General features: G+C 57.5%; 51 protein-coding genes and 1 riboswitch (3 of these 52 running past the window's edge). Of the genes, 27 read left to right on the top strand and 24 right to left on the bottom strand.

Annotated elements, in window-relative coordinates; all coding sequences use genetic code 11:
- Positions 1-1409: the 5' portion of a pyruvate kinase gene (pyk, locus tag QEN58_RS11590; RefSeq protein WP_280103815.1), read on the bottom strand. 112 nt of this gene lie to the left of the window's left edge; only the first 1409 of its 1521 coding nucleotides appear in the window; it begins with the start codon at positions 1407-1409; its stop codon lies off the left edge, out of view.
- A gap of 213 nt (positions 1410-1622) precedes the next feature.
- On the opposite strand from pyk, the gene gap reads away from it, so the two are divergent.
- Positions 1623-2627, top strand: a complete 1005-nt coding sequence (gap, locus tag QEN58_RS11585) for a type I glyceraldehyde-3-phosphate dehydrogenase (RefSeq protein WP_133732641.1) — start codon at positions 1623-1625, stop codon at positions 2625-2627.
- 51 nt (positions 2628-2678) lie between these two features.
- On the opposite strand, the gene QEN58_RS11580 is transcribed toward gap, so the two are convergent.
- From QEN58_RS11580 to QEN58_RS11555, 6 genes are all read right to left on the bottom strand, one after another.
- Positions 2679-3728 (bottom strand): LacI family DNA-binding transcriptional regulator, encoded by a 1050-nt coding sequence (locus QEN58_RS11580; protein ID WP_280103814.1) that lies wholly within the window; start codon positions 3726-3728, stop codon positions 2679-2681.
- A 164-nt stretch (positions 3729-3892) separates the two neighbouring features.
- Positions 3893-4999 carry an ABC transporter ATP-binding protein gene (locus tag QEN58_RS11575; protein ID WP_280103813.1) on the bottom strand — a complete coding sequence of 369 codons (1107 nt, stop codon included), beginning with the start codon at positions 4997-4999 and terminating at the stop codon, positions 3893-3895.
- A gap of 72 nt (positions 5000-5071) precedes the next feature.
- On the bottom strand, positions 5072-6754 hold the full coding sequence (locus tag QEN58_RS11570; protein ID WP_425270284.1) for an alpha-glucosidase family protein: 1683 nt from the start codon (positions 6752-6754) through the stop codon (positions 5072-5074).
- A 10-nt stretch (positions 6755-6764) separates the two neighbouring features.
- A complete protein-coding gene (locus QEN58_RS11565; RefSeq protein ID WP_280103812.1) occupies positions 6765-7607 on the bottom strand; it encodes a carbohydrate ABC transporter permease in 843 nt (280 codons plus the stop codon).
- The gene (locus tag QEN58_RS11560) at positions 7607-8590 is read right to left on the bottom strand and encodes a carbohydrate ABC transporter permease (protein ID WP_280103811.1); all 984 of its coding nucleotides are present in this window, start codon (positions 8588-8590) and stop codon (positions 7607-7609) included. The genes QEN58_RS11565 and QEN58_RS11560 overlap by 1 nt, the downstream gene beginning before the upstream one ends.
- A gap of 15 nt (positions 8591-8605) precedes the next feature.
- Positions 8606-9877, bottom strand: a complete 1272-nt coding sequence (locus QEN58_RS11555) for an ABC transporter substrate-binding protein (protein WP_280103810.1) — start codon at positions 9875-9877, stop codon at positions 8606-8608.
- Between the two features lie 477 nt (positions 9878-10354).
- Here QEN58_RS11555 and QEN58_RS11550 point away from each other — a divergent pair, with 477 nt between their 5' ends.
- From QEN58_RS11550 to QEN58_RS11535, 4 genes are all read left to right on the top strand, one after another.
- On the top strand, positions 10355-11863 hold the full coding sequence (locus tag QEN58_RS11550) for a carbohydrate porin (RefSeq protein WP_280103809.1): 1509 nt from the start codon (positions 10355-10357) through the stop codon (positions 11861-11863).
- Between the two features lie 191 nt (positions 11864-12054).
- Entirely contained in the window at positions 12055-12576 is a 522-nt protein-coding gene (locus QEN58_RS11545) for a DUF3455 domain-containing protein (RefSeq protein WP_280103808.1), read from the top strand.
- A 108-nt stretch (positions 12577-12684) separates the two neighbouring features.
- Complete coding sequence (locus QEN58_RS11540) at positions 12685-13239, top strand: sigma-70 family RNA polymerase sigma factor (RefSeq protein ID WP_280106929.1); 555 nt, start codon at positions 12685-12687, stop codon at positions 13237-13239.
- The gene (locus tag QEN58_RS11535; RefSeq protein WP_280103807.1) at positions 13236-13982 is read left to right on the top strand and encodes an anti-sigma factor; all 747 of its coding nucleotides are present in this window, start codon (positions 13236-13238) and stop codon (positions 13980-13982) included. Before QEN58_RS11540 ends, QEN58_RS11535 begins: the two co-directional genes overlap by 4 nt.
- Before the next feature lie 29 nt (positions 13983-14011).
- On the opposite strand, the gene trkA is transcribed toward QEN58_RS11535, so the two are convergent.
- The 4 genes from trkA to QEN58_RS11515 are packed head-to-tail and all read right to left on the bottom strand — an operon-like array spanning position 14012 to position 18770.
- The gene (trkA, locus tag QEN58_RS11530) at positions 14012-15385 is read right to left on the bottom strand and encodes a Trk system potassium transporter TrkA (RefSeq protein ID WP_280103806.1); all 1374 of its coding nucleotides are present in this window, start codon (positions 15383-15385) and stop codon (positions 14012-14014) included.
- Positions 15382-16104, bottom strand: coding sequence for a response regulator (locus tag QEN58_RS11525; protein ID WP_280103805.1), 723 nt, complete (start codon positions 16102-16104; stop codon positions 15382-15384). The genes trkA and QEN58_RS11525 overlap by 4 nt, the downstream gene beginning before the upstream one ends.
- The gene (locus QEN58_RS11520) at positions 16094-17239 is read right to left on the bottom strand and encodes a sensor histidine kinase (protein ID WP_280103804.1); all 1146 of its coding nucleotides are present in this window, start codon (positions 17237-17239) and stop codon (positions 16094-16096) included. Before QEN58_RS11520 ends, QEN58_RS11525 begins: the two co-directional genes overlap by 11 nt.
- A 40-nt stretch (positions 17240-17279) precedes the next feature.
- Positions 17280-18770 carry a TrkH family potassium uptake protein gene (locus QEN58_RS11515; RefSeq protein ID WP_280103803.1) on the bottom strand — a complete coding sequence of 497 codons (1491 nt, stop codon included), beginning with the start codon at positions 18768-18770 and terminating at the stop codon, positions 17280-17282.
- A 289-nt stretch (positions 18771-19059) separates the two neighbouring features.
- Between QEN58_RS11515 and zwf the strand changes: the two genes are divergently transcribed.
- From zwf to QEN58_RS11495, 4 genes are all read left to right on the top strand, one after another.
- Positions 19060-20565 (top strand): glucose-6-phosphate dehydrogenase, encoded by a 1506-nt coding sequence (gene zwf / locus QEN58_RS11510; protein WP_280103802.1) that lies wholly within the window; start codon positions 19060-19062, stop codon positions 20563-20565.
- 1 nt (position 20566) lies between these two features.
- A complete protein-coding gene (pgl, locus tag QEN58_RS11505) occupies positions 20567-21232 on the top strand; it encodes a 6-phosphogluconolactonase (RefSeq protein WP_280103801.1) in 666 nt (221 codons plus the stop codon).
- A gap of 44 nt (positions 21233-21276) precedes the next feature.
- Entirely contained in the window at positions 21277-21939 is a 663-nt protein-coding gene (locus tag QEN58_RS11500) for a bifunctional 4-hydroxy-2-oxoglutarate aldolase/2-dehydro-3-deoxy-phosphogluconate aldolase (protein WP_280103800.1), read from the top strand.
- Positions 21940-22211: 272 nt separating this feature from the next.
- The gene (locus QEN58_RS11495; protein ID WP_280103799.1) at positions 22212-23807 is read left to right on the top strand and encodes a solute:sodium symporter family transporter; all 1596 of its coding nucleotides are present in this window, start codon (positions 22212-22214) and stop codon (positions 23805-23807) included.
- A gap of 140 nt (positions 23808-23947) precedes the next feature.
- Here QEN58_RS11495 and QEN58_RS11490 read toward each other — a convergent pair whose 3' ends face one another.
- The 9 genes from QEN58_RS11490 to edd form a co-directional block, all read right to left on the bottom strand.
- A complete protein-coding gene (locus QEN58_RS11490; RefSeq protein ID WP_280103798.1) occupies positions 23948-24844 on the bottom strand; it encodes an SMP-30/gluconolactonase/LRE family protein in 897 nt (298 codons plus the stop codon).
- A gap of 14 nt (positions 24845-24858) precedes the next feature.
- Complete coding sequence (locus tag QEN58_RS11485) at positions 24859-25464, bottom strand: 2-dehydro-3-deoxy-6-phosphogalactonate aldolase (protein ID WP_280103797.1); 606 nt, start codon at positions 25462-25464, stop codon at positions 24859-24861.
- A 30-nt stretch (positions 25465-25494) separates the two neighbouring features.
- The gene (locus tag QEN58_RS11480; protein WP_280103796.1) at positions 25495-26466 is read right to left on the bottom strand and encodes a 2-dehydro-3-deoxygalactonokinase; all 972 of its coding nucleotides are present in this window, start codon (positions 26464-26466) and stop codon (positions 25495-25497) included.
- Between the two features lie 18 nt (positions 26467-26484).
- On the bottom strand, positions 26485-27633 hold the full coding sequence (gene dgoD / locus QEN58_RS11475) for a galactonate dehydratase (RefSeq protein ID WP_159176947.1): 1149 nt from the start codon (positions 27631-27633) through the stop codon (positions 26485-26487).
- Positions 27634-27676: 43 nt separating this feature from the next.
- Positions 27677-28396: a FadR/GntR family transcriptional regulator gene (locus tag QEN58_RS11470; protein ID WP_280103795.1), complete on the bottom strand. Its 720-nt coding sequence runs from the start codon at positions 28394-28396 to the stop codon at positions 27677-27679.
- 181 nt (positions 28397-28577) lie between these two features.
- A complete protein-coding gene (locus QEN58_RS11465) occupies positions 28578-29525 on the bottom strand; it encodes a carbohydrate kinase family protein (RefSeq protein WP_280103794.1) in 948 nt (315 codons plus the stop codon).
- Positions 29526-29591: 66 nt separating this feature from the next.
- Positions 29592-30461 (bottom strand): aldo/keto reductase, encoded by an 870-nt coding sequence (locus QEN58_RS11460; protein ID WP_280103793.1) that lies wholly within the window; start codon positions 30459-30461, stop codon positions 29592-29594.
- A 60-nt stretch (positions 30462-30521) separates the two neighbouring features.
- Positions 30522-31487 (bottom strand): glucokinase, encoded by a 966-nt coding sequence (gene glk, locus QEN58_RS11455; protein WP_280103792.1) that lies wholly within the window; start codon positions 31485-31487, stop codon positions 30522-30524.
- Positions 31487-33376, bottom strand: a complete 1890-nt coding sequence (edd, locus tag QEN58_RS11450) for a phosphogluconate dehydratase (RefSeq protein WP_280103791.1) — start codon at positions 33374-33376, stop codon at positions 31487-31489. Before edd ends, glk begins: the two co-directional genes overlap by 1 nt.
- A 281-nt stretch (positions 33377-33657) precedes the next feature.
- Between edd and cobT the strand changes: the two genes are divergently transcribed.
- The 11 genes from cobT to QEN58_RS11395 all read left to right on the top strand — a co-directional run bounded on the left by cobT (position 33658) and on the right by QEN58_RS11395 (position 44054).
- Positions 33658-34707, top strand: coding sequence for a nicotinate-nucleotide--dimethylbenzimidazole phosphoribosyltransferase (cobT, locus tag QEN58_RS11445; protein WP_280103790.1), 1050 nt, complete (start codon positions 33658-33660; stop codon positions 34705-34707).
- Positions 34704-35708, top strand: coding sequence for an adenosylcobinamide-phosphate synthase CbiB (cbiB, locus tag QEN58_RS11440; RefSeq protein ID WP_280103789.1), 1005 nt, complete (start codon positions 34704-34706; stop codon positions 35706-35708). Before cobT ends, cbiB begins: the two co-directional genes overlap by 4 nt.
- Positions 35705-36826 carry a threonine-phosphate decarboxylase CobD gene (gene cobD / locus QEN58_RS11435; RefSeq protein ID WP_280103788.1) on the top strand — a complete coding sequence of 374 codons (1122 nt, stop codon included), beginning with the start codon at positions 35705-35707 and terminating at the stop codon, positions 36824-36826. The genes cbiB and cobD overlap by 4 nt, the downstream gene beginning before the upstream one ends.
- On the top strand, positions 36823-37404 hold the full coding sequence (locus QEN58_RS11430; RefSeq protein WP_280103787.1) for a bifunctional adenosylcobinamide kinase/adenosylcobinamide-phosphate guanylyltransferase: 582 nt from the start codon (positions 36823-36825) through the stop codon (positions 37402-37404). Before cobD ends, QEN58_RS11430 begins: the two co-directional genes overlap by 4 nt.
- Positions 37401-38171: an adenosylcobinamide-GDP ribazoletransferase gene (gene cobS, locus QEN58_RS11425; protein WP_280106928.1), complete on the top strand. Its 771-nt coding sequence runs from the start codon at positions 37401-37403 to the stop codon at positions 38169-38171. The genes QEN58_RS11430 and cobS overlap by 4 nt, the downstream gene beginning before the upstream one ends.
- Positions 38108-38761: a histidine phosphatase family protein gene (locus tag QEN58_RS11420; RefSeq protein ID WP_280103786.1), complete on the top strand. Its 654-nt coding sequence runs from the start codon at positions 38108-38110 to the stop codon at positions 38759-38761. Before cobS ends, QEN58_RS11420 begins: the two co-directional genes overlap by 64 nt.
- A complete protein-coding gene (locus tag QEN58_RS11415; protein WP_280103785.1) occupies positions 38713-39138 on the top strand; it encodes a bifunctional adenosylcobinamide kinase/adenosylcobinamide-phosphate guanylyltransferase in 426 nt (141 codons plus the stop codon). The genes QEN58_RS11420 and QEN58_RS11415 overlap by 49 nt, the downstream gene beginning before the upstream one ends.
- Positions 39139-39208: 70 nt before the next feature.
- Positions 39209-39443: riboswitch (cobalamin riboswitch) on the top strand.
- A gap of 145 nt (positions 39444-39588) precedes the next feature.
- Positions 39589-41409 carry a TonB-dependent receptor domain-containing protein gene (locus tag QEN58_RS11410; RefSeq protein ID WP_280103784.1) on the top strand — a complete coding sequence of 607 codons (1821 nt, stop codon included), beginning with the start codon at positions 39589-39591 and terminating at the stop codon, positions 41407-41409.
- 46 nt (positions 41410-41455) lie between these two features.
- Positions 41456-42313: a cobalamin-binding protein gene (locus tag QEN58_RS11405; protein WP_280103783.1), complete on the top strand. Its 858-nt coding sequence runs from the start codon at positions 41456-41458 to the stop codon at positions 42311-42313.
- Positions 42313-43284: a FecCD family ABC transporter permease gene (locus tag QEN58_RS11400; RefSeq protein WP_280103782.1), complete on the top strand. Its 972-nt coding sequence runs from the start codon at positions 42313-42315 to the stop codon at positions 43282-43284. The genes QEN58_RS11405 and QEN58_RS11400 overlap by 1 nt, the downstream gene beginning before the upstream one ends.
- On the top strand, positions 43284-44054 hold the full coding sequence (locus QEN58_RS11395) for an ABC transporter ATP-binding protein (protein WP_280103781.1): 771 nt from the start codon (positions 43284-43286) through the stop codon (positions 44052-44054). Before QEN58_RS11400 ends, QEN58_RS11395 begins: the two co-directional genes overlap by 1 nt.
- A 3-nt stretch (positions 44055-44057) precedes the next feature.
- Here QEN58_RS11395 and QEN58_RS11390 read toward each other — a convergent pair whose 3' ends face one another.
- Positions 44058-44948, bottom strand: coding sequence for an NAD-dependent epimerase/dehydratase family protein (locus tag QEN58_RS11390; protein ID WP_280103780.1), 891 nt, complete (start codon positions 44946-44948; stop codon positions 44058-44060).
- A gap of 167 nt (positions 44949-45115) precedes the next feature.
- On the opposite strand from QEN58_RS11390, the gene QEN58_RS11385 reads away from it, so the two are divergent.
- Entirely contained in the window at positions 45116-45727 is a 612-nt protein-coding gene (locus QEN58_RS11385) for a Yip1 family protein (RefSeq protein ID WP_280103779.1), read from the top strand.
- Between the two features lie 33 nt (positions 45728-45760).
- On the opposite strand, the gene QEN58_RS11380 is transcribed toward QEN58_RS11385, so the two are convergent.
- Genes QEN58_RS11380 through QEN58_RS11370 form a run of 3 tightly spaced genes read right to left on the bottom strand, consistent with a single transcriptional unit; the run spans position 45761 to position 48545 of the window.
- Positions 45761-46525 carry an ABC transporter ATP-binding protein gene (locus QEN58_RS11380; protein ID WP_280103778.1) on the bottom strand — a complete coding sequence of 255 codons (765 nt, stop codon included), beginning with the start codon at positions 46523-46525 and terminating at the stop codon, positions 45761-45763.
- Positions 46525-47589, bottom strand: a complete 1065-nt coding sequence (locus QEN58_RS11375) for a FecCD family ABC transporter permease (RefSeq protein ID WP_280103777.1) — start codon at positions 47587-47589, stop codon at positions 46525-46527. Before QEN58_RS11375 ends, QEN58_RS11380 begins: the two co-directional genes overlap by 1 nt.
- Positions 47586-48545, bottom strand: a complete 960-nt coding sequence (locus QEN58_RS11370; protein ID WP_425270328.1) for an ABC transporter substrate-binding protein — start codon at positions 48543-48545, stop codon at positions 47586-47588. The genes QEN58_RS11375 and QEN58_RS11370 overlap by 4 nt, the downstream gene beginning before the upstream one ends.
- Before the next feature lie 401 nt (positions 48546-48946).
- Between QEN58_RS11370 and QEN58_RS11365 the strand changes: the two genes are divergently transcribed.
- On the top strand, positions 48947-50743 hold the full coding sequence (locus tag QEN58_RS11365) for an AAA family ATPase (RefSeq protein ID WP_280103775.1): 1797 nt from the start codon (positions 48947-48949) through the stop codon (positions 50741-50743).
- Entirely contained in the window at positions 50740-51333 is a 594-nt protein-coding gene (gene cobO, locus QEN58_RS11360; protein ID WP_280103774.1) for a cob(I)yrinic acid a,c-diamide adenosyltransferase, read from the top strand. The genes QEN58_RS11365 and cobO overlap by 4 nt, the downstream gene beginning before the upstream one ends.
- Entirely contained in the window at positions 51333-52721 is a 1389-nt protein-coding gene (locus QEN58_RS11355) for a cobyrinic acid a,c-diamide synthase CobB (protein ID WP_280103773.1), read from the top strand. Before cobO ends, QEN58_RS11355 begins: the two co-directional genes overlap by 1 nt.
- The gene (gene cobW / locus QEN58_RS11350) at positions 52708-53814 is read left to right on the top strand and encodes a cobalamin biosynthesis protein CobW (protein WP_280103772.1); all 1107 of its coding nucleotides are present in this window, start codon (positions 52708-52710) and stop codon (positions 53812-53814) included. Before QEN58_RS11355 ends, cobW begins: the two co-directional genes overlap by 14 nt.
- Positions 53814-57671, top strand: the 5' portion of a protein-coding gene (gene cobN / locus QEN58_RS11345; protein ID WP_280103771.1) for a cobaltochelatase subunit CobN. The gene runs 12 nt beyond the window's last position; the window shows 3858 of its 3870 coding nt (coding positions 1-3858); the start codon lies at positions 53814-53816; its stop codon lies off the right edge, out of view. The genes cobW and cobN overlap by 1 nt, the downstream gene beginning before the upstream one ends.
- Positions 57661-57671, top strand: the start of a protein-coding gene (locus tag QEN58_RS11340) for a cobalamin biosynthesis protein CobG (protein WP_280103770.1). It continues 1153 nt past the right edge of the window; 11 of the gene's 1164 nt are visible here — the first part of the coding sequence; the start codon lies at positions 57661-57663; its stop codon lies off the right edge, out of view. The genes cobN and QEN58_RS11340 overlap by 23 nt, the downstream gene beginning before the upstream one ends.

The raw sequence follows: 57671 nt of genomic DNA, 5'->3' as shown, positions 1-57671 counted from the left end.
TGCAAGCATTTCAATGCTTCCTGGTTAAGGTTGGCCGGATCCATATCGGTGGTGTCGAAAGGAATGGAAACCACGCCACGATAGAGCGCCATCCGCCGCTGGGCGATAGGGCTATGGGCCAACCCCACAATCGGCAGGCCGGAGCGAATGCGCGACGCAATCAGCGGTGTATAGCCGGTGGAGGTCATACAGGCGATGGCGCTAACGCCGGATAAGTGATTCGCTGCATACATCGCCGATAGCGCGATGGTTTCGTCGATGCGCTCAAAGCCTTCATGAATACGGTGGCCTGACTCTTGAGCAAGACGCTCACGCTCGGCACCCAGACAAACGCGGTTCATCGCTTCGATGGTTTCTACCGGGTAATCACCCGCGGCGGTTTCCGCAGAGAGCATCACCGCGTCGGTGGCGTCGAGCACTGCGTTGGCCACGTCGAAGACTTCGGCGCGGGTGGGCAGCGGCGACTCGATCATCGACTCCATCATTTGGGTGGCGGTAATCACCGCGCGGTTGAGTGTACGTGCGTGCTTAATAATGCGCTTCTGAGTACCAATCAGCGCGGCGTCACCAATCTCAACGCCCAGGTCACCCCTGGCCACCATGACCGCCTCAGAGGCTTCAATGATGCCATCCAGCGTGGCGTCGTCGGCAACCGCTTCCGCGCGTTCAAGCTTAGCCACCAAACCAATCTCTTTACCGGCTTCGCCAAGCAGTTCGCGGGCTTCCTGCATATCCGCGGCGCTGCGCGGAAAGGAGACTGCTAAGTAGTCAACGCCGATCTCAATAGCGGTTTTTAGATCGGCCTTGTCTTTTTTAGTGAGGGCGGGCGCAGAGAGTCCGCCGCCCTGTTTATTAATACCTTTATTGTTGGAGAGCTTGCCGCCCACGTGAACGCGGGTATGCACTTCTTGTCCAACTACTCGTGTGACATCGAGTACTAAACGCCCGTCGTCGAGCAGTAGGCGATCGCCCTCAACGACATCATCGGCCAGGGTCTGATAGTCGCAACCGACGCGTTCCGCAGTGCCGCTATTGGCGTCCAGCGCCATGTCCAAGACAAATGTCTGACCAACATCGAGTTTGACGGCGCCTTCGACAAAGCGCGCAATACGAATTTTCGGCCCCTGTAGGTCGCCCAGTGCGGCAACGCTGCGGCCAAGGCGCTCGGCGATCTCGCGTACTTCGTTTAAGCGACGGCGGTGATCGTCTGCCGAGCCATGGGAGAAATTCAGCCGCACCACGTCGACGCCGGCTTTTAGCATCGCTTCCAGCACGCCGGGGCGATCACTGGCGGGCCCAAGGGTAGCGACGATTTTGGTGCGCCTTAAAGGTGTATGAGAACCTGAAAGGGGATAGGAAAGAGGGTTAGTAGACGCCTGAGCTGCTATGTTCGAGGTAGCTTTTGTCACGAGGGCGCTCTCCTTATGCAAGGGCATTGTTGGCAATTTAGTATTGGACTAAGATAGCGTTTATATAGTAATTTTACTACATATTGGATATTTACTAGCCTTTTGGGGCGGTTAAGTCGCTATTTATCGGCCTCATGACGCTTAAATACGTATTTTTAGTAATTTTTTTACTAAAAATACCACTCATTATTATTGGTTAATTGAGGAGCTATCATGACAATAAGAGTTGCGATTAACGGATTTGGCCGTATTGGCCGCAACGTACTGCGCGCCCTTTACGAAAACAGCTACCGTGACCGCGTACAGGTCGTCGCCATTAACGATCTGGGCGACCCTTCGCTAAATTCCCACCTACTGCGTCACGATACCGTGCATGGCCACTTCCCCTTTAAGGTAGAACATGACGCCGAGAGCATCACGGTGGATGGCGACCGCATCGCTATCTCCTCAGAGCGCGACCCAGCGCAGCTGCCGTGGGCATCGATGAATATCGATCTGGTAATGGAGTGCACCGGGTTGTTTACCAAGCGTGAGGCGGCGGCCAAGCATATCGAAGCGGGTGCCAAGCGCGTGTTGATTTCTGCTCCCAGCCCCGACGCCGATGCGACGATTGTGTATGGCGTGAATGACCAGGTGTTGACCGCTGAGCACACGGTTGTCTCCAACGCTTCCTGCACCACCAACTGCCTGGCGCCGGTGGCCAAAGCGTTGAACGATGCGGTGGGTATCGAAAACGGCTTGATGACCACAGTGCACGCCTACACCAACGATCAGAATCTGTCGGACGTTTACCACTCTGACCCTTACCGGGCGCGCAGTGCTACGCACTCCATGATTCCGACCAAAACCGGCGCTGCCGCAGCGGTGGGCTTGGTGCTACCAGAGCTGGCGGGCAAGTTTGACGGCCTGGCCGTTCGCGTACCGGTGATCAACGTCTCGCTGGTGGATCTGACCTTTACTGCTAGTCGCGATACCAGTAAAGAGGAGATTAACGCCATCGTAGAGAAAGCTGCCGCTAGCTCGCCGGTATTGGCCGTCAACGCTGAACCGCTGGTCTCTATTGATTTCAACCACGATGCTAACTCATCGACCTTCGATGCTAATCACACCCGCGTGAATGGCCGTCTGGTTAAAATCATGGCGTGGTACGACAACGAGTGGGGCTTCTCCAACCGCATGCTGGATACCGCGCTTGCCATGCAGGCGACTGCCAAGTAATGCAATGCCCAGTAATGCACTGCTAAGTACTGCAATGCTAAGTACTGCAATCTAAGGGCAGGTATCGCCCAGCAGCAACTCAGTTTGCAGCAACTGCTGGGCGAGGGGGATGCGGCCAAGAATCATCTGCGCCGCAACCCGCCCTTTGCCCACGCTATCCTGGCGCACCGTGGTTAAACGCGGCGCGCGGTACTGCCCCTCGGCAATGCCATCGAACCCGGTAATGCGTAACTCTTCCGGGACCCGAATACCGCGCTGCTCGGCCAGCGTTAGCGCCGTAAGCGCAATGCGGTCAGACATGCACAGCAGCAAGTCTGGCCGTTTTTCTATGGGCTGGTCGAGAATCTCGGCAATCACCGGCGAGCACACCTCAAAGGTATTCTCCTCGATATTCCAAAGCGGCACGTGCTCCACATCCACCCCTTGCTCACTCAGCGCGCTATGAAAGCCCTCAAGGCGGGCGCGGCTGATCGTGCTGGTGTTGGGCAGCAGGGTGTGCTCGTCCGTCACCCGGCCGTTGCAGGTCTCTTTGGTTAAACGCAGATTGATAATCGCCGGGCGTTTGGGCAACTCGTTAAGCGCATGCTGGGCGATTTTATAGCTGGCGGCGGTGTCATCGATATGCACCGTTGGGCAACCTTCAATATCAAAATCGACGGCCACCAGGGTGCGCTGTGCGGGCAGTTCATCGAGCAGTTTATTGTTGGGCATTAGCCCATAGACGATAAAGCCATCGGCGATGTTCGCGGAGCCTGGCGGCTGCGAGGCGTGGCCGCGACCCGGCAGTAGCAGCAGCGTGTGGCCGTGGGCGTCGAGGACTTCGGCAACCCCGGATAAAAACTCGCTGGCCACGGCGTCGTTCAAACTGTAAGTAAGGCTTTCCGCAAGAATCACCGCGATAATCCGTGAGCGGCCGGTGCGTAGGCTTCGAGCTTTGGCGTCAGGGCCGCTGTATCCCAGCCGTTTGGCCTCTTTGAGTATACGTTCGCGCAGGGCTGGCGAGAGCTGATCCGGCCGGTTAAAGGCATTGGAAATCGTTGCAGTGGAGACATTGAGTTCCTGCGCAAGGTCCTTGAGTGTCATTCGGCGCTGATCAGTCACGGTACTTCCTTTACAGGCTTTTTTAATAATTGAAGACTTGGCTATTCAAAGCGCTTGCATAATAAAATCGACCCGCTGGGTGCTACCACCCCCATGATAAGCGAAGGGGAGGTCAGGCACACACAGTGGGTCGTCAATGTGGATATCTGAATTGTCTCTCGTGGTTAAGCCGCTGCTTGTTGAGTGGGTAGTGTCAGTGCCGTACCGCTCTCATCAAACAAGTGTACTTTTTCCCAATCTGCTGCCAGTGACACCTGCTGGCCCTCCTGCCACTGGCTGGGTGCTTCGCTGCGATGGATCAGCAGTGTGTCGCCCTGTTTGGGCTCAAGGTAGACGTAAACCTCGTTGCCTAAATACTCGACGTTGACGATATCAAAGCAGTTGTCATCGGTGGGCGCCGCCAAGCATAGATGCTCTGGGCGAATGCCAAGCGTCAAGGCTTCACCGCTACGCAACTGCTGGGCATTCTGGGGCAGGGTAAGTTCGCCAATCCCTGCAGCCCGAACGCGACAGCCGTTGGCATCGCCAGCGATCAGCTCTGTGGGCATAAAGTTCATGGTCGGGGAGCCGATAAACCCGGCAACGAATTTCGTCGCCGGGCGCTGATAAAGCTCGTGTGGGCTGCCCACCTGCTCCACAAAGCCACCATTGAGCACCACGATTTTATCGGCCAGGGTCATGGCTTCCACCTGGTCGTGGGTCACGTAAATCATGGTGGAGCCCAGGCGGTTATGCAGCCGGGCGATCTCGTTACGCATCTGTACCCGCAGCGAGGCATCCAGGTTGGAGAGCGGCTCGTCAAACAGCAGAATGCGCGGTTCCCGTGCCATCGCTCGGCCCATCGCCACCCGCTGGCGTTGACCGCCAGAGAGCGCCTTGGGTTTACGATGCAGCAGCTCTTCCAACTGCAGAATCTTGGCGGTGGTCATCACCCGCTCGTGCACAGTCTCTTTGGCGGTTTTAGCCAGCTTCAGGCCAAACGCCATGTTGTCGTAAACGGTCATATGCGGATAGAGCGCGTAGGACTGAAACACCATGCCCACCCCGCGCTCCCTGGGCGGTAAGTCGTTGACTACCGTTCCGCCCATATACAGATCGCCATCGCTAATCGATTCCAAACCGGCGATCAGGCGTAAAAGCGTTGACTTGCCGCAGCCGGAGGGGCCGACGAAGACTACGAACTCACCGTCGCCAATGTGCAGATCCACATCGTTGATAATGTGATCGCTACCAAACACTTTATTGATCTTGTTAAGCGTAACACTTGCCATGGGTGACTCCTTGCCGACCTTACTGCTTTACTCGCTTTGGGTCGGCCTGTTCTTGTGTACGGTTATGTGCAATTAACGGTTATGAGCAACGCGCATAAAGGCTGCTTGATACCCTGGTAGCGTTAAAACGTCGCCGTCGCGCTGGGTGTTAAAACCGTGGCCCTGCAAATCGCTCTCAATCGTTAGTGGCAGGTTAACCGTCTGGGCCTCGGCGGTGAGGTTGAAAACGCACAGCAGCGTTTCATCCCCTTTGTGTCGGGTAAAGCCCAGCAGTGTTTCACCTACATCGACCAGCGTTAAGTCACCGTCGAACAGCGCGGGGTGTTGGCGGCGGAAGGTCAACATGTTGCGCAGTGCATTCAAGGTGGAGCTGGCATCATCCTGCTGGCGGCTGACCGCCATATCCCGATGACTGGCCTCCATGGGTAGCCAAGGCTCAACGCTGGAAAAACCACCATGTTCGCTGTCGTTCCAAGGCATTGGCGTGCGGCAACCGTCGCGGCCTTTGAATTCCGGCCAGAGCACTTTGCCGTAGGGGTCTTGGATGCGTTCAAACGGCACGTCGGCTTCCGGCAGGCCCAGCTCTTCGCCTTGGTACAGACAGACGCTACCGCGCAGCGAGCAAAGCATGGCCAGCGCCACTTTAGGGTAGTCGGTGGGGTCTTCTCCAGCACCCCAGCGGGTGGCGCTGCGCACCACGTCATGGTTGGAGGTTGCCCAGCAGGGCCAGGCATCGCCCGCCAGGCGCTGAAAGCGCTCCAGCACTTCATGAATATAGCGCGCCGAGTGGGGCGTGTTGAGCAGGTCGAAGGTGTAGGCCATATGCAGCTTGTCGCCACCGGCAGTGTATTCGGCCATGCGCTCCAGCGGGTTATCGTCGCCAATTTCGCCCACGGTCGTGGTGCCGGGGTATTCGTCCATCAGCGCCCGCAGATCTTTCAAGAAGTCGAGGTTTTCGGGGCGGCTCAGGTCGTAGACGTGGCGCTGCCAAGTGTAGGGATTGCTATCCGGCGCGCCCAGGGTTTTAGCTTCGCCCTTGGGCACCGGCGGATTGTCGCGCAGCTCGGCGTCGTGGAAGTAGAAGTTGACGGTATCCAAGCGGAAACCGTCCACGCCCAGCTCCAGCCAGAAGCGCATATTATCCAACTGCGCCTGACGGGCTTCTGGGTTATGGAAGTTAACGTCCGGCTGGCTGGTCAGAAAGTTATGCATATAGTACTGCTGGCGACGGGAATCAAACGTCCACGCCGGGCCGCCGAAAATCGATAGCCAGTTGTTGGGTGGCGTGCCGTCCGGCTTGGGGTCGGCCCATACAAACCAGTCGGCTTTGGGATTGCTGCGGTTTTGGCGGCTCTCCTGAAACCAGGCGTGTTGATCCGAGGTGTGGCTAATCACCTGGTCGATCATCACCTTCAAGCCAAGCGAGTGGGCTTTTGCCAGCAGCGCTTTAAAGTCTTCCAGGGTGCCGAACATGGGGTCGACGTCGCGGTAGTCGCTAATGTCGTAGCCAAAATCGAGCATCGGCGAGGTGAAAAACGGCGATAGCCAGATACCGTCCACCTTCAGAGACGCCACGTAATCGAGTTTTTGAGTAATACCGTTAAGATCGCCAATGCCGTCGCCGTGGCTATCCATAAAGCTGCGCGGGTAGATCTGGTAAATAACGCCGCCGCGCCACCAGAGTGTGTTGTTCTGCTCTGTTGTATTGTCCTGGCCAGTTGTGGCGTCTTGCATCGTAGAGTCCATCGTTGACATAAAAAATTCCTTAGCCTTTAACGGCGCCTGCAGTAAGGCCTGACACAATGCGGCGCTGGAAGATAATCACTAATACGACCAGTGGCACCGTGACCACCACAGAAGCGGCCATAATTGGCCCCCAGGGCAGTTCGTAGGCACTGCCACCTGACAGCAGCGCGATGGCGACGGGTACCGTGCGCTGGGTGTCGGTCAGCGTGAAGGTGAGGGCAAACAGAAACTCGTTCCAAGCGGCGATAAATGCCAGCAGGCCTGTGGTCGCCATGGCGGGCCACATCAGCGGCAGAAATACTTTCGTAATCGTCACCCAGGGTGTGGCACCGTCCATAATGGCGGCCTCTTCCAGCTCCATGGGCAGCTGTTTCATAAAGGTGGTCAATACCCATACGGTGAAGGGCAGGGTGAAGATGGTGTAGCTTAAAATCAGCCCGGCGGGGTTGTTATAGAGGTTGAGTGCACGAATCACCTCAAAAAGCCCGGAAAGCACCGCTACCTGGGGGAACATCGACACCCCGAGAATCACCAGCAGTACCGTGGAGCGGCCCCGAAAGCGCACCCGGCCCAGGGCGTAAGAGGCGGTAATGCCGAGTAGCAGGGCAATAAACACCACGCTAAACGCCACCACAATGGAGTTGAAAATAGCGCGCAGAAAGCTGGTTTGGCTAAAAATGCTGATGTAGTTATCGAAGTTCCAGTTCGAAGGCCAAAGCTCAACGCGGAACAGGTCGCTCGACGGTTTTAGCGAGGTGACTACCGCGTAGTAGAACGGGAAAACGGCGTACACCATAATCAGCACAATCAGCGCCCAAAACCCGATGCGTTTGGCTATTTTGGCCAACTGACGAGTATTCATTAGTCGCCTCCCAATTGGATTTGTTTACGCCCAACGTAGAGGTAAGCCACGGTAGCCAGGGCAATGATCAAGAACAGCAGGGTAGAAGCGGCGCTGCCGTAACCGACATCCTGAAACTCGACCAGCTGTTGGCGGGCGTAAACCGACATCGACATGGTGCTGGTGGAGTTGGAGGTGAGTACGTAAATAACATCGAATACCCTCAGCGCATCCAGCAGGCGGAAGATCACCGCGACCATTAACGCCGGGGTAATCAACGGTAGGGTAACTTTGAAGAACACCCGCAGCGGGTGAATACCGTCTACCTCGGCGGCCTCGTAACAATCCTTGGGCAGCATCTGCAGAGCAGCAAGCACCAGTAGCGCAACGAAGGGAATGGTTTTCCACACATCGACCATAATCACCGCCCACATGGAGTAGACGGCGTTCGCTGTCCAGGCGATGGGGGCATCGATAATACCAACGCTCATTAGCAGGTGATTGATGATGCCGAACTGGTCGTTAAGCATCCACGCCCACATTTGCGCGGAAACAATGGTGGGGATTGCCCAGGGAATCAGCACCGCCGCGCGCACAATCACGCGGCCCTTAAACTCGGCGTTCAAAATCAGCGCCACAATCACCCCGAAAACTACTTCCAGCGATACCGACACCACCGAAAAGTAGACGGTGTTCCATACCGACTGCCACCACACCGAGTCGGCCAGTACCCCATACCAGCTGCCATCGTCATAGACAAGGTAGTTCTCGAAGCCAATCAGATTGGCGGCGCCTAAATCCGATAGCGACGCATCGGTAAAGCTAAGAAAAAAGGTGCGCACCAGCGGCCAGCCAGCCACCAGGGTTAACGCAATCAGCATAGGGGCTAAAAACAGCCAGGCGGCTTTGACCCGCTGACGACGAACCTTAGTGCCCCGGCGCGGCTTGGTAGTGAAAGAACGCGCCCCGGCGGGCGCGTCATCATGCTTGATGGAGGTCGACATGGAAGGGCTCCAGGGTTACCAGTTGCGACGCTTCAGGCGAGCCAACTCGTCTTCAAGATCGGCGACCGCTTGAGTGCCATCTTTAGTGCCGGAAAGCACATCGTGGGTGGTGCTGAAGAAGGCGTTACTCACCCGGCCATAGGCATCGCCAGTGGGGGCAGAGGGCCGTGCAACAGCGTTAACGAAAGTGTCGTAAAGCGTGCCAAAGAAGGGCACCGCTTCGAGTACTTCGTCGTCCTGGTAGAGGGCGTCGATAGTGGGGTTATAAGAGGCCTGTATGGCACGACGCTTCTGCTCCTCTTCACCGGTCAGGAAGGCGACCAGATCGGCGGCCAGCTCGGGGTGTTCGCTGTAGCGCGATACCGCCAAGTTCCAGCCGCCCAGGCCAGCGGCACTTTGGCCATTTTCGCCACCCGCGGGCAGTTGCGTAACCCCCACTTTGCCGCGTACGTCGCTGTCTTCGCTTTGGGCCAGCGCCCAGGCGTAGGGCCAATTGCGCATAAATACGGCGCCGCCGCTTTGGAAGACACCGCGTGCTTCCTCTTCGGTGTAATTGAGCACACCGTTAGGTGAAATATCGCCAATCCACGATGCGGCCAGGTCGAGTGCTTCGGCGGCGTGCTCATTGTTAATGCTAATTTCACCGTCGGTTTCCACGACGTTTCCACCGCCAAAGCTCGCGACCCACTCAAGGGCGTTAACAGTCAAACCTTCATAGGCGCGCCCCTGGAAGACATAGCCTTGCATACCTTCTTTGCCTGCGGCGCGTTCAGCATTTTGAATCTCGCGAGCAATCTCAGTAAGCTCCTGCCACGTAGTCGGCGCCTCATGGCCATATTTTTCTAACAGATCTTCGCGGTAGTAGAGCACCCCCGCATCGGTGAACCAGGGCATGGCGACTAGGCGTTCATTGATGGTGTTGTTAGTGACGATGGTGTCAAAGTGGCCGGCAGCGGCGTCATCGCCAAGCACTTCGCGCAGGTCAAGCAGGTGGTTGGCGAGCAGACCTGGCCACACCACGTCGATCTGCATCACATCAATATCGCTGGAGTTAGCCGAAAGAATCTGCTGGTAGAGCGAAAGGCGCTCAGTGGAGGAGTTGGGCGTTGAAACTACATCGACGCTATGGCCGGTTTTCTCCTCCCAGGCGGCGACCCCTTCCTGGCACAGCGTTAGCTCCGCGCCTACTGCGCCGCAAGAAATGGTGAGCTCTTCAGCCTGCGCCTGGCTTGTCACGCTCAGCGTGCTGGCTATTGCGATAGCACTAGTGATCAAAGTCTTCTTCATAACGGCGTACCTCGACGTTTATTGTTGTAGATGGTGTTGCATCTAGATCAGTGTTAAGTCGCTAGCTAAGCGTGTTCTTAACAGCTCTCTTAATCTTATCTTAATCTTATCTTAATCGATTAAGTTCTTGCTGCTCAGTTAGCCGCTTTGTCTGAGTAAGTTCAATAGCGACTTTTGTCTAACAACATTATTCAGTTTTCACTAAATAAAATCGTTCCTTAGACATTAGTCGTTAATTAGCAACTAGCCGTTGGTAAAAAGTGACTTAATCGATTAAGTTTTGGCTGTCTTTCCTTAAGCACCTTGCCCTCAGGTGAGCGGCTTCAGTCAGCGACCTCAAGGTAAGTGACTGAGTAAGGCAGCACTGCCCGTGTGGGGAAGCTGTGAAAGGAAAGTGTTTTCGGTTTGATCTTAATCGATTTAGATAAAGGCGCTTATAAATAGCGGCTTACCAATAACAATAGGGTACTCAAAACAATGCATAAAATGACATTTAAAACGCCGTTAGCCATTGCGATTGCCGCCGCCAGCTTAGGGATGAGTGGTCTTGCCTCGGCACAGATGACCATGGAGCAACGCTTTGCCGAGCTGGAAGCCCGCATTGAAGCAGCTGAACAGCGCGCCGATGCCGCCGAGCGGCGTGCCGCGATTGCCGAGCAGTCTCAGTTGACCGCCGTGGCGACAGAGAGCGACGCTGAGATCGAAGAGCGTCTGGCACGGGTGGAGCGTTACGCCGATGGTGAAGAAGGGTTCTCGTTTAACGTATATGCACGTTCAGGCCTGCTGATTGGCGAAGATGGTAAAAGCGAAAATGCTGGCCCTTACCTGACACCCGCGGGTGGAGAGGGTGGCGCCGTTGGCCGTTTAGGCAATGAGCCGGACACCTACGCCGAAGCGATTTTCAACTACCGCATGCAGTTCGATAACGGCGCCAAAGCGCTTTACCGCACCATGATTGCTGACGGCACGACCTCCAGCAATGATTGGACCGGCGGCGATTCGGATATCAACGTGCGCCAGGTATTTGCCGAATTCAGCGACCTTCCCAGCTTCACCGGCGCATTTGAAAACGCCTCGATCTGGGCCGGTAAGCGCTTTGACCGCGATAACTTCGACATTCATTGGCTCGATAGTGACGTGATTTTCCTGGCTGGTACCGGTGGCGGTATCTACGACATGCAGTTGGCAGACAACTGGAAGTCTAACCTGTCGATTTATGGCCGGAGCTTTGCCGACTACCCAATCGTTGACCGTGAGAACCCCGGTCTTGAAGGCGATACCGACAACCTGATCCTGACCTCCAACAACTACTTCGGCAACTGGCAGTGGATGGTCAACGGTATGTCCGCTGCAGACAACAACGAGCGCGATATCGACGTCGGCCAAACCGCAGCCGATACCGGTTTCCACACCATGATCGCCTATCACGGCGATAGCTTCTTCGGCATGGGTGAGGGTAACTTCAAGGCGGCCGTGCTGCATGGTCAAGGGCTGGGTGCCGAAACCAAAAGCCTAGGCTCGCGAGGTGATCTTACCGACGATGCCACCGCTACGCGTCTAGCGCTTTACGGTACTACTTATATCGCCCCGCAGTGGCGCATCGCTCCCTCTATTTTGGCTGAAACCAGTGAAGACCGTTATGTCCAGGGCGATAAGTACAACTGGGCAGGACTTAACGTGCGCCTAGCCAACGAATTAACGCAAAACTTTGAGATGCAGTACGAAGCGGGCTATCAGTGGATGGATCTTGATCCACAGGGTTACAGCGGTCGCAACGCGGTCGATGGTGGCTTCAGCAAGTTCACCATTGCGCCCACCTTCAAGCCTGAAGTCGGCGGTTTTTGGCAGCGTCCTGAGATTCGTCTGTTCACCACCTTTAGCGATTGGGATGACGACCTCAACAACTACGGCGCCAGCTCACTAGGCAACGAAGGCTTTACCGGTGGTCAGTGGACCTTCGGCGTTCAGAGCGAGGTGTGGTTCTAAATCGATGTAAGTGGGTAGCGTTTAACTGTTTCTTCTCCAATGCACTTTGCCCGCGACCTGTCGCGGGCTTTTTTATGGAGGCATTTTTTAAAAATATTTTAATGATCTGCATCCAAAACGCCTCCTCGCGGGTAATCCCTATACAGACGCTATTCAAAGCGACTGATAAAAACCCTTTTAGGAGACTGAAAATGACACTTCACCATCTAACGCGCGCTACCTTGGCCGCTACACTGATTGCATCCTTCAGTCATGCCGCTCTGGCTGAAACGCCTGCGGATGTCCAGGTACCGGATGGCAACACCATCGCCCTCGAAACAGTTGGCGTTGGCGCTATTACTTACATGTGCGAAACCAAAGACGACGGCAACATGGGTTGGGTATTTAAAGGCCCCCACGCTGCGCTCAATGATAGCGATGGCAGCCAGGTTGGTAGCTACTACGGCCCGCCAGCCACCTGGGAAGCGTTGGACGGTTCAAAAATCACCGGCACCCAGCTAGCCACCGCCGCCAATGGCGATGGCAATATTCCGCTCCAGCTAGTTGAAGCCAACCCCGCTGAAGGCGAGGGCGCTATGACCGGCGTTAGCTATATTCAGCGTCTGAACACCCAAGGCGGTGTCGCGCCAGATGTGGCCTGTGATATGGATCACGACGGTGCCACCGCAGTAGTTACCTACCAGGCGGACTATATCTTCTGGACTGCTGAATAACTTAAATGAGTGCTGGGGACTCGTTTGGCGAGTTCCCAGCGGCTATGCTGTCTGCGAGAACGACGACTGGCGTCGGTGCCGTCAACAGGGAGCTGAAGTTTGACTGACGTGTCTTCAGAATTTGATCATGCTGCGGCAATAGCCAACTGTGCCCGTGGCAAGCATGACGCTTTGCACCAACTCTATGTCCATGAGAGCGCCCGACTATTAGGCGTGGTCATAAGAATCGTTAAAGATCGTGGTATGGCCGAAGATATTGTCCACGATGCGTGCCTCAATATTTGGCAGCGTGCCGATAGTTTTGACCCCGATAAAGGCTCTGCCCGAGCGTGGATATTCAGTATCGCGCGCCATTTGGCTTTAAACGCCATTCGTTACCGTGATCGCGAGATCACGTTTGACAGTAGTGCCCCCACCGAATTAGATCATGACGAACATTTTCAGCACGCCTCCGTTGTCGACGAAGCCTTCGATTGGCAAACCGGGCAACGGATTGATAGCTGTTTGGAAGCGCTTGAGCCCGAGCGGCGTAACTGCGTACTACACGCCTATGTCGATGGCCTCAGTCACGCGGAAATTGCTGCGCATACCGGCGCGCCGCTGGGAACCGTTAAAGCCTGGATCAAACGCAGCTTGCTGCGCCTACGGGAGTGTATGGCATGACCCGCCCAAATGATCACGAACATGAAGATGACCATGCCTTGGCGGGTGAATACGTGCTGGGTACATTGTCGTTAGAGCAGCGCAAAGCGCTGGAAGCTCGGTTAGCCAATGAGCCTGAACTGCAAAAAGCCGTAATGGCTTGGGAAGAGCGCTTCTTGCCCTATACCGATATCACCGATCCGGTAACGCCCTCTGATTATTTATGGCCGCGAATTCAGCGCAGCCTAGCGTCACGTGAAGCGCTTGCTAAGCGTGCTGGAGCTGCCACTACCGTGCCGCCAAGACCCCGTCGTATGCTGCACAGCCTGCCGCTTTGGCGCGGCGTCGCCGGGTTTGGCTTAGCGGCGGCGTTAGTATTGGGCGTAATGCTGACCAATCAAGTAACTGAGCCGGCTATTTCAACTACGCCCGAGTACATGGTGGTTCTGCTGGCGCCGCAAACCCAATCAGCTGGCTGGGTAGTTCAGGCATCATCGCGCCAGGAAATTGAGCTGATCCCGCTGGGCACCTTCGCAGTACCCGAAGGTAAAGCGCTAGAGTTCTGGACCAAAGCCGATGAGTGGCAGGCACCGGTATCACTGGGTTTAGTGGAGCCTGGCCAGCCAATTCGGATGCGCTTAGACCAACTGCCGCCGCTTGAAGATAACCAGCTATTCGAGCTAACGCTGGAAGACGAAACCGGTTCAGCTACCGGCTTGCCCACAGGGCCCATTGAGTTTATTGGTCGCGCGGTCGAGATTTAGCCTCTCAAAAGCGCCTGTTAGAAGTGTCGTTAAAAGAACGTCAAGCCAACTTGGAACAGGCGCTCCACATCGCGAATGCGGCGCTTGTCGACCACGAATAGAATCACGTGGTCGCCGCTCTCCACCATCACCTCGCCGTGGGCGATGATGACTTCCTTGCCGCGCACAATCGCACCGATGGTGGTGCCGTCGGGCAGGTCAATCTCGCGGATCGTACGGCCGACCACCTTAGACGACTGCTTATCGCCGTGGGCGATGGCTTCAATGGCCTCGGCGGCGCCTCGGCGCAGCGAGTGAACGTTGACAATATCGCCCCGGCGCACGTGGGTCAGCAGGCTGCCGATGGTCGCCTGTTGGGGGGAAATGGCGATATCGATCTCGCCGCCCTGGACTAAATCCACATAAGCGGCGTTGTTAATCAGTGTCAGCACCTTCTTGGCGCCCAAGCGCTTGGCGAGCAGCGACGACATGATATTGACCTCGTCGTCGTTGGTCAGCGCGCAGAAGATATCGCACTCTTCGATATTCTCCTCTTCCAGCAAGCGCTTGCTGGTGGCACTGCCGTGGAGCACCACGGTGCGATCCAGCCGCTCAGACAGCGTGGTGCAGCGCTCCAGGCTGTGCTCGATAATCTTGACCTGATGGCTGTGCTCCAAATGCTCCGCCAGCCGCTCACCGATATTGCCACCCCCGGCGATCACCACCCGGCGAAAATCTCGCTCGACACGGCGTAGCTCGCTCATCACCGCGCGAATATCCCGGCGAGCGGCGAGGAAGAACACCTCGTCGTCAGCCTCGATGACGGTGTCTCCGCGAGGGATAATCGGCCGGTCACGGCGGTAAATGGCGGCCACGCGAGTATCCACGTTGGGCATGTGGTGGCGCAGAAAAGCCAAATCCTGACCCACCAGCGGGCCACCGTAGAACGCTTTCACCGCGACCAGCTGTACCAAGCCACCGGCAAACTCGAGTACCTGCAGGGCACCGGGGTGCTCGATCAAGCGGCGCACATGGTCGGTGACTACCTGCTCGGGGCTGATCAGCACATCAATGGGGATAGCTTCATGGGCGAAAAGCCCTTTACGGGTTAAGTACGCCGTGGCGCGTACCCGGGCAATTTTGGTCGGGGTGCGAAACAGCGTATGGGCGACCTGGCAGGCGATCATATTGATCTCGTCGCTGCTGGTCACCGCGATCAACATATCGGCGTCTTCGCAGCCTGCCTGGCGCAACACAATGGGGTAGGAGCCCGCCCCGGTGACGGTGCGGATATCGAGCTTGGTGTGCAGGTCGCGCAGTTTTTTGGCGTCGGTGTCCACGACCGTAATGTCGTTCTCCTCGCGGGCGAGGTGTTCTGCCAGTGTGCCGCCGACCTGGCCGGCGCCGAGAATAATGATTTTCATGCGGTCTTGTCCTCACTGTCAGGCTCAAGGGAGAGTCGGTAACCAATGCCGGGTTCAGTTTGCAGTAGGGTGGGGGTCTGGGGGTCGTCACCGAGCTTTTGACGCAGTTTGCTCACCACGATGCGCAAGTAGTGCGTATCCTCCTGGTGGGTTGGGCCCCATATCTGTCGCAATAGTTGGGTTTGCGTGACCACTCGCCCAGCGGAGGCAATCAGTTGGGCGAGAACGGCGAACTCTTTAGGCGTCAGATGAATGGCCTCGCCGTGCAAGCTCACCTGGTAAGCGGCCAGGTCGACTAACAAACCACCATGCTGGAAACGCTGGGCGTTTGGGCTGGCGCGCCGCCTTAATAGGGCTCGAATACGTGCCAACAGCTCTTGAATGCCGAAGGGCTTGGTAACGTAGTCGCTCGCCCCGTTATCCAGGGCGCGCACTTTTTCAGCCTCATGACCGCGCACCGAAACAATGATCACGGGTACCTCGCTATACTGGCGGATCGAATCAAGCACTTGCTGTCCATCCATGTCTGGCAGACCAAGATCCAGCAAAACGATGTCGGCATTAGCGGTGAGGGCATTAGCATTGAGTTTTTCCAACCCTTCACGACCACTGGCCGCCTCAATCACCTGAAACCCTTGAGAGGAGAGGCTGATACGCAAAAAATGGCGAATGTGTGGCTCGTCATCAATGACTAATACACGCGCTTGATCAGTGGTCATTCTCGGCGTCCTTGCTGGGTGCCGATAGAGGCAGCGTCATGGTGATTCTGGTGCCAACATTGTTAGGTCCCGGGCTTGCGTGGATTTGACCCGCATGGGCGCCAAGCATTCCCCGACAAATCGCCAGCCCCAGGCCGCTACCGTGCAGGCTGCGATCTCCGTCGTTACCGGTGACAAACATATCGAATACGCGCTCGCGTAGTGCTTCGGGAATGCCTGGGCCTTGGTCGGTAACCGAAAACATTAAGATGGGCTGGTTCTCATCCCTTTTATCATCACGACATTGGGCTTCGATAGTGATATGGCCATTAGGGGGTGAGAAGCGCGCCGCATTTTCAAGCACATTGACCAGCGCTTGCTCGATCAAGGCAGGGTGAACGTAAAGTAGTGGTAGCTCTTTTGGCCAGTGCTGCTCTATTTGGAAGCCTTCAAGGGCGCTGCCCAAGCGCTTCCGCGCTGAAGTGACTAAATCATCAAACGCCACCCAATCGCGCTCGATTTTCATATCGCCATGCCCTAAGCGGGTCATATCCAACAAATTTTGTATATAGCGGTTAAGGCGTTCACTCTCGCTTAATACGCCATCTAGTAACGCAAAACGATCCTGTTGGCTGAGCTGTGCATCCAGGGTACGAAGCGAGCTGGCCGCACCAATAATCGACGCTAGCGGAGTGCGCAGGTCGTGGGAAACCGACGATAGTAGCGCTGAACGCAACCTCTCCTCCTCTTCAGCCAAGCGAGCAACGCTAAGCTCCAGCAGGCGTTGGCGGCTGTCTCCGGCGAGTTTGCCGACGACCAATGCGACTAATAGAAAGAACAGCAGTGTTAGCAGTTGCTCTTGCTCTTCCACTGCTAACGAAAAGTGCGGAACGGTGAAGCAAAAATTAAACGTCAGAAAGCCCAGCACTGCACATAACAGCGCTGCGTAGCTTCCTGCCAACACAGCACTGGCGAGCACCGCGGTAAGAAAAATCAGCGAAAGATTAGCCAAGGCTAGCCAGGTATATAACCCCCAGGCGATCAGCAGCGCAATTAGCGTACTCGCCAGTGCAATCAGGATTTCTGATGGCATTGGCAAGCGCAACTGGTTCGCAATCTGCCTAAAGGGTTTGAATATCGTTTTTCTAAGTGTCATGACACGACTCTCCCACGAGAACGACCTTCCAGATGTTCGGCTAGCGCCGCCAGAACATTGGCGTCAGTAACACGACAACGGTGAGTATTTCTAATCGCCCCATCAGCATGCCAATACATAACAGCCACTTCGCCGCGTCGGGTAGTGGGGCAAAATTACCTGCGGGGCCGATGATATCGCCTAGCCCCGGCCCCACATTGGTGACGGCGGTGGCCGCACCAGAAAGAGCGGTGACTAAATCCAACCCCAGGGCGGAAAGGCTCAATGCTAGTGCCGCTATAGTGATAAAAAAGAAGAACGAGAAGGCCACTACGCTGCGTGAGATATCACTGGTGACCGGCTGTTGGTTATAGCGAGTGGTAAACACACCATTGGCATGGATGAGATAACGCAACTGGTTAAGCAGCATTAAAGAAGCAATTTGAAAGCGGAAGATTTTCATTCCGCCGCTGGTAGAGCCGCTACAGCCGCCCACAAAGGTCAGGTAGAAAAAAGCCACCACCGGAAGCGACCCCCACTGGCTATAGTCATCAGACGCATAGCCTGTGGTGGTCACCACTGAAATGATGTTAAAGGTGACGTGGGTCAGCGATTCAAACCAGTGGTCACCTTGGGTAATGCGCCAGACACTGAGTAACAAAATCGTGGCCATTAGGAGCTTTAACAGCCCGAGTACCTGCTGATCTTTCCATAGGGCGCTACGCGACCCGCGTAAAAGGCGGATATATAGTACAAAGGGAAGCGCGCCGCTGAGCATGAAAATACTGGCCATCCAGAGTAACCATGGCTGCTCGCTATAGGCGCCAAAGGAAGCATCAGAATTGGCAAAACCGCCGGTGGAAAGGGATGTCATGCCGTGTACGGTTGCGTCCAGTAGCGTCATGCCGCCAAACCAATAGCTTCCAATGGCAACTAGCGTAAGGCCGACATAGATCGTTAGCGTCGCTTTAGCGATACCGCCAGTGCGTGGCATGACCTTATCCGACCAGTCAGAAGATTCGGTGTGAAACAACCGCATACCACCTACTTTAAGAAACGGCAAAATGGCAATGCCCATAACGATAATGCCGATGCCGCCCATCCACTGCATGAGCCCTCGCCATAGCTTCAATCCATCGGAAAAGTGCTCAATACCGACCAGAATGGTGGAGCCTGTCGTGGTTATCGCCGATACCGATTCAAACACCGCATTGGTGAAGGTTAACTGAGGCGCGCCAAGCACCAGCGGCAGGCTGGCAAAGCAGCTAATGGTGACCCAACTGGCGGCAGTAAGAATAAACATCTGCCATGGCTTCAACTCTAGGGCTGCGCGATAGGTGAATAACCAAGTCAGCGCTGCGGCGCCAAGTACAATCAGAATGGAAACACCGAAGGCGGGCGCATCAGGGTCTCTTTCAAACAGCAGTACGATGAACGGCACTAACATAAACAGCGCTAGCACTACCCAGAGGATTGAGATGATTTTAAAAACAGCTGCCCAGTGGCGATACACATTCCTGCTACGATAAAACCATGGTGTGGATGGTGTCATAAGCCCAGCTCGCCATTTAGTATTCTTAATATGCGCTATAACATCATGCACATGCATAAAAAGTCCGTAAAAAATGCAGACGTGATTAATGTTTTTTTACGTAACGCCACGATGCCCGCCAGCGATTTTTATTACTAAAGGCGCCAGGGTAGGTTTTAAAAGCAGCTAGTTCTCAATGTAGGTTATTTTTGTAGTAAAATTACATGAATTATTGCGTATAATGCCCCCTTTACGGTAGATTTTAGGTAATCTAACTACATTAGATGCCTAATTATAAATAGGAGCGACGATGAGCCAGTCCACTGCTTCCCAAGGTGCACCGCTGGGCGATCCGAACCATGCTATTGATTTAGCGTTGTTTGGGGCGCTGGGTGATCTTGCCATGCGCAAGCTATTTCCTGCCTTATACCATCTCGATCGCGAAGGCTTAATGCCTGAAAGCACGCGCATTCTGGGGCTGGCTCGCCATGAACACGACGCTGCATCGTTCCGGAAAATGGTTAACGATGCGCTGCAGAAACGGCTGAAAAGCAGCGAGCAGGATAAGCAGAGCCTTGAGCGTTTTCTCGCCCGCCTAGATTACTTAAAGCTCGATTTTTCCAGCGTTGAAGGTTACGACGCCATTCGGCAGTGGCGAAAGGGCTCGCAGCACCCAATGGTGGTCTATCTTTCCGTTGGTGCACCTATTTATGGCGATATCTGCCGTCACCTTCAGGCCAGTAAAAGTCTGGACGATGAGTCCCGTGTGGTGGTTGAGAAACCCATCGGCTACGACCTGCACTCATCCATTGAAATTAACGACGCCATTGGTCAAGTATTTCCCGAATCGCGGATTTACCGTATTGACCACTATTTAGGTAAAGAGACCGTACAGAACCTGATTGCGCTGCGTTTTGCCAACCCGCTGTTTGGCACTCAGTGGAATCAGAACAACATCTCCCATGTGGAAATTACCGTTGCCGAAAAAGTGGGCATCGAAGGGCGCTGGGGTTATTTCGACCAGGCGGGTCAACTGCGAGACATGGTGCAAAACCACTTGCTGCAGCTGCTGTGCTTAATCGCCATGGATCCGCCTTCTAACCTGGATGCCGACGCCATTCGCGATGAGAAGGTGAAGGTGCTTAAAGCGCTCAAGCCGTTTGTGGGCGAGGCGCTTGGCCGTGATGTGGTTCGCGGCCAATATATCGCCGGCACCAGCGATGGCCAGTCGGTGCCGGGTTACCTGGAAGAAGAGGGCGCCAATACCCAGAGCCAGACCGAAACCTTTGTGGCCATGAAAACCGAAGTCGCCAACTGGCGCTGGGCGGGGGTGCCATTTTACCTGCGCACCGGCAAGCGGATGCCGGAGAAGCTCTCGCAGATCGTCATTCACTTCCGTCAGCAGCCCCATTATATCTTCGACCCGGATCAGCGCGGCATCGCCTCTAATAAGTTGATTATTCGCCTGCAGCCGGAAGAGGGTATTGCCCTGCAAGTATTGACCAAAGATAGCGGTTTGGATAAAGGCATGCGTCTGCGCCCGGGGCCGCTGCATTTGGACTTCAACAGCGCATTTCCCAAATCGCGGATACCCGATGCTTACGAGCGCCTGCTGCTCGAAGTCATGAAAGGCCAGCAGTACCTGTTCGTGCGTCGCGATGAAATTGAACACGCCTGGCGTTGGTGCGACCAGCTCATCGATGGCTGGAAAAAACGCGACACGCCGCCGCGCCGTTATCCCGCAGGCTCTTGGGGGCCAGTCGCTTCTATTGCCATGATTACCCAGGATGGCCGCAGCTGGTACGAGGATTATTAATATGAGCCAAGCACGCCAACAGTTGGCCGAGCAGCTTGCCGAAACCGTGTTTCAGGGGCTGCAAGAAGACTTAAACCACCAGGAGCGCGTCTTGCTGGTCGTTTCTGGTGGCTCTACGCCGGTGCCCTTTTTTAAGTCACTGGCGGCCAAATCGCTGCCCTGGGATCGGGTAGATGTAACGCTGGCCGATGAGCGTTGGGTAGACGAGCAGAGCAGCGATAGCAACGCCAAGCTGGTGCGTGAGCATCTGCTACAGGGCGAGGCATCGGCGGCCACTTTTATACCGTTAACTTGCAGCGCGGCTACACCTGAAGAGGGCGTTGATGAAGTTGCCAAACAAGCGGAAACGCTATCGTGGCCTGCTAGCGTGGTGATTCTGGGTATGGGCGGTGATGGTCATACGGCGTCACTGTTTCCCGACAGCCCTGAATTGACCCTGGCACTTGCCACGGAGGAGCTGTTAGTGGCGGTCCGAACGCCTAGCCAGCCGCAACCCCGGATTACCTTTTCGGCCGATCGCCTGCATCAGGCGCGGCGACATATTCTGCATATTACCGGCGATGATAAACGCGCTGTATTGGCCAAGGCACTAAGTGGCGACGATGTACGTCAACTGCCTATTCGTGCCTTTTTAACCTGCCCATTGGCCATTTATTGGGCGCCTTGAGCGCTAACTGCCTTAGCCAATAATAATTGCTTGGAGACTCACGAATGACTATCGACAAACAGTTACCCTCTACCCGTACCGCCGAGCTGGATAGCATCTGCTTAAAAGCCGAAGTGATTCCGGTCATCACCATTGAGCGCTTGGAAGATGCGGTACCGCTAGGCCGCGCCCTGGTGGAAGGCGGCTTAACCGTGCTGGAAGTGACCCTGCGTACCGACTGCGCCCTGGACGCCATCAAGCGAATGAAAGCAGCGCTGCCGGGTGCCAGCATTGGCGTGGGCACCGTGCTAACACCCGCGCAATATCGCCAAGCCGAGCAGGTTGGCGCTGACTTTGTGGTAACGCCAGGCGCAACGGAAGCCCTCTATCGCTACGGCGTTGAAAGCCCAGTGCCGATGCTGCCGGGTGTTTCGACGATTTCTGAGCTGATGACCGGCTGGCAATACGGCTACCGCCGCTTTAAGTTTTTCCCGGCGGAATCCAGCGGCGGGGCCAAAGCGATCAAAGCATTCGGCGCGCCGATTCCTGAAGCCCGTTTCTGCCCCACTGGCGGTATCACCGTTGATAATGCCGAAGACTATCTTTCGCTGCCCAATGTGATGTGCGTTGGTGGCTCCTGGCTAACACCCAAAGCGATGGTGGAAGCAGAAGATTGGGATGGCATTCGTGAGCTGGCCCGCCAATCAGCGGAGCGTTTTCATCACTAACTTTTTCATCACTTGATAGGCCACAGCGCTGAGTTATAAAGCAGTGCTGAGTTAAAAAATAGCCCCAGTTCCTTGTTCTAAAAAAACATCGCTGGGGCTTTTTTATAGCCTTAACGCCGCCTTCAATAGTGATAAGACTCAATATAAGACCAAAGGCGTATAACGGGCTATATTAAGCTCAACTAAAATGATGGCGCGATTTGTCTGACATTTCGCTATACGCGCATACAACAACGTGCGTGCCACTTACAATGATGATGAGGTGAGTCAAAATGCACGCGTTGACCCTGGCGTCCTTCCTGTTTTTTACAGGGCTTGTCGCCTTTATCACTTGGCGGATCACCCGCCGAGATGATCACTCCAGCACCAGCGGCTACTTTCTTGCCGGACGTACGCTAACCTTCCCGCTGATTGCCGGCTCTTTGCTGATGACCAACCTCTCCACCGAGCAAATGGTGGGGCTCAATGGGGCGGCTTTTTCTGATGGTTTGAGCGTAATGGCCTGGGAAGTGGTCGCGGTTATCGCCCTAGTGGCATTGGCGCTATTCTTCCTTCCGCGGTTTTTGAAAAGTGGTATTGCCACGCTGCCACAGCTTCTCGAAATTCGTTTCGATAAAACGACTCAGCTAATCACCAATATCATTTTCTTGATTGCTTATGCGGTGATCCTGCTACCGATCATCCTCTATTCAGGTGCCATCGGCCTACAGGGAATGCTCGATCTACAGGGATTAACCGGCATTGAGTCTTCGACGACGCTACTTTGGCTAACGGTGTGGGTCGTCGGCATTATCGGTTCCGTTTATGCCCTGTTTGGTGGCCTGCGCACGGTGGCAGTTTCCGACACGCTCAACGGTGTTGGCCTCCTGATCGGTGGTTTCGTGATCGTCTATTTCGGCCTCCAGGCCGTGAGTGACGGCAGCGGTATTATGGAAGGTTGGAGTATCCTCAAAGAGGCTGACCCGGATAAGCTTAATTCGATTGGCGGTCCTGATCAGCAGGTGCCGTTCTTTACCCTGTTTACCGGCGTTTTCCTGATTAACCTGTTCTACTGGAGCACCAACCAGCAGATTATTCAGCGTACCTTTGCAGCCAAAAACCTCGCCGAAGGCCAGAAGGGCGTACTGCTGACCGGTCTGTTTAAACTGCTAGGCCCGCTGTATCTCGTGCTGCCGGGCATCATTGCTTATCACCTTTATGCCGATCAGGGCGTGCGTGCTGACGAGGCCTACGGCCACTTGGTGTTTAACGTACTGCCGCCGTATCTCACCGGGTTTTTCGCTGCCGTTATGGTCGGTGCGATTCTGTCGTCGTTTAACTCGGCGCTAAACAGTACCACCACGATTTTCAGTCTGGGCATCTATAAAGGGGTGCTGAACAAAGAGGCGACTGAAGAGCAGGTGGTTAAATCGGGTAAGGTGTTTGGCTGGATCATGGCCATCATCACCATGATTATTGCGCCACTGCTGGCAGGTCAGGAGAGCCTGTTTGGTTACCTGCAGAAGATGAACGCGATCTACTTTATTCCGATTCTTGCCGTAGTGCTGGTCGGGCTGCTAACCAAACGTGTTCCGCCTATGGCGGCCAAAATCGCCCTGGTGGGCGGCTGCTTGTTGATTGCTGCCGGATACTTTGTGCCACCGTTTACGCTGCTACCGCAGATCATGCACGAGTTCCACTTCGTGGCGCTGGTGTTTGTGCTGTTGGTCGTCGTGATGCTGATCATCGGCAAGGTGCGCCCAAGGGAAACCGACTGGATTCAGCAGCACAGCGGCGATGTGGATCTAACCCCCTGGAAAGGCGCAGTACCCGCCGGTATCGTCTTGGTCGTGTTAGTCATCGTTATGTATATAAGCTTTGCTGGCTAAGCTGGGATTGTCGGGAACGAGGCCGCGTCGTTGCGAGGAGCGCAGCGACGCGGCAATCTCAACTTTCGGTAGCAGATCCGCCGAGCTTGCTTCGTTTTGCTCGCAATGACAGAGGGTTCGCTTGGGACAATGACAACAGTCTATTTTAGGCGCAGCGGCAGCTCGGCCAACCCTTTAATGCCGGTCTCGACCACATAAAGCGAACCTGCGGTGGGCTCCTGGGCAAGCTGCTTAGCACTGAAGCCCTCTTGCGCCGTGGTGATATACAGCGTTTTCAGATCAGGGCCTGCAAATGCCGGGCAGGAGGGTTGGCTGACCGGTAGCTCAACGCGACCTATTATTTCGCCGTTGTGGTCTAAGCGCACGACCTGCCCAGCTCCCCACAGCGCTAGCCATAGGCAGCCTTCGCTATCCATCACCGCACCATCCGGATTGCCTTGGCTGGAGAAAAAGTCCGCCCAAGGCTGCGGCTCACCTTGTGGCCAGCCCTCGCTATCCAGCTCCCAGCGCATCACCACACCTGTCACGGTATCGGTAAACCACGCGAATTCGCCATCTGCGGAGAAGCAGATGGCATTGGGAATCGTTAGGCCTGAACGCAGCCGCGATAGCTCACCGCGATGCAGGCGGTAAAGGCTTCCTGCGTTTCTTTCGGCGCTTTTACCCATGCTGGAAAGCCATAGGCTGCCGTGGCGATCAATGCGCGCGTCATTGCTGCGGGTGATAGGGTTATCGGCCTCGAAATCACTCAGCTTTTCGATACTGCCGCTGCTTGGGTCGAAGCGGCTTAAACGGTCTTCACCGACTAACAATAGGCCACCATCGTCAACGGGCGCTGCCAGCGACACCCGATGATCAAGCTGATAGTGGCCGCTTTCCCCGCTGGCGGGGGAGAGCCAGTGCAGCTGTTTTTCCAGAATGTCGCACCAATAAAGGCGCTGATTTCTGGCATCCCACTGCGGGCCTTCACCCAGGGTGCAGCGGCAATCGACCGCTAACTCGGCCTGCCACGTTGGAACACTCGTGTCTGTATTCATTGTGCTTGTTCTCCTTATTGTTCTCCTGCTAGCCAAGCATCGACTAGAGCTTGTGCCTGTTTGCCTACCTGAGAAGCGCTTTGGCCCGGTTTGTATAATGCACTGCCCAGACCTGCACCATCGACACCCGCTGCGCGCCATTCGGCGAAGTTATCGACGCCAGCGCCGCCGACGGCATACAAAAGCGTGCCTGCCGGTAGGACCGCACGTACCGCTTTCATTCCTTCTAAGCCTACCTGCACCGCAGGGAAGAGTTTAAGCCCGGTGGCGCCTGCATCCAGCGCGTCGAAGGCTTCTGAAGGCGTCACAATACCCGGCCAGCTAGCCATGCCGAGATTATGCGTTTCTTCAATCACCGCTGGCCGACAGTTGGGAGAAACGATTAAGCGCCCACCAGCAGCATGAACGTCACGCACCTGCGCCGGGGTGAGTACCGTACCTGCACCAATGACCGCGCGCTCACCAAATGCGTCTACCAAGCGGCGAATGCTCTCCAAAGGGTTGGGTGAGTTAAGCGGTACTTCAATCTGGGTGATGCCTGCGGCCAGCACCGCTTCCGCGATATCCACGGCCTCATCGGGCGTTACACCGCGTAAAATACCAATCAGTGGCAGCGACATAGCAAATCTCCCCTTTAATAGTTAGTGGCGTTAGGCCTTGAGCGCACGGTGGGCAAGGCATAGACCTGCCAGCACGGCAGAGTCGCCATTCATATGCTGCGTCTGATAGCCGATCGTATTGAGCGCCAGCATATAGCGCTGACTCAGGGCTTGGTTGCCAATCAGCATGATCGGCTTATCGGTAGGGCAGTCACGACAGGCACCAGCAAGCTCAAGGCCAATGGCGAGCCCTGAGAGCCTGGCCGCCAGTACGGCGCCACGCGTATCGCCCGCTGGTAGCTGGCCATCGAGCAAATCTTGCGCGCGTAGGCCGAACAGGCGGCTACTAAAGGTTTCGGGCGCCGTGTAGAGCTCACTAACTGCCGAAACAAACGCCTCACGGCAAGCGGGGTCTTGAAACTCATCGCTACCGATTGAGTGGCGCAAGACCGATTGGTTGGCCAATAGCTGGTAAAGCTCGCCGGTCAGGTAGGTCGAAAATCCGTTCACCGCGCCCGCTTCCAGGGTTGCCCATTTGGAGTGAGTGCCGGGTAGGCAGACTAGGCCAGTAAAATCTGGCGCATCAGCGACGAGCCCTGCCAACTGGGTCTCTTCGCCGCGCATCACATCAAAGTGAGTCGCGGTACTGCGGCTTTGGCTTAAACCAGGCAGCAGGTAAACACGTAGCCGATCACCCGTAAGCGTTGGCATTACTGCGCCTTGGCTAAGCTGGTCAAGCGGCGTGGGTACCGGTAAATAGGCGGCTTCCAACCAGCCCTGGCGAGCGCCCGCCATACCGCACACCATCACATCCGTCCGGCCAAAGGCGGGCAACCAATCGCCCACCAGTCGCAGCAGCTCGGCTTCGTACTCGTCGGCCTTTAGCGACAGCATGCCCTTGTCGCTACTGGCTTGGGCAATCACCTGGTCGTGTTGATCCAGCCCCCAGGCACGCAGGTTGCTGGAGCCCCAGTCAACGGCAATCCAGGTTAATTGGTCTGCAATGTCAGGTGTTTCGCTCATCTCGGTTAATCCCATGGCTTACCACTCCGCAATAGAGCCATCTTCATGAGTCCAGACCGGGTTGCGCCAGCGGTGGCCCACCTTGGCACGCTCCTCAACGAATTCTTCGTTGATCTCGACACCAAGGCCTGGGCCCTGGGGAATGGCGCAGAAGCCGTCTTCAATGGCGAGGGCGGATTTATCGACCAGGTAATCGAGGACGTCGTTACCCTGGTTGTAGTGGATGCCCATGCTCTGTTCTTGGATAAAGGCGTTGTGGCTGACCGCATCCAGCTGTAAAGAGGCGGCCAGGGTTAACGGGCCGAGCGGGCAGTGGGGCGCTAAGGCGACGTCATAAGCGGAGGCCAGGGCGGCGATTTTGAGACCTTCGCTGATTCCGCCGCAGTGGGAAATATCCGGCTGGATAATGTCGATCATGCCGTCGGCCAGCAAATCGCGGAACTGGAAGCGGGTATGCAGCCGCTCGCCAGTTGCCAATGGGTAGCCCAAACCACCGGCGATATCTTTCAAGCAGGGCAGATGTTCGGGGGCGACCGGCTCTTCCACAAACATGGGGTGAAAGGGTTCCAGCTCGCGCAGCAGCGCTTTGGCCATGGGGCGGTGCACGCGGCCATGAAAGTCGATGCCGATGCCTACATCTGGCCCAACGGCGTTGCGGGCTTCGGCTACACGGGCGACTGCTTCGTCGACCTTGCGGTGTGAATCGACGATTTGCATTTCGGGGGTGCCGTTCATTTTAAAGGCCGTGAAGCCTTTGTCGACCAGCGCTTTGGCGCCAGCGCCTACGTCGCTTGGGCGGTCGCCACCGGTCCAGGCATACATGCGCATTTTGTCGCGCACGGCACCGCCTAACAGCTGGTGAACGGGCACACCCAGGTCGCGACCTTTAAGATCCCACAGCGCCTGGTCAATACCGGCAATCGCACTCATCAGAATAGGGCCACCACGATAAAAACCGGCGCGATACATGATGTTCCAAAGATGCTCAATGCGGTGTGGATCCTGGCCGATCAAGTAGTCAGAGAGCTCGTGCACGGCGGCTTCAACGGTGGCCGCGCGGCCTTCAATCACCGGTTCACCCCAGCCGTAGCAGCCTTCGTCAGTCTCTATTTTTAGGAACAGCCAGCGCGGGGGAACTTGCCAAGTCTTGAGTTTGGTAATTTTCATGTTCGGTCATCCTTCTGAATAGGAAGTATTCATTGCGTAATTGTCAGCTGACGATGCCAAGGTCGATGGCCGTGCGGCGCAGCACTTCTCTTGCGGCAGATTCTGCGGCGCTGGCATCGCGGTTGCGGATCGCGTCAAGTACCTGGCGGTGGAGCGCGAGACTGTCATCAAGGGTGTCCGTGCGGTGTTGCGAGCGGTGTATCAGCGCCATGATCGAAGGGCGCAGTAAGTGGCCCATTTGCCGCCAGACTAAATTGTGGCTGGCCCGGTAGGTGGCGTCGTGAAAGGCGACGTCGTACTCGGCATGCTCAGCACGCGCTTCAACACTACCTGCGCTGCTCTCCATGCCTGCAAAGGCGCTCTCCAGACGTTCTATGTCTTCAGCCTGGGCTGCCTGGGCAGCGAGCCCTGCGACCACCGGTTCAGCAGAAAAACGAAAGGCGTAAATAGCCCTGACCAACTGCGGATCAAGGTCGACTAGCCCGGTCATCCATTCGCTCATCAGTGGGTCGAGTAGATGCCAATCGCCCATCTCGCGGACCAGCGTGCCGCGGCCCGCAGTGCGCTCTAATAAGCCCGCAGCGGTGAGGCTGGTGAGTGCGTTACGCACTTGGTTGCGGCTAACGGCAAAGTGTTTGCCGATATCCAGCTCACGGGGGAAAACATCACCTGGCTGCCAATGGCCTGCCAGCAGAGCCTGGGCGAGCAAACGCGCTAACTGTTCAGCGCCACCCTGGTGGGGCGGCAGAGCGTCCAGCGTCATCGGTCATCTCTTGTTCTTTATTGGATTAACCCTAGTCTATTAAATGTCTGACATTTCCACAAGCGAGCCGCTTTAGACATAAGTCCGAATTAGATTGGCGACGAGTCGACCCCTAAGAAGCATAAAAAAAGCGCGCCTGTGTCGGGCGCGCCATTTGTTAATGGGTTATAGCTTTACTTGTTTAGCCAATATCCGCTCGCGTTGGCAGCGCTGCGTAAGCGCCTGGCCGAGTAACGGCGTGGGCGCCGCAGCGGCTGGCGGTATCCACCGCGCGGAGTAGGAAAACGGTATCGCTCTGCCAGTCTTCATCGATGCCGTGGGCCGAGAGCTCCGCCAGCAGGCCGCCAATAAAGGCGTCGCCTCCCGCGGTGGTATCGACCGCTTCCACTTTGGGTGGCGCAATTCGCTGGTCGATACCGACACCTTTGAGTACGACATCATTGGGGCCGTCAGTAATCAAAATAACTTTTACCCCTGCCGCCAGCCGCTCTGAAAGCCACGATTCTGCAGGATGATCGGCGCGCAAGTAGTCGAGTTCTTCCTGGGAGAGCTTGAGTAGCTCAGCGCCGTCTAGCAGCTGTGTGACTAAGCTGGCATCGGCTTCGCCGTCGGGCCACAGGTTGTGGCGTAGGTTGGCATCGACACTGACCAGGCAGCCGGCGCGCTTGGCCATGGTGGCCATCGCCAGGGTAACGTCGGCGATCTCTGGGTCGGTCAGGCTGTTACTGCACAAGTGCAGAATGGCAGGGTTCTCGAATACGCCATGGGGTAAATGCTCAAGGCGATAAAGCAGGTCAGCAGCGGGCGGGCGATAGAAATCAAAGGTGCGTTCGCCCACGTCATCCCGGGAAACGAACGCCAGCGCCGTGCGGGCTTCTTGGGTAAATACCACGCCGCTGGTGTCTACACCGTGGCTTTTGAGTTCACGCACCAAAAAATGCCCGAACGTATCGTCGCCCACCATGCCTAGAAATTGACTAGGTACGCCCAAGCGAGCGCAGGCGACTGCCACGTTAGCGGGAGCGCCACCGGCGTAGGGCGTAAAGGTTTCCTGAGCATCTGAAGCTCCCCCTAAACGGCTGGAGAGCATATCAACCAGGGCTTCGCCAAACGCAATAACTGGTGTCATAAGTGGCTCCTTAGTGTCATTAACGTAATAGTTGTTTTGTACCGCGTCGTTTTATACAAAATAGCCTTATGCCACGCAGTGGCCCCGGGCAGCTTCAAGCAATTCATACCACACTTCACGGGGCAGCGTGGCAGGGCCTTTGAGCATGTCGCTGATTCGCTCAGGCTTAACACTGCCAATCACCGCTATCGGCAAATTGGGAAGGCTACGTAGCCATGCCAGCGCTAAAGCACTAGGGGAGCTATCAAGCTCCGTTGCCCACTTTGCCAAACAGTTGCCAGCGGCGCCTTGCATCAGTTTCCCGCCTGCCAGTGGCGACCACGCCATCGGTGCGTGGCCATCGGCACATAGCTCATCAAAGCTGCCGTCAAACAGCGGCGTTGTATGGGCAATCGATAGTTCGATCTGGTTGGCTGATAAGCGGTGATGCATGGCGCCTTGCAAGCGCCGCCACTGGCTGGGTAGATGGTTGGAAACCCCTGCCGCGCCAATTTTGCCTGCTTCAATGGCATCGTCCAGGGCGCGGCCAGTCGCTTCTGCGTTCATCAGCAGATCGGGGCGGTGGATCAGGAAATGATCGAGGCGTTCGACATTTAAACGCGCCAGCGAGGCATCAATGGCGCTATTAAGATAAGCAGGGCTAGCGTTGTAGTGCTTTACCTTACCCGAGCCGGGTTCGGGGTTGTCGTTGGCGATACTTGCTTTGGTCACTATATTGACCCGCTGAGCCAGGACTGGGCGCGCCCGGAGCGCGGCGCCAAAAAGGGTCTCTCCTTGGCCGTTGCCGTAGATATCAGCATGGTCAAACCAGTTAAGGCCCTGTTCCAGGCGTGCTTCGATCCAGTCAGCCAACACTTCGGGGTCGTGCATGGCGGGCGATTCGTGCAGACGCATCATGCCGAGAAGAAATGGCACATCAAAGGTGGCGGCGGGCATAGCAGATTCCATATTGATATTGTTAGGAATGTTATTAAAAAAAGTTGCTAGAAATTGTGATCAGAAAACTTCTTCGTTATGCAGTGCTTCGGCGGCACCTAGCAGGCCGGTCCAGGGGGCGGTCACTACCCATACGGGGATATCAGCGTTATAAGCGCCCATACGGCCTTTATCGACAAAAGCAGCGCGCAGTTCACTCTTCGGCAGCCATTCCAGCAGGCGCGGGAGAATGCCGCCGCATAGATAAACCCCGCCTCGTGCGCCTATGGTTAAGGTGGCGTCACCGCACACATCGCCAAGAATTTTTAGAAAGCGCAGCAGGGCAGCGGTGGCAAGGCTATCGCCTTCATTGGCCGCTGAAGTCACCTCTGCAGGGCTGTTGAGGCTTGGCTTGATTCCCTCAAGAGAGCAGTGGGCTTGGTAAAGCTCCAGTAAGCCTTGACCGCATAAGATGCGTTCTACGCTCACCCGTTTGTGACGCTGCAGAAATACATCCAGCAGTGCCCGCTCGGTACTATCCGTGGGGGCAAAGGTGACGTGACCGCCTTCGGTGGGTAGCGGAATCCAGGCGTGTTGCCCAGGAAACACCCCGGCAACGCCCAGCCCTGTGCCTGGGCCAATGATTAAGCGTGTGGAGTGCGCCTGGGTTTGACCCGGCTGAACCTCGACCAAATCACTGGCTGCCACATGGGGAACGCCCAGCGCCTGGGCGGTAAAGTCGTTGATCACTTTGAATAGCGATAGATTCAACGATTGCTGAACGTCGCTTTTCAAAAAATCCCAGTGGTTGTTGGTCATTTTCACCCGCTCGGCGTGAACAGGGCAGGCGAAGGCCAAGCACGCCTCTTGAGGTGCGTTTTCACCGGTGGCACCCACGCGATTCAAGTAGTCTTGAACCGCTTCTACAACACCAGGATAGTCGGCGCAGGGTAGGTTCAAAATATCGTATGGGGTTGTTTCACCGGGAGAAACCAGCGCCAAGCGTGCGTTGGTTCCCCCGATATCGCCGATAAGGGCCGGTCGCATCAGGCATCCTCTTCTGAGATTTGCCCCTGCTGACGGGCGAGATCATCGGCTTCAAATCCGCCAAACACCCCAGCGCCTTCTTCGCCACGCATGGCCAGATGGCGGAAGCCGCCAAATAGCTCGCGACCCAAGCCCACGTGGTAGTGATCCAGGTTACCGATGGCCAGTTCCCGCTTAGCCCAGGTGGCGGGGTCGACTTTGGCTTCGAGCGTACCCGCGTTGGCATCCAGGCGTATAATATCGCCATCGCGCAGTTTGGCCAGCGGGCCGCCGTCCAGGGCTTCAGGGCTCATGTGAATGGACGCAGGTACTTTGCCTGATGCACCCGACATGCGTCCATCTGTAACCAATGCCACTTTAAAGCCACGATCCTGTAGCACGCCCAAGAAGGGGGTTAGCTTATGCAGCTCGGGCATGCCGTTGGCTTTGGGGCCCTGGAAGCGAACCACCACAATCACGTCGCGATCCAGCTCGCCGGATTCGAAGGAGGCCTTCATTTCGTTTTGATCTTCGAAGATCTTCACGGGCGCTTCTACCACGCGATGCTCTTCCGTCACCGCAGAGACTTTGATCACCCCGCGGCCCAGGTTGCCTTTCATGACGGTCAAGCCACCCGTCGGTGCAAAGGGCGTGGCGACGGGGCGCAGCACGTCTTCATCAAGACTTTTTTCGGGGCCTTCATGCCAGACGACTTTGCCATCTTCCAGGAACGGCTCCTGGGTGTAGGCGGTTAGGTCAGTGCCAAACACGGTGGGGATATCGCCGTGAATCAAGCCTGCACCCAGCAACTCGCGGAACAGGTAGCTCATGCCGCCCGCGGCCTGGAAGTGGTTGATATCCGCCTGGCCGTTAGGGTAAACCTGCATCAGGCTGGGAGTAACCGCCGAAAGGTCGGTGAAGTCATCCCAGTTCAGGGTAATGCCCGCAGCGGCGGCCATGGCGATCAGGTGCATCGTATGGTTGGTTGAACCACCGGAAGCCAGCAAGCCCACCACGGCGTTAACAATCGCGCGCTCATCAATCTGTTTAAAGAACGGGCGGTAGTCGCCGCCGGGTTCGGTGTTACGGATGGCCTGCTCGGTGGCGTAGCGGGTCAGTGCTTCGCGCATTTCGGTGCCAGGGTTTACAAAAGAAGTGCCGGGCAGGTGTAGGCCCATCACCTCCATCATTAGCTGGTTGGAATTGGCGGTGCCGTAGAAGGTGCAGGTGCCGGGGCTGTGGTAGGACTCCGACTCAGCTTCAAGCAGCTCGGCGCGGCCCACTTTACCTTCTGCGTAGAGTTGACGGACGCGCGCCTTCTCTTTGTTCGGCAGACCGCTGGGCATTGGGCCCGCGGGGACAAACATGGCGGGCAGATGACCAAAGCGTGCGGCAGCGATGAATAGGCCTGGAATTATCTTGTCGCATACGCCCAGATAAAGGGCAGCATCAAACATATTGTGCGAGAGGCCAACGGCCGCGGACATGGCAATCACATCGCGAGAAAACAGTGATAGCTCCATGCCCGGCTGGCCTTGCGTCACACCGTCGCACATGGCAGGCACACCACCGGCAAACTGGGCGGTTGAGCCCATGGCACTGGCGGCTGCTTTAATCGTTTCAGGAAACGTCTCAAACGGCTGGTGCGCCGAGAGCATATCGTTGTAAGACGAGATAATGCCCAGGTTGGCGCTGTTCATCAGCTTGAGTTCGTTCTTATCACGCGGGTTACAGGCCGCAAAACCGTGGGCTAGGTTGCCACAGCTTAGCTCAGCACGGTGCACGCCACGTTTGTGCTGGTCAGCCATGCGCCGCTCGTAGAGGGCGCGACGCTCAGCAGAACGCTCACGAATGCGCTGGGTAACCTCAGCAACGGTGGGGTTTAAAGTGGCGGGTGTTGAGCTCGGCATAGGGACCTCTGCATGATAGAGACGGTGAGTGAAGCTTGTAGTTATTTTACATTTTTTGGCGTCGATATAAGAGACTTTACGGCAATAAAAACCACATTTGTAGTTTTATTACTCGAATATAAGGTGGCAAATACGCCACGCGAAATATCTAAATAAAGCCTTAGCATCCTGACAGGGTGGAAGACCCGCTAATGAAATAGCAAGTATAGCACCCAGGCTTTTGCTACCATTTTGCGCTTTGCCTTTGAATGTTTGATGACCCCTAGTGAGCTGGAGCCTGCATGCACGCCATTGTTGACCACATTCAGTCAGTTGATCTCAATGCCGGTGAAGATACGCGCCGCTACTTGGATACGCTGACCAAGCCACCAGGTAGTTTGGGTGCCTTGGAAGAGTTGGCTATTCAACTGAGCGCCATCACCGGTGAGCTCAAGCCCAGCGTAACGCCGCCTGCGGTGATTGTGTTTGCCGCCGATCATGGCGTTGCCGCAGAAGGGGTATCTGCCTTTCCTCAAGCAGTGACCGCCCAGATGGTGGCCAACTTTGCTAACGGTGGGGCGGCGATTAATGTCTTTGCCCGTCAGATAGGCGCGCAGGTCGAGATCGTGGATGTGGGCGTAGCTACGCCCTTAACGCTGCCTGGGGTGACCTCTGCCAAGGTGCGCCACGGCACCGCCAATATGGTATATGAAGACACGATGCAATCGGCTGAAGCCATTGAGGCTATTAATGTGGGCGTGGAGGCCGTGGAACGAGCAAAGAGGGCGGGCGCAAAGTGCATTGTTGTGGGTGAAATGGGCATTGCCAATACGACTGCTAGCAGCGCGGTATTATCGCTACTAACGGGTGAGCCGGTTGCCCGCGTGGTGGGCGCGGGAACGGGTATTAACCCCCAGCAGCAAACGCACAAAGTGGCGGTGATTGAACGCGCTATCGCTGCGCGCAACGCTGACCCGCTGGCCCCTTTAGAGGTGCTGGCAAATCTAGGCGGCCTGGAGATTGCCGCTATGGCCGGCGCTTATTTGGCCGCAGCGGCCCAGCGTTTACCCGTCATTGTGGACGGCTTTATTGCCACCGTCGCCGCGCTCACCGCCTGCCGAATGTGCCCCGCCGTGCGTGGCTATCTGATTTTTGGCCATCGCTCCCAGGAGCCAGGCCACGATGTGGCGTTAAAAGCGCTGGAGGCCAAGCCGCTGCTCGATATGGGCATGCGGCTAGGCGAAGGCAGTGGTGCAGCGCTGGCATACCCTTTGTTGCAAGCAGCGGCAGCAATGATGGCAGAAATGGCAACCTTTACCGATGCCGGTGTTAGCGATAAGGCATCACCATGATCCCAGGCGCCACTTTTGGCGGTATTGTTCTGCTCATCTTCGCGATCGCTATTGATTTAGTGGTTGGCGATCCGCGCTCAATACCGCACCCGGTGGTGTTGATCGGGCGCTTTATCAGCGCTTTTGAGCGGCTGTGGAATCGTGGCACGGCGCAGCAGCGCCGAGTTAGTGGCTTTCTGCTAACCACTATTGTCGTCGGCGGCGTAGGGGGGATTAGCTGGCTAGCGCTGGCGCTGCTGGGACGCTTGCACCCAGGGTTAGCGCTGATCGCCGAGCTTTGGCTGCTCTCTACTACGCTGGCGATCAAAGGCCTGGGCGATGCGGCCCGCGCCGTGATCCAACCGCTTACTCAAGGCGATTTGCCTGCTGCCCGCAAGGCACTGGGGATGATTGTCGGCCGCGATACGCAAAATCTAGACGAAGCGGAGATTACCCGGGGTACGGTGGAAACCGTGGCGGAGAATACCGTTGACGGCATTACCGCGCCGTTGTTTTTTGCGATTATCGGCGGGGCGCCACTAGCGCTGGCGTATAAGGCGGTTAATACCCTGGATTCGATGGTAGGTTATAAAAACCAGCGCTATGCTGATTTTGGTTATGCCTCCGCCAAGTTGGACGATGTGGCTAACTGGGTGCCCGCACGTTTGACCGCGCTGTGCCTATGGCTCGCAGGTTTGCTATTAAGCCTTTCAGGTGTTGTACGATTGCGCTGGCAAGGGGCACTGCGGGGCACCTTCCGGGATGCGCCGCGTCACCCCAGCCCCAACGCCGGTTGGCCAGAGGCCGTGGTGGCCCGTTTGCTCGGCGTGCAGCTGGGCGGCACCAATTTCTATGCAGGCGAGGCCTCACACCGTGCGACCTTGGGTGAGCCGCTTGAACAGCTGCGTGTTGCCCATATCAGCACCACACTTCGTTTAATGCACGGTGCCTGGATACTGTTTATGTTGCTGCTTGCTGGGGTAATAGCTGGACTGATGTTTATGCTGCGAGGATCGCTATGAGTACTCCTCTATTGCCCAACGCTCCATGGCCCAGGCATGGCGGCCAAGCGGATGCGCTATTAGCCCACTTCGGTTTGCCCGCCGATCAACGCCTGGACGATTTTAGCGCCAACCTCAATCCCTTGGGGCCACCAGCGTGGGTTAGCGATTGGTTAGCAAAACAGCTGACAGGTCTTGAACGCTATCCCGCGCCTGATTATTCAGCTGCTCGTCAGGCCATCGCCACTCATCATCAGCTTCAGCCCGACCAGGTGCTGCTGACCAACGGCGGCGCTGAGGCTATTTTCCTCGCCGCCGCGCTGCATGCGGGTAAGCGCGCGGCGATTATTACCCCAAGCTTTGGCGAGTATGCCCGTGCTTGTCGCGCCCATCGGCTTTCAATCAGCGAGATCGCGCTGCCCGCGCCGCACTTTACGCTGGACGATGACTCGCTACTGGCAGCGTTAAGCGACATCGATGTGCTGTTTCTATGCCGCCCCAATAATCCTACCGGGACGCTAATCGATATTCCTGCAATGGAGGCCTTGTTGAATTACACCGCTGCAATTGGTTGCCGCGTTGTGGTCGACGAAGCCTTTATCGACATGTTGGGTGAGACGCCACAGCAGGCCTCGCTGGCGCCGATATTGGCGCGCTATCCGCATCTGATGCTGCTCCACTCCATGACCAAGTTTTATACCCTGCCAGGGCTTCGGCTGGGCTACCTGCTAGCGGATACCGCGACTGTTCAAGCGGCCCAGGCCCACCAGCCACCCTGGAGCGTTAATCACCTTGCAGCTGAACTGGTAGCGCCGTTACTGGCGGATGATGCCTTTGCCCGGCGCACCCAGCGGTGGCTGGCCAGCGAGCGTCCGCGTATGGCTCAAGCGCTTACTGAGTTAAGATTAGAAGTCGTGCCCAGCCACGCGTGTTTTTTTCTTATCCGGCCTGGCGCAAAGCATGAAATTAACAGTGATGCGCTGTTTGAGCAGCTGCTACGCCAGGGTATTTTGGTTCGTCATACCCACAATTTTGCCGGGCTCAATGGTGATTGGCTGCGTGTGGCGCTGCGCGATGCCCCTGCCAATCGACGGCTGATAAGCGTGTTGAAAAATGTGTTGGAAAAAGGAACGGCATGATTGACTTCGTTAGCGGTGGGGCGCGCTCGGGCAAAAGCGAGATAGCCGAGCTGCGAGCAGTGAGTGCAGCGGGCAGTTCGCCCTGTTACTACTTAGCCACCGCCGACGTGTACGACGACGAGATGGCCGAACGAGTGGCTCGCCACCGTCAATCCAGACAAGAGCAGTGGCAGAACGTGCAGTGGAAAACCATTGAGGCACCGCTACGAATTGATCAAGCGATTGCCAAGGTACCCAACGGTAGCGCCGTGCTGCTGGACTGCCTAACCCTCTGGGCCAGTCAGGTCTTGTATGCCAGCGAGCTAAGCGAAGAACTATGCGAAGAAGAAGGCTTAGCGTTGCTGGCAAACGCACTGGCTGATGCCCGAGCACGCAGCGTGCATTTGGTGATTGTCTCCAACGATATCAACGAAGCGCTGCCGCCTACCGATCTGGAGACATGGCGCTATCTGGCGTTTCTCCAGCGCGCCCACCGCTGGCTAGCGGCAGAGGCTGACACAGTACTCGAGATCGTCGCAGGCAGCGTACTGACGTGGAAGGATGAGCAGTGGAAACATGGCAAGGAGGCAAGCGTTTGAAAAATGCCTTGTTCGGTGTCTTGCTGGCGCTGCAATTTCTTACCCGCATCCCCATTCCTATTGCCTGCCCTTGGACGCCCGATACCCGCCGCTGGGCAGTACGCGCCTATCCGTTCGTGGGGTTGATGATCGGTAGCGTGCTAGCGCTAACAGCGTTTGCCATGCATAACGTTCCCACGCCGATCACAGCTTTGGCGGTACTAAGCGTATGGGTGGCGCTCTCGGGTGGGCTGCATTTGGACGGCGTAATGGATATCGCCGATGCGTTAGGCAGCAATCAGCCATTGGCGCGCCGTTGGGAAATCATGAAAGACCCGCAAATCGGCAGCTTCGGAATGCTCGCGCTGGTGTTTCTGCTCGCCTGGAAGGCTGTGCTGGTGTGGGCGCTACTGGCTTACCAGGCGCCTCTCTGGTGGCTATTAGTCGTCCCTGCGCTTGGGCGCTGGGCAGGTGTGGCGTTGCTGGTGCTGACTCCCTGCGCCAAACAGCAGGGCTTGGCGTGGAGCTGGCAGCAGTCGCTTAGCGTTCAAGATGTGGCGCTGGCATTGATACCGCTGGCGTTGATAGCGCTGCTATCACCCGCACTAGTGTTGATGATGCTAACGGTGATGGTTTTTGTTGTACTAATGCGCTGGCTAATGCTGCGACTGTTTAACGGGATTAACGGCGATATGGTAGGCGCCACCATTGAAGGAGGAGAGCTTTGGCTACTGATCTTACTGTGGAGCTGGTGGCAGTTCGCCACGGTATCACCGCTTGGAATTTAGAGCGCCGTTATCAAGGCCAACAGGATATTCCGCTGCTGTTTCCCGAGGCTGAAGATGGGCTGCTGGCACTGCGTGACGCGCTGGCGGGTGAACGGTTCGATGCTATCTACTCAAGTGATCTTAACCGCTGCCAGCAAACCCTGGAGTGGGCTGAAGTAGCCAAAGCCAGCGTGCCGCTTGTACTTGAACAACGCCTGCGCGAGCTTGATTTTGGCGAGTACGAAGGCAAGGTTTACGACGAGCTAAAAGATTTGCCTCACTACCGAGCCTGGATCGATAGCGTGGGCGAGCTGCAAATTCCCGGCGGTGAATCGGCGGCCCAATTGCGTGAGCGGTTAGACGCTTGGCTACATGACCTAGCGGTCAATGCTCGCGCCGATGGCCATAAAAAGATTCTGGCCGTCACCCATGGCGGTGTGATTCGCGAGCTACGGCGCCGTTTTGAGACGATTCACTTCTGGGACGGTACCGTGCTTCAGGCCCAAGGCAGGCGCTGGCAGCTTATCTATCAGCAAGACGAACATGGAAAAGGGGAATGGCAATGCAGCTCTTCATCGGCGGTGCCTGCGCTGGTAAACGCGACGCCGTAGCCGCACGCTTTCCCACTGCAAACGGGTGGCGTCTGAATACTGATAGGCCCTTCAGCGATAGCCAACAAGCGCTGGTAGCCAATACGCCGTTGGTTATTACCGGCGTGCTTGAGTGGCTTTGCGCTGCTCTTGAGCGTGAAGATAACGATGCCCTGCGCCAGCAGTGGCAGAACGATATAGCTGCACTCGACCAGCGCGCCGACGAGCTAAACGCGCCGTTAATCATCATTGCTAGCGAAGTGGGCCGTGGGATTGTGCCCATGCAGTCCGGACAGCGCCGCCTGCGTGATCTCAATGGCTGGTTCACCCAAGACGCCACCGCTCAAGCTGAACAGGTGTGGTATGTCCGGCATGGGTTAGTGATGCCGCTCAAATAGCCACTGGCGGGCTTTCTTGAGCGGCTTACCTCCCACCCCAATTCAATTGACCTCCCTTTGGCAAGTTGCTAGTTTACGCCCACTCTCAGGTGCTAGCGGTGGATAAAGCCGCTAGTGAAACGGGAAGTTGGTGAACGCCTTGCGTGATTCCAACGCTGCCCCCGCAACGGTGATCGAGATAAGAACGGCCAATACGCCACTGTGCTCACGCACGGGAAGGTGGTCGTTCGGAAAAGAGTGACTCTGCTTGCTAGAGACATCTTTCGCTCGTCAGCCCGGAGACCGGCCCGAGAGTAATGGTTCTGACTGAACCAAACCATGCCGAGGCGCGGAGGGCGTTCTTAGGGCAGTGAACGGTGGCGCAACGCTATCGTTACTCCCTTGTTTTTCCCTGCGTTCGGTCAAAAAAACTGCGTTGTGCGGGTGAGCACGACGAGCAAGGGATCCCACATGAATCACCGTTTCCACACGACCGCCAAACAGGCGGCGTTTTGTATGGCTGCGTTACCGCTAGCCATCTCCTTTTCTGCCCAGGCCCAATATGCTGAAGCGACGACCGACTTAGCCGCGCTAGATCCTGTCGTCGTGACTGCTGCGTTAGCGCCCCTTACCGCCAACGAAAGCCTCTCATCCGTTACTGTCTTAGATGAGGCTACGTTTCGCAATCAAGACCCCACCAGCCTGACGGATCTTCTGCGCGGCCAGCCGGGCGTTGATGTCACTAGCAACGGCAGCTTTGGAAAAAGCAGCAGCGTTTACCTGCGTGGTGCGCCCAGCGATGCCTCCGTGCTATTGATTGATGGCATTCGTCTGCGCTCCGCCACGGCGGGTGGGGCAGCATTCCAGTATTTAGACCCACGTATGTTTGACCGTGCGGAAATCGTGCGTGGGCCGCGTGGTAGCCTTTACGGCGCCGATGCGGTGGGCGGCGTTATTCAACTCTTTACGCCTGATGGTGATGAAGAGGGTCCGCAACCCAGAATTTCAGTCGGTGGTGGTTCATTTAATACTCAGCGAATAAGCGCAGGTGTTTCTGGCCGCGAGGGAGGCACGCGCTACAGCTTTGCCGGTAGTCATTTCAATACCGACGGCCAGCCGATTCGCAGGGGGGGTGAAGACAAAGGCTACGACAACACCTCTGCACTTGCGCGGGTGTCGCATACCTTTGAGAGTGGTGCTGAAGTCGGCGTGCTGGCGCTGCGTGCTCGCGGTCACAACGAATATGATGGCGGTGAGAATGACTTCGTCCAGCAGGTAGCGGGTATTTACGGCGAGCTGCCAGTTACCGATACCTGGCAGAGTCGATTGACCCTTAGCGAAGCCCGCGATGAACTCGACACAGTCGATAATTTCGGTAGCTCGGTCATTGATACCCGCACGCAAACCGCGCGCTGGCAGAATAATATTCAGTTTGGCCCTCATGAATTAATCGCTGGGGCAGAAATCAGCGAAGACCGCGTTTCAAGCACCAATGATTTTGATGTCACCAGTCGAGATAACACCGCTGTATTTACCCAAGGTCTGCTCGACTTCTCTCCGTTCGCCATTCAAGCAAGCTTGCGTTACGACGACAACGACGCTTACGGCGATGAAGTCACCGGCAGCCTGGCGCTGGGTTACGAGCTGGATAATTACCACACACTGCGTGCCAGTGTGGGCACTGCATTTAAAGCACCGAGCTTTAATGACCTTTATTGGCCAAATTCGGGTAACCCTGATCTCAATCCGGAAACCTCTGAAACCGTCGAGGTGGGCGTTCGCGGCCAATACAATCAGTGGTTCTGGGACTTGGCCGCCTTCCAAAACGACTACGATGACCTGATTGCCTGGGCACCGACGCCAAGCGGGTTATGGGCGCCGCAAAACGTTAACAGCGCGCGCATACGCGGTGCCGAACTTTCGAGCGGCGTCGAGGTTAACGACTGGACACTGCAGGCCGCCTTTACCTACCTGGATCCGGAGGACCAGGAAACCGGCAATCGATTAGCCCGCCGTGCTACCCAGAGTGTGCGCTTGGATGCAGACCGAGAGCTTGGCGATTGGTCGCTGGGTGGCTCATTAGTGGCGCAGAATCACCGCTACGATGATGCCGCCAATACCGAGCGTTTGAATGGCTATGGGCTGGTTAACCTGCGCGCTGGCTGGCAGTTTGCGCCGCTCTGGACGGCTCGTGTTACGCTAGAAAATGCCTTTGATAAAGAGTATTCAACTACCCGTGATTACATCAACGCCGGCCGAGCAGGGTTCTTGAGTGTTCACTTTGGCCAATAGGAAAAGTGGTTTAGCGCGCGGGGCCCTGGGCCTCGCGCTGTTGCTAATGGCAGCTGTGTCGCACGCCAACGAGCACTCGCGTTGTGCAGTGGATGATCGTGACCGTGAGGTCTGTCTTTACAATGCCGCTCAGCGAATTGCCACGCTCTCGCCAGGTGCAACCGAACTTACTTATGCGGCTGGCGCGGGTGATCAGGTAGTCGCCGTCGTCTCGTATAGCGACTATCCGCCGGAAGCCAAGCAAGTAGCGTCGGTGGGTAGCCATACCCGGATCGATTTAGAAAAGCTGGTGGGCTTGGCACCGGATTTAGTGATTGGCTGGGTAACCGGCAACCCCGCTGAACAGCTTGAAACCCTAGAAGCCTTGGGCATGCCGGTGTTCTACATTGAGCCCCGCGATATGGAGGGCGTGGCTAGTGCTATCGAGCGCTTGGCGCGGTTGGCAGGAACGGAAGCGGCCGGGCAGGCGGTGGCCGACAATTTCCGGGAGACCATGGCGGCCCTTGAAGAGCGCTACCGAGACCGGGAGCCGGTAACCACATTTTACCAAGTGTGGGATGAGCCGCTAATGAGCGTTAACGACCAGCACCTGATCGGCCAAGTGGTTGAGATGTGTGGCGGCAAGAATGTGTTTGGCGAACAAACACGCCTTGTGCCGCGGATCGATGATGAAGCGGTACTGGCAGCCAATCCTGAAGCGATTATTGCCGGTGGCATGGGCGAAGAGAATCGCCACTGGCTGACCCACTGGGAGCAGTACCCGAACTTGACGGCAGTGGCGGAGGAGAATCTCTTCTTTGTGCCGCCTTCACTGATTCAACGGCCCACACCGCGACTGATGGAGGGCACCCAGATCCTCTGTGAGAAGCTCGATATCGCCCGCCAAAAACGTGAGCGCAGTTAATGCTAGCGCGCCTGGGTCTCCCGCTTAGTCTGCTACTACTAGCGGCGCTGGCAGCGCTACTTTTAGCGCTAGGCGTCGGCAGCGCGCAGATTTCTCCTGCGCAAATTTGGGACTTGTTACAAGGCGAAGGCGATGCACTGGCGCGCACCATGGTGATGGAGCTGCGCTTGCCCAGAGCGCTTTCGGCGTTTGCCGTTGGCGGTTTGTTGGCGGTAGCCGGTGCTTTAATGCAGGTGCTACTGCGCAATCCCCTAGCTGACCCTTATGTACTCGGACTTTCCGGCGGTGCCTCTATCGGTGCATTGGCGGCCATGCTCGGTGGGTTAGGCGGGCTGGCGATTTCAAGCTCGGCGTTTGGCGGCGCGCTATTTTCGACGTTTTTAGTCTTCGGCTTGGCCCACGGCAGCGGCGGCTGGACGCCTTCGCGGCTGCTGCTCACCGGCGTCGTCGTTGCCGCAGGGTGGGGCGCAGTAATTACACTAATGCTGGCTATGAGCCCCGCCGAACGCCTGCCAGGCATGCTCTACTGGCTCATGGGCGATCTCTCCTATGCGCGCACGCCTTGGCCGCCGTTACTGCTGTTACTGGCCACCTGCGTGGTGCTGATTCCACTCGGGCGTAGCCTCAATGTGCTGGCCCGTGGCCCGCAGCAAGCCGCCGCGCTGGGCGTGGCGGTCAGGCCGCTTGAGTGGTGCATTTACGTTGCCGCTAGTTTGCTTACCGCCGCTGCCGTTACTACCGCAGGCAGCATTGGTTTTGTCGGTTTAGTCGTGCCCCACATACTGCGTTTGCTATTAGGCAACGACCAGCGACTGATACTGCCCGCCTGCGCATTGGCGGGCGGCACATTGTTGGTGTTGGCCGATACCTTGGCGCGCACGATGATCGCCCCGGAACAGCTACCCGTTGGGGTCATCACCGCGCTATTGGGCGTGCCCACCTTCCTGTTTCTGCTCTACCGGAGCCGCTGATGAGCGTACTGGCTACCCGCGAACTCATCATCGATGTGCCTGGCCGCGCAGGCGGTACGCCAATTAATATCACCATCCAACCAGGGCAAGTGTGGGGCGTACTAGGGCCTAACGGTGCGGGTAAAACGACGCTATTACACACCCTGGCCGGATTGCAGGCGCCGCGTTCAGGCAGTGTTCAGCTTAATGACGCCACGCTTGGTCAACTGCGCCGCCGCCATGTTGCTCAGCGATTGGGGGTGGTGTTTCAAGACCGTCAGGATGGCTTTCCCGCGACCGTATTGGAAACCGCGCTGATAGGCCGTCACCCTTATTTATCGCCCTGGCAGATGGAGGGGGCTGAAGACTACGCCCGCGCGGAAGCCGCCCTTGAGCGACTGGATGTAGCACACCTGCGTGACCGCTTGGTAAGCACACTTTCTGGCGGTGAGCGCCAGCGGGTGGCGATTGCCACGGTGCTGACGCAGGCACCCAATGTGTGGCTGGCGGATGAACCGACTAACCACTTGGACCTACATCATCAGAGTGCCGTGATGGCGCTAATGGCAGAACAGGCCGCCCAGGGCCGGGCGGTCATCATGTGCTTACACGACCTCAACCTTGCTGCCCGCTGGTGCGACCATGTGTTGCTGCTTTATCCCAACGGCGAGGCGTGCTGGGGCCCGCGGGATAGGATGCTGGTGCCCAGCGCGCTGGAAGATCTCTACCGCCAAAAGCTAGCAGTGGTAGAGGTGGATGGCGCACCGGTGTTTGTGCCGATAAAAGAGTAGTGCTTACTGCTCCAGTTCATCTCGCCAAGCGTGGCGGGGTGCGAAGCCGACCAGACGGCGGGCTTTTTCGATGCTGTAGAAGGTTTCAAATTCGCCCATTTCGCGCTTGATGGGTACGCCTGAGTAGAAGCGTTCAATCACCTGGGCATTGGTCAGGCCCACTGACAGTTCATTATTGGCGACGTTGAACACCTGGTAGCCCAGGCCATCCGTTTTCAGGCAGCAATCGACCATCTGGCCCAGATCGCGGGCGTCGATGTAGGCGAAAATGTTGCGGCGACGCAGGGCGGGGTCGTCCATGTAGGCTGGGAAATCCTGACGGTACTCGTGGGGCTCGATAACGTTGTTGATGCGCAGGCCGTAGATGTCGATGCCCGAGCGCGCCTGGAAGGAGCGCGCAGTCACCTCGTTGACCACCTTACTCATGGCGTAGCTATCTTGAGGCACGGTGGGGTGCTCTTCATCGACGGGCAAGTAGTCGGGTTTTTGCTCGCCATCAGCGAAACAGACGCCGTAGGTGGTCTCGCTGGAAGCGAAGATGACCTTGGGGATGCCCAGCTTGGTGGCGGCATCAAGAATGTTGTAGGTACTTAGCGCATTGATGCGGTAGGTCTCGTTGTCCGGCCGATGCAGGATGGCGGGTATGGCCGCAAAGTGGACAATCGCATCATAGCGCGGCACGCCGGTGCCGGGTTCCAGCTCATCGAACCCAGCGTAGGCCTGGCACGCATTAAACACTTGCCCAGCATCGGTCAGATCGGTTTTCAGGGTAGCAATACCGGGTACATCAGATGTGGCCCAGTCCAGATTGGTGACGCGGTGGCCTTGATCGCGAAGATAAGCGGTTGCATGACGGCCAGCCTTGCCACTGCCGCCGGTGAACAGGATGCGCATATGAACCCCAATAATGAATAGATTTAACCACTCACCTTAGCAAAGAAAAATCCTCACATCCGAAAATGATTTTGTGTTCTACACTAAAAATGATTCGGAACCTTGTTGATCCGATTAATCAGCGTCTGACCCTAACAATAGCGTGATTACAAAAACGGGAGGTCGTTATGGTCAATCATGTTTGGGGGCTTCTCCATCATCCTGAACGGGAGTGGTATAAAATCAGCGAGGAGCATGAGTCTGTTAGTCATCTCTATGCTCACCATGTTCTGTTACTCGCTGCCGTTCCTGTTGTCTGTGCCCTGATAGGCACCACCCAGGTAGGCTGGACTTACGGTGGCTCGGCAACCTATAAAGTCTCTCTTGCCAACGGTATCGCCTTAGGCGTGGCTTTTTATGCGCTGATGCTAGTGGCAGTGGGTATTGTGGGCAGCATGATCCATTGGATGGCTCGCCGAATTGAGAACCGACCTAGCCGCCGCGACTGTATTATCTTCGCGGGTTATATTGCGACACCGATGTTCCTGTGTGGCGTTTTTGCCCTCTATCCGGCTTTCTGGTTTTGTGTGCTGGGTATGGTGATCGGGCTGCTCTACAGCGCCTATCTACTCTATAAGGGAACCCCCAGCTTTTTGGGTATCAGCCATGAGCGCGGGTTTATACTGTCAACAACGACGCTCGGTATCGGTGTTTTGGTACTGGAGGCGCTGCTCGTGGTGATTGTGCTTCTGTGGAGTATGGGCACGGATCACAGCGTGGTTTGGCATTTTTTCCGATGAATGGACGCCGTAGCGCTTGATACTGGCGCTAGCTTAAATAGCACTCCGAAAAAGCATTATCTGCTTGCCATCGGCAGGGTCGTCGATCATTCGCGCATGCACACCAAACGTTTGCTCTAGCCTGTTGGGGGTGAGTACGTCTTGGGGCTGGCCGCTATCGATCAAGCGGCCGCCGTCCATCACGCCGATACGGTCACACTCCATGGCTTGGTTAAGGTCATGCAGTGAGATAACTACCGTGATTGGTAGTTGCCTGACCAATTCAAGAATCGACAGCTGGTGGCGAATATCTAGATGGTTGGTGGGTTCATCCAATAACAGAATTTTAGGCTGTTGTGCCAGCGCCCTGGCAATATGCACGCGCTGGCGTTCGCCGCCCGACAGGGTATGCCAAAGACGATCCGTCATATGCGCCATATCAACGTCGCGCAGCGCCTGCGCCACGATGGCATCGTCTTCCATCGACCAGGGGCGCAGCGCGGAAAGGAAGGGGGTGCGGCCCAGTGAGACCACCTGGCGCACGGTAATGCGGTCGGTAGTTTCGGCCTGCTGTTCCACCAGAGCGATGGACTGGGCGATTGCCCGTTGCTTGAGGGTGTGCATTGGCTGGTGGTCAACCAGCACCCGGCCAGACTTGGGTTTGTTCAAGCCTGCCAACAGGCGCAGCAGGGAAGTTTTCCCAGAGCCGTTCGGCCCCACCAGGCCAAAGGTTTGGCCGGGCTCGACGGTAAGATTGACGTCAGCAAGCAGTGGCGTGCCGTGCACTGACCAAGCAAGCTTTTCAGCCGTTAATCGCATTAAGACCTCTTGCCGCGAACCAGAATAAACGCAAAAGCAGGCGCGCCGATCAGTGAGGTAATCACCCCGATAGGGAGTACTTGGCCGGAGACCAGCACCCGGGAAAGAATATCCGAGCCGATCAAAAACACCGCACCAGCCAAGGCCGTGGCCGGTACCAGCCGGGTATGGCGGCTACCGACGATAAAACGCATGGCGTGGGGGATCACCAGGCCAACAAAGCCGATGGCTCCCACGATAGACACCATCACGGCCGTGACCAGTGCCATGGCGATAATCAGCATGCCACGCACCGGGCGCACGGCGATGCCCATGGAGGCGGCACTGTCGGCGCCGAAGGTAAACGCATCCAGGGAGCGCCGGTGCCACAGGCAAACCAGCAGCCCGAACAGCGCAGCAGGTACCGCCAAGGTTACATCGGCCCAGCGCACCCCGGATAGATTGCCCATCAGCCAGAACATGATGCCCCGCGCCTGCTCGGCGCTCGCTGACGTGGTAATGATAAAAGCGGTCAGCGCATTGAACAGCTGCGAGCCTGCAATGCCTGCCAGAATAATCGCCCCTGCGGCCTGAACGCCACGCCCGCCACCCACACCGCTGTTGGCTGCATGGGCGAGCATCACCACAATGCCAAAGGATAGCAGGGCGCCCACAAAGGCACCCAGGGAGAGCGAAAGCGCCCCTGCGCCTAAGCCTGCAACTGCCACCGCAACGGCACCCGTAGAGGCTCCGGCGGAAATGCCCATCAAGTAAGGATCGGCCAGGGGGTTGCGCAACAGCGCCTGCAGCACGACTCCCGCCAGGGCCAGGCTGGTTCCGCAACAGGCGGCGACCACGGCGCGGCTGAGGCGATAGTTCCAGATAATGCCCGCGTCGATGCGGTCAACCGCGTAATCGGCGCCTAAAAGCTGATTGGCGAGCACTTTCAAAATGGTATCCACAGGAATCGGTGTCTCACCGATGGCCGTGCCCGCGATCAGCGCTGTAACCAGCACCAGCGGCGTTATCCATAGCCAACGCAACCCGAAGCGCGCGGAGGTAGCCCTCGTTAGCGCTATGCTCATTCGTTAAACGACATATTGGATAGTGCCTCGGCAAGTGTTTCAAGGCCGTAAATAGTGCGCATAGTGGCGCTCATGGCGTGGGCGTCCATCTCGACGATACGGTTATTTTTAACCGCGCTCATCTCGCGGGTGACCGGGTCGCTGCGTAAAAACTCACGTTTTGCTTCAATGTCATCAGCGGGAAAACGGCGGCGATCCATACTGGCGATAACAAGCACATCGGGGTCTGCTCTGGCGATGCTTTCCCAGCCCACCGTGGGCCACTCTTCGTCAGACTCGATGACATTACGAATGCCGAGTTTTTCCATCATATACCCCGGTGCCCCCAGTTGCCCCGCCACGAAAGGGCTAACTCCCAGATCTGTCGATGAAAACCAGAATGCCGCCGACAAGTCTTCCGCTAAATCAAGGCTGCTCGCCAAGTCGATAGCGCGCTGTTCGCGGGCGGTAAGGTCGGCTATCAGCGCCTCGCCAGCGTCTTGAACATCGTAGATCTCGGCTAACTCGGTGATCCCTTTATAGATGGACTCCGTCGAGAAGGCGGCGGTGCGGGTACCATCGCCACCGGTAGAGTTATCCTTGGTGTCGCAATCGGCGGGCATGACGTAAGTGTTGATGCCCAGCTCATGAAACTGATCCCGGCTGGCCACGCTGCCGGTGGGGCCCACGTGCCACTCGTACTGTACCGCCACCAGATCAGGGCGCTTATTGACCACGGCCTCGAAGCTCGGGTCGTCGTTGGCAATTCGCTCGATCTCGGCATTAGCCTCAGCAAATTGGGGAAGAACCGGATTAAACCAAACCGAGGTGCCATTCACTCTATCAGCTAACCCTAGCGAGTAGAGAATCTCTGTGGCTGATTGGCCCACTGTTACCGTTTGCTCGGGTGCTGATGCAACGCTTATCTCTACACCGCAGTTGGTTAAGTTCACGGGATAATTGGTGGCATCGGCCATCGCGTAAGAAGCGGGCAGTAGCGATGTCGCTGTCAGCAGATAGCGTAGGATCTTCATGTCTGGCTTCCAGTAAACGTGTGGGCTAGAGAGTTGATGGCCGAATAACATTTTTATTAGCGTACATATGTAATGTTATAACATAATTGATCGACTTAATGTCAAAGATCAGCCGTATCTTACCTTATGCTTATCTGGGCTGTCTCTTGGGTGGGTCCTGGGAGCTAAACTGGCTTCGCCGCCATGCCTTCCTCTATACTGCATGCCTTTATGTCATCACTTCTTTATGAATGGTTTTATCATTACTCACCTGGTTATCATGAATCAAACTCAAGTCCGTTGGTCATCAAAGTGTTCAGCAAAGGTCGGTGGGTTGGCAGGCTTGCCTAGCACGGGAGGTGCCGGTGAGTGAGTTTCCGTTTGCGGCGGTGGTCGGTCAGAAACCGCTGAAAACCGCCTTGTTGCTGAATGCTATTAACCCCCGCATTGGCGGTGTGTTGATCAGCGGCCCCCGGGGGAGTGCGAAGTCCACCCTGGCGCGGGCGCTGGCAGAGGTTTTGCCTAAAGACCAAAGCGGCAAAAAACCACCCTTTGTGACTTTACCCCTCGGTGCCAGCGAAGACCGCCTGGTGGGCAGCCTGGATCTGAACAAGGTGTTGGCCGAGCGCGAAGCCACGTTTCATGACGGCTTGCTCGCCAAGGCCCACGGCGGGGTGCTTTACGTGGATGAGGTCAATCTGCTGCCGGATATGCTGGTGGATTTGCTGCTGGACGTGGCCGCCAGTGGCGTCAACGTGGTCGAGCGCGATGGCATCAGCCACTCCCACCCGGCGCGCTTTAGCCTGATCGGCACAATGAACCCGGATGAGGGCGAGCTGCGCCCACAGTTACTCGACCGTTTCGGCCTCTGCCTCGAGCAGACGGGTGCCATGAGCATCGACGAGCGTATTGCTATCGTCCAGCAGCGCGACGGCTTTGACCGCGACCCCGAGGCCTATAAAGCGCAGTTTGCGGCCGAGCAGGCCGCGCTAATGCAGCAGTTGGAAGACGCCCAGCAGGCGCTGGCAACGGTGGCGACCGAAAGCTGGGTCTACGCGACGATTGCCCAGCGCTGCGAAGCCGCCGGTGTTGAGGGAATGCGGGCAGACGTTACCTGGCACCGGGCAGCCCAGGCCCATGCGGCCTGGCGAGGCGCGGCGAGCGTTAGCCAGACAGATATCGATACGGTTGAACCCTGGGTGCTTGCTCACCGGCGGACGCGTTCATCAGACGCTGGTTCAGACGCCCAACCCCCCGAGCAAAGCGGGGGTTCCTCAAGCCCGCCACCTTCCACGCCGCCTGATCGGTCGTCGGGTGTTGGCGAGGATCATCGCAACAGCGCTGGCCCGTCAGACCCTCAAAACGGCGGGTCAGGCCAGTGGGGCGCCATGCCGCCCCAGGCTCAGCAAGTGATCAGTTCCCCCGCGTCGCCCTGGCCGGACGAGCCTTCGAGCAAGACTTTAAACCAGGCTTCCAGCAGCGCCGAATCACCGGCAACGTCGGGCAGCGGCCAAACGCAAGGCCGTGGCCGCTCCCAAGTAGCGACCTCGCGGCTGGACGGGTTCGCGACGCTGATCGCCAATCGCGGCCAGTGGCCCTGGCAGCAGCTAAAGATGCGTAAGTCCCGCGCCGGGCAGGCGACTGCCCATCTGGTGTTGCTGGACACTTCCGGTTCCACCCTGGGGCAACGCCTGTTAGGCCAGGCAAAGGGGCTGGTAGAATCGCTGGTCGGCCAAGCCTACGCCGCGCGGGAGCAGGTCGCGGTGCTGGGGTTTGGCAACGGTGGCGTGGTGCCGATACTCTCCCGCCGCCGGGCGCCCAAAAACCCGCGGGGCACGCTTGAGGCGGCCAACGGCGGTGGCGGCACCCCGCTGCGGGAAGCCATCATTGAAGCCAAGCGGCTGATCCGCCAGTGGCAGCGCCGCGAGCCCGGCCTGAAGGTGCGCACCTATCTGATTACCGATGGCCGCACCCGGGAAACCGTTGACGACCTCGCCCCGCTGGATGACTGCCTGCTGATCGATACCGAACAGTCCAGAGTCAAATGCGGGCAGGGCGCGCGAATTGCCCAACAGCTGGGCGCGCGTTACTGGCCTGCCTCGTTTGGCAAACCCTCTATGGCGCCTACTGTCTCTGCACATCAACCTGGGAACCTCTCATGAGCGACGCAAGCCACCTCAATCGTATGCGGCGTAAAAAAGACGTGGTCGATGAGCGCATCAGCAAGGCAACGGAAGAACGCGGCGTGCTGATTCTGCTCAAAGGCAACGGCAAGGGTAAAAGTAGCTCCGCCTTTGGCACCATGGCGCGTTCACTGGGGCACGGTCAGCAGTGCGCGGTGATTCAGTTCATCAAAGGCCGCCGCGAAACCGGCGAGTACCTGTTCTTTCGTGATCATCCCAAGCTTGATTGGCACATCATGGGCCACGGCTTTACCTGGGAAACCCAAGACAGGGAGCGTGATATCGAAGCTGCCCAGGACGCTTGGTTGGTCGCCAAAGGGCTGCTGGAAAACCCCGCCTATCAACTGATCGTGCTGGACGAGATGAGCTATATGTTCAAGTACGGCTATCTCGACCCCGAGCCGGTGGTGGAAGCACTTAAGCGCCGCCCGGCACACCAGAACGTCATCATTACCGGGCGCACCATGGTCACGCCGCTGCAGGAAATCGCCGATACCATCAGCGTTGTTCAAGATGAGCGCCACGCCTTTCGCGGCGGCGTCAAAGCCCAGGCGGGGATCGAATACTGATGACGACGCCAACCGCTCGCTGCCCCGCGCTGTTTATCGCCGCCCCGGCCTCAGGCCAGGGCAAAACCACCGTCACCGCGGGCCTGGCGCGTCTATTGCGCAACCAGGGCAAGGTGGTGCGAGTGTTCAAGACCGGCCCGGACTACCTTGACCCGCAGATACTCGCCCAGGCCTCCGGCCAGCCGGTGGATCAGCTGGATCTATGGATGGCAGGCGAGGCCTACTGCCGCCAGCGCTTTTATGACGCCGCCTGTGAAGCGGACTTGATCCTGGTGGAAGGCGCTATGGGGCTGTTCGACGGCGAGCCCTCCAGCGCCGATCTAGCGGCTCTGTTCGATATTCCCATGGCGATCGTCATGGATGTAAAAGGCATGGCCCAGACCGCCGCCGCGCTGGTCTCGGGGCTGGCCAGCTTTCGCGACGACATTCATATCGCCGGGCTGATCGCCAATGCCTGCGGCTCGGCGCGACATCGGGAGTTGATCGAAGACGCGCTGCCGCCGACGATTCCTCTGCTGGCCGCCATGCCTCGCGACCCCGCGCTGTCGCTCCCCGAGCGCCACCTGGGCCTCGTCCAGGCGGCGGAGATTCGAGAGGATCTGGAAGCCCGCTTTGAGGCGGGTGCCAAAGCGCTGGAAGCCGCCGGGCTGCTGGACGCGCTCGCCGCGCTTTCACCGGTGACCTTTACCGCCCCCCAGGAACAACTTGCGGCCGCTAAGCCGTTGCTCAACGGCCACACCATTGGCGTGGCCCGGGACGCCGCCTTCAGCTTTGTCTATCAGGCCAACCTCGACCTGCTGGAGCAGATGGGCGCGACGCTGCGCTTCTTTTCACCGCTGACGGATAGCCACCTGCCCGAATGCGACGCCCTGTGGCTGCCCGGTGGCTACCCGGAGCTTCACGCTCAAACGCTGGCGAATAACGGCGCCATGCGTTCGGCCATTGATGCGTTCTATAGTGCCGACAAACCCATTCTGGCCGAGTGTGGCGGGCTGCTGTACTGTCTGGAAACCCTGACCGACTACGACGATATTACCCACACCATGCTGGGCCTGCTGCCTGGGCAAGGCGCCATGCGCGGGCGGCGGGGCTGCCAGGGGATGCAAACCGCCGAGCTGCCGGAAGGCCCGGTTCGCGGCCATGCGCACCACCGCTCCATGGCGGAAGGCACCCCCGAGCCGATTGGCCACGGCCGCCGCCAGCGGCACCCCGCACCGGGGGAGGCGATTTACCGCCAAAAGCGCCTGACGGCGACCTATTTGCACCTGTTTTTCCCTAATAATCCTGACGCTGTGGCTCGCTTGTTTTCATCAACGCCTTTTTTATCAACCCAGGCGCACGCCGAACAGCAACTTCTTAGCGAGGCATTTACCCATGCAACTCAATAAAATTCCCGCCACGGTCGTCACTGGTTTCCTGGGCAGCGGTAAAACAACGCTGCTGGCCAATATTCTGCGTCAGGTGACCGGCAAACGGATCGCCGTGATCGTCAATGAGTTTGGCGAACAGGATATCGACTCCAGCCTGCTGCGCAGCTGTGCGCTGGGGTGTGAAGAGGGTAGCGAAGGCGGGCAGCTAGACGGAGAAGACGGCAGCATCTATGAACTTGCCAACGGCTGTATCTGCTGCACCGTGGAAGAAGAGTTTCTGCCGGTCATGAAAAAGCTGGTCGCCCGCCGCGACGATATCGACCACATCCTGATCGAAACCAGCGGCCTGGCGCTGCCCAAGCCACTGGTGCAGGCGTTCAACTGGCCCGACGTGCGCCAGCACTGCACTGTGGATGCGATTATTACCGTGATCGACGGCCCCGCCGTGGCCGCCGGGCGCTATGCCAGCGACGTGGACAAGGTGGCCGCCCAGCGCCTCGCCGACGAGAGCCTGGATCACGACCCCAGCCTGCGCGAGCTGCTCGATGACCAGCTTAGCGCGGCGGATCTGGTGCTGGTCAGCAAGGCCGACCTGCTCAGCCCGGAAGAGCGCACACAGGTGGAAGCCGTGATTCAGGCACGGGTGACGGCCTCGGTGAAAACGCTATTTATCGATCAGACCCAGACCACCGACACCACCCAGTTGGAAGCACTGATGGGCATCGGTGCAGCCAGCGAAAAAAACATCGATAGCATTACCAATCACCACGACAAGCACCACGCCGAAGGCGCTCACCACGATCACGCCCACGATAATTTTGATTCCTGCGTGATCACCCTGGGCGAAGTCGATGGAGATATCCTGGCCGAGAAGCTCCAGCAACTGCTGAAAAGCCACGAGATATACCGCGCCAAGGGCTTTGCGGCGATTCCGGGCAAGCCCATGCGCCGAGTGATTCAAGCGGTGGGAGAGCGTTTGGAAGGCTACTTCGACCGACTGTGGGCTCAGGACGAAATCCGCCAAACCCAATTAGTGATTATTGGCAAACACCTGGATAGTGCAGCGCTGCGTGATGCGCTGGCTGAAGCAGAGGTTCAAACGGCTACCTAATGCACTTATTTGCCGCCAAGCCCGGAGGCTTTGTCGATGATGAAGGCATCATCGACCTGCAACAGAGCCCCGCCGAGGTCGTGATACTCTCCGCCGCCGATAGCAATCTCTCGGCGCTGGCCCAGGCGGTTGATCGTCTGGGCGAAGCGTACCCCTCGGTGCGGTTGGCCAACTGGATGAACCTGGTAAAACCCGCTGCCTACGATCTCTACGAAGATCGGGTGCTGGAAAAGGCTCAGTTGGTCATCGTCTCGCTGCTGGGCGGCAAGGCCTACTGGCAGTATGGCCACGAACGCCTGCTGGCCTGGGCGGCAGCCAAACCCGAGCGCCAACTGATACTGGTGCCGGGCTGCGATGCCCCCGATGACGCCCTGCTGGAAGACTCCACCATCGCCTTCGATGACGCGTATCGCGTGTGGCGCTACCTACGCGAGGGCGGTACCGATAACGCCGAGCAGCTGCTACGCTTTGTCGCCAATGAGTATATGGCCAGCGAGTGTATAGATAGGTCGTTGGGTGACTGGCAGGAGCCCAAGGTCATTCCGCCAGCGGTGATTTATGCGCCGCAGGAGCAGCAGGCGTCCAGCCTCAGCGAGTGGCGCGATCGCCAGGTACCCGGGCGGCCGGTGTGCCTGCTGCTGTTTTATCGCAGCCATTTACAGGGGGCGAACACCGCTGTGCCCGACGGCATGATCGCAGCGCTTAAAGACCAGGGGCTTGAGCCGTTAGCGGTGGCCGTGGCGTCCCTGAAAGAAGGGCCGTGCATTGATTTTATCAATCACCTGATTGAGCAGACCGGCGCGATGCTGGTAATTAACACCACGAGCTTTGCGGTCAATCGTAACGCCGACCAGGTCGATGCCCAGGGTAAAGAGGGGAGTGAAGAATTACCCGCTGACCTTCAAAACAGTCTGTTTGTAGGGCGTCCGGTCGTGCTCCAGGCGATTCTTGCCAGCAGCACCAGTGAAGACTGGCAGGGCATGGCTGCCGGGCTGCATAGTCGCGATGTGGCGATGCAGGTGGTGCTCCCCGAAATGGATGGCCGCATCATCACCCGGGCCGTGGGCTTTAAAGCCGAAGCCCACTACAACCCGCGCTGCCAACTGGCGGTGACCCACCACGTGATCCACCCGGAGCGGGCCGCCTTTGTGGCCGAGCTGGCGCGGCGCATTTGTTCGCTGCGACTGACCCCCAACGGGCAAAAGCGTGTCGCGCTGATCATGGCCAACTACCCCAATCGTGATGGCCGGATCGGTAACGGGGTCGGGCTGGATACGCCTGCGTCGACGCTGCAGATTCTCAGCGCCCTGAAAGCGTCGGGTTACCCGCTCAGCGAGCTGCCGGAAAACGGCGATGAATTGATCCGCCAGCTTCAGGGCGCGGTAACCAACGACCACGCCAGCCTCGACCAGCGCGCCTGCTGGCAGAGCATCAGCGTTGATGACTACCTGGCCTGGTTTCAAACCCTGCCCAGCGAGCTGCAGGAAACCGTATGGACGCGCTGGGGCGCGCCTCACGAAGACCCCAAATGTCGCCAGGGACGCTTGATGATCGCCGGTATTCGTCTGGGGGAGACCTTTGTGGGTATCCAGCCGGAACGCGACTTTATCGACGATCTCACCCAGTCCTACCACGATATGGAGCTGGCGCCGCCGCACAGTTACCTGGCGTTTTATTTTTGGCTGCGTGAGCACTACCAGGTCGATGCGGTTATCCATGTGGGCAAGCACGGTAATTTAGAATGGCTGCCGGGTAAAAGCATCGCCTTGAGCGCCGACTGCTGGCCGGATATTGCTCTGGGGCCACTGCCGCACTTTTATCCGTTTATCGTCAACGACCCCGGTGAGGGCGCCCAGGCCAAGCGCCGCAGTCAGGCGGTGATTATAGATCACCTGATGCCGCCATTGGCGCGGGCCGAACTCTACGGCCCTATGGCCGAGCTTGAAGCGCTCACCGACGAATATTACCAAGCGCTGGATATGGATCCCCGCCGGGAAGCGCTGATACGCAGCCAGATTCTCGCCCACCTGCGTGATACCGGTATCGACCAGGAGCTGGCGCACGCCGTGGATAGCGCTGATGACGCCGAGATTCTTAACGAGCTGGACACCTTCCTGTGCGACATCAAGGAATCGCAGATTCGTCACGGCCTTCACATACTCGGCACGCTGCCTCCGGAAGAGAAGCGGTCGGGCACCTTGGTGGCACTGTTGCGGCTCCCCCGGGGCGAAACGGTGGCCAGCCGCGGCCTGCTGCACAACCTGGCCAGCGATTTAGGCTTGGATTTTGATCCGTTAGCCGCGGGCAGCGAGCCTTGGCAGGGGCCCAAACCAGCTATTTTAAGCCAGCAGCTCGATACCCCCTGGCGCACCGGGGCGGATGCCCGCGAGCGCCTGGAACTGCTGGCCGAACGCTGGGTGGCCGACTACGTATTGGCAGACGGCTGCCTGGACGACCTGGGCCGAGATTACCCCGCTACGGCAGCGCAGCTGCGCTACGCCCGCGACCAGCTATGGGTCACCATGCAGCGCGGCGTGAAGATGGAGCTTCAGTCGCTGCTCGACGGCCTCGAGGGCATCTTCGTGCCTGCCGGGCCCAGCGGTGCGCCCAGCCGGGGGCGGCTGGATACGCTGCCCACTGGGCGCAACTTTTTCAGTGTCGATAACCGCTCGATTCCATCGCCCGCCGCCTGGACGCTGGGCGAAAAATCCGCCCAGGCGTTTGTCGAGCGCTACCTGCAGGATCACGGCGACTATCCGCGGCGGTTGGGGCTATCCATCTGGGGCACTGCGACCATGCGCACTGGCGGCGATGACATCGCCCAGGCCTTCGCGCTGATGGGCGTGCGTCCCCTCTGGTCGCTGGGTTCCCAGCGGGTGAGCGACTTTGAAGTCATTCCCTCGATGCTGCTCAATCGCCCCAGGGTAGACGTCACGCTGCGGGTGTCCGGGTTCTTCCGCGACGCCTTCCCCAACGTGATTCGCCTGTTTGACGCCGCCGTTCAGGCGGTGGCGCGCTATGAAGAGCCGGGTAACAGCAACACCATCCGCGCTGCGGTGCTTTCCCGCCAGCAAGAGCTGGAAGACCAGGGGCTAAGCCCGGAGATGGCCGCCCAGGAGGCGAGCTACCGTATTTTCGGCAGCAAGCCCGGCGAATACGGCGCGGGCCTCAACCGGCTGATTGAAAACCGCGCCTGGGACAGCGCCGACGATTTGGCCGAGGCCTACATGGGTGCAGGCGCCTACGCCTACGGTCAGTTCAAGGCCTCCGGTACCGCCGCGCGCGGTGCCTTCGAGCAGCAGCTCCAAGGGCTGGATGCGGTGATGCAAAATCAGGATAACCGCGAGCACGATATTCTCGATTCCAACAGCTACTACGCCTTCCAGGGCGGCATGGCCAACGCCACCCGCTCGCTGAGCGGAAAGGCGCCGGAGATTTACCACGCCGACCACGCCAACCCTGCGATGCCCAAGATTCGCACCTTGAAAGAGGAGCTGGCAAAGGTGATTCGCTCACGGGTGCTGAACCCCAAATGGATCAACGCCATGCGCGAGCACGGCTACAAAGGCGCCTTTGAGATGGCCGCCACGGTGGACTACCTATTTGCCTACGACGCCACCACCGACCTGATTGCCGACTACCAGTACGCACAGGTAAGCGACGCCCTGGTGCTCGACGCCGCCAATCAGCAGTTTCTGCGCGACCACAACCCCGCAGCTCTGGAAGAGATGGCCGAGCGCTTACTCGAAGCCGCCCAGCGAGGCATGTGGCAAGACCCCGGCGAGCACGGCCAAGCACTTCAGGATCTGCTGCTGGAAATGGACGAAGCCAAAGAGACCAATGGTCATGCCTCCCAG

The organism is Halomonas alkaliantarctica (genome assembly GCF_029854215.1).
In the GTDB taxonomy this organism is placed as follows: Bacteria; Pseudomonadota; Gammaproteobacteria; order Pseudomonadales; family Halomonadaceae; genus Vreelandella; species Vreelandella alkaliantarctica_A.
The sequence above is the reverse complement of the archived record's forward strand: the minus strand, read 5'-3'. Positions and strand labels throughout refer to the sequence as shown.

Coding starts and splice junctions, on each gene's coding strand:
- gap (WP_133732641.1), top strand. CDS start 1,623: ATGACAATAAGAGTTGCGATTAACGGATTTGGCCGTATTGGCCGCAAC.
- QEN58_RS11575 (WP_280103813.1), bottom strand. CDS start 4,999: ATGGCAAGTGTTACGCTTAACAAGATCAATAAAGTGTTTGGTAGCGAT.
- QEN58_RS11570 (WP_425270284.1), bottom strand. CDS start 6,754: ATGTCAACGATGGACTCTACGATGCAAGACGCCACAACTGGCCAGGAC.
- QEN58_RS11565 (WP_280103812.1), bottom strand. CDS start 7,607: ATGAATACTCGTCAGTTGGCCAAAATAGCCAAACGCATCGGGTTTTGG.
- QEN58_RS11560 (WP_280103811.1), bottom strand. CDS start 8,590: ATGTCGACCTCCATCAAGCATGATGACGCGCCCGCCGGGGCGCGTTCT.
- QEN58_RS11555 (WP_280103810.1), bottom strand. CDS start 9,877: ATGAAGAAGACTTTGATCACTAGTGCTATCGCAATAGCCAGCACGCTG.
- QEN58_RS11550 (WP_280103809.1), top strand. CDS start 10,355: ATGCATAAAATGACATTTAAAACGCCGTTAGCCATTGCGATTGCCGCC.
- QEN58_RS11545 (WP_280103808.1), top strand. CDS start 12,055: ATGACACTTCACCATCTAACGCGCGCTACCTTGGCCGCTACACTGATT.
- QEN58_RS11535 (WP_280103807.1), top strand. CDS start 13,236: ATGACCCGCCCAAATGATCACGAACATGAAGATGACCATGCCTTGGCG.
- trkA (WP_280103806.1), bottom strand. CDS start 15,385: ATGAAAATCATTATTCTCGGCGCCGGCCAGGTCGGCGGCACACTGGCA.
- QEN58_RS11525 (WP_280103805.1), bottom strand. CDS start 16,104: ATGACCACTGATCAAGCGCGTGTATTAGTCATTGATGACGAGCCACAC.
- QEN58_RS11520 (WP_280103804.1), bottom strand. CDS start 17,239: ATGACACTTAGAAAAACGATATTCAAACCCTTTAGGCAGATTGCGAAC.
- QEN58_RS11515 (WP_280103803.1), bottom strand. CDS start 18,770: ATGACACCATCCACACCATGGTTTTATCGTAGCAGGAATGTGTATCGC.
- zwf (WP_280103802.1), top strand. CDS start 19,060: ATGAGCCAGTCCACTGCTTCCCAAGGTGCACCGCTGGGCGATCCGAAC.
- pgl (WP_280103801.1), top strand. CDS start 20,567: ATGAGCCAAGCACGCCAACAGTTGGCCGAGCAGCTTGCCGAAACCGTG.
- QEN58_RS11500 (WP_280103800.1), top strand. CDS start 21,277: ATGACTATCGACAAACAGTTACCCTCTACCCGTACCGCCGAGCTGGAT.
- QEN58_RS11495 (WP_280103799.1), top strand. CDS start 22,212: ATGCACGCGTTGACCCTGGCGTCCTTCCTGTTTTTTACAGGGCTTGTC.
- QEN58_RS11490 (WP_280103798.1), bottom strand. CDS start 24,844: ATGAATACAGACACGAGTGTTCCAACGTGGCAGGCCGAGTTAGCGGTC.
- QEN58_RS11485 (WP_280103797.1), bottom strand. CDS start 25,464: ATGTCGCTGCCACTGATTGGTATTTTACGCGGTGTAACGCCCGATGAG.
- QEN58_RS11480 (WP_280103796.1), bottom strand. CDS start 26,466: ATGAGCGAAACACCTGACATTGCAGACCAATTAACCTGGATTGCCGTT.
- dgoD (WP_159176947.1), bottom strand. CDS start 27,633: ATGAAAATTACCAAACTCAAGACTTGGCAAGTTCCCCCGCGCTGGCTG.
- QEN58_RS11470 (WP_280103795.1), bottom strand. CDS start 28,396: ATGACGCTGGACGCTCTGCCGCCCCACCAGGGTGGCGCTGAACAGTTA.
- QEN58_RS11465 (WP_280103794.1), bottom strand. CDS start 29,525: ATGACACCAGTTATTGCGTTTGGCGAAGCCCTGGTTGATATGCTCTCC.
- QEN58_RS11460 (WP_280103793.1), bottom strand. CDS start 30,461: ATGCCCGCCGCCACCTTTGATGTGCCATTTCTTCTCGGCATGATGCGT.
- glk (WP_280103792.1), bottom strand. CDS start 31,487: ATGCGACCGGCCCTTATCGGCGATATCGGGGGAACCAACGCACGCTTG.
- edd (WP_280103791.1), bottom strand. CDS start 33,376: ATGCCGAGCTCAACACCCGCCACTTTAAACCCCACCGTTGCTGAGGTT.
- cobT (WP_280103790.1), top strand. CDS start 33,658: ATGCACGCCATTGTTGACCACATTCAGTCAGTTGATCTCAATGCCGGT.
- cbiB (WP_280103789.1), top strand. CDS start 34,704: ATGATCCCAGGCGCCACTTTTGGCGGTATTGTTCTGCTCATCTTCGCG.
- cobD (WP_280103788.1), top strand. CDS start 35,705: ATGAGTACTCCTCTATTGCCCAACGCTCCATGGCCCAGGCATGGCGGC.
- QEN58_RS11430 (WP_280103787.1), top strand. CDS start 36,823: ATGATTGACTTCGTTAGCGGTGGGGCGCGCTCGGGCAAAAGCGAGATA.
- QEN58_RS11415 (WP_280103785.1), top strand. CDS start 38,713: ATGCAGCTCTTCATCGGCGGTGCCTGCGCTGGTAAACGCGACGCCGTA.
- QEN58_RS11410 (WP_280103784.1), top strand. CDS start 39,589: ATGAATCACCGTTTCCACACGACCGCCAAACAGGCGGCGTTTTGTATG.
- QEN58_RS11405 (WP_280103783.1), top strand. CDS start 41,456: ATGGCAGCTGTGTCGCACGCCAACGAGCACTCGCGTTGTGCAGTGGAT.
- QEN58_RS11400 (WP_280103782.1), top strand. CDS start 42,313: ATGCTAGCGCGCCTGGGTCTCCCGCTTAGTCTGCTACTACTAGCGGCG.
- QEN58_RS11395 (WP_280103781.1), top strand. CDS start 43,284: ATGAGCGTACTGGCTACCCGCGAACTCATCATCGATGTGCCTGGCCGC.
- QEN58_RS11390 (WP_280103780.1), bottom strand. CDS start 44,948: ATGCGCATCCTGTTCACCGGCGGCAGTGGCAAGGCTGGCCGTCATGCA.
- QEN58_RS11385 (WP_280103779.1), top strand. CDS start 45,116: ATGGTCAATCATGTTTGGGGGCTTCTCCATCATCCTGAACGGGAGTGG.
- QEN58_RS11380 (WP_280103778.1), bottom strand. CDS start 46,525: ATGCGATTAACGGCTGAAAAGCTTGCTTGGTCAGTGCACGGCACGCCA.
- QEN58_RS11375 (WP_280103777.1), bottom strand. CDS start 47,589: ATGAGCATAGCGCTAACGAGGGCTACCTCCGCGCGCTTCGGGTTGCGT.
- QEN58_RS11370 (WP_425270328.1), bottom strand. CDS start 48,545: ATGGCCGATGCCACCAATTATCCCGTGAACTTAACCAACTGCGGTGTA.
- cobO (WP_280103774.1), top strand. CDS start 50,740: ATGAGCGACGCAAGCCACCTCAATCGTATGCGGCGTAAAAAAGACGTG.
- QEN58_RS11355 (WP_280103773.1), top strand. CDS start 51,333: ATGACGACGCCAACCGCTCGCTGCCCCGCGCTGTTTATCGCCGCCCCG.
- cobW (WP_280103772.1), top strand. CDS start 52,708: ATGCAACTCAATAAAATTCCCGCCACGGTCGTCACTGGTTTCCTGGGC.